At 73.0% G+C, this 56,434-nt stretch carries 50 protein-coding genes (1 of these 50 running past the window's edge); 32 read left to right on the top strand and 18 right to left on the bottom strand.

Features of this window, described 5'->3' with window-relative positions:
* A protein-coding gene (locus tag ACZ6ZR_RS25130; RefSeq protein ID WP_465645829.1) for an AfsR/SARP family transcriptional regulator crosses the window boundary here: on the bottom strand, positions 1-1,880 show its 5' portion. 1,021 nt of this gene lie to the left of the window's left edge; 1,880 of the gene's 2,901 nt are visible here — the first part of the coding sequence; its start codon is at positions 1,878-1,880; the stop codon falls past the left edge of the window.
* A gap of 159 nt (positions 1,881-2,039) precedes the next feature.
* On the opposite strand from ACZ6ZR_RS25130, the gene ACZ6ZR_RS25125 reads away from it, so the two are divergent.
* From ACZ6ZR_RS25125 to ACZ6ZR_RS25115, 3 genes are all read left to right on the top strand, one after another.
* Complete coding sequence (locus tag ACZ6ZR_RS25125) at positions 2,040-3,554, top strand: DUF8189 domain-containing protein (RefSeq protein WP_465645827.1); 1,515 nt, start codon at positions 2,040-2,042, stop codon at positions 3,552-3,554.
* Positions 3,555-3,639: 85 nt separating this feature from the next.
* On the top strand, positions 3,640-5,841 hold the full coding sequence (locus ACZ6ZR_RS25120; RefSeq protein WP_465645826.1) for a glycoside hydrolase domain-containing protein: 2,202 nt from the start codon (positions 3,640-3,642) through the stop codon (positions 5,839-5,841).
* Between the two features lie 163 nt (positions 5,842-6,004).
* Positions 6,005-7,822, top strand: a complete 1,818-nt coding sequence (locus ACZ6ZR_RS25115; RefSeq protein ID WP_465645824.1) for a CHAP domain-containing protein — start codon at positions 6,005-6,007, stop codon at positions 7,820-7,822.
* Here the strand turns inward: ACZ6ZR_RS25115 and ACZ6ZR_RS25110 are convergent.
* The gene (locus ACZ6ZR_RS25110; protein ID WP_465645822.1) at positions 7,816-8,433 is read right to left on the bottom strand and encodes a hypothetical protein; all 618 of its coding nucleotides are present in this window, start codon (positions 8,431-8,433) and stop codon (positions 7,816-7,818) included. The two genes, ACZ6ZR_RS25115 and ACZ6ZR_RS25110, sit on opposite strands and share 7 nt — an antisense overlap.
* 124 nt (positions 8,434-8,557) lie before the next feature.
* Here ACZ6ZR_RS25110 and ACZ6ZR_RS25105 point away from each other — a divergent pair, with 124 nt between their 5' ends.
* From ACZ6ZR_RS25105 to ACZ6ZR_RS25095, 3 genes are all read left to right on the top strand, one after another.
* Positions 8,558-9,178 (top strand): RNA polymerase sigma factor, encoded by a 621-nt coding sequence (locus ACZ6ZR_RS25105; RefSeq protein WP_465645820.1) that lies wholly within the window; start codon positions 8,558-8,560, stop codon positions 9,176-9,178.
* A complete protein-coding gene (locus tag ACZ6ZR_RS25100) occupies positions 9,175-9,993 on the top strand; it encodes a hypothetical protein (RefSeq protein ID WP_465645818.1) in 819 nt (272 codons plus the stop codon). Before ACZ6ZR_RS25105 ends, ACZ6ZR_RS25100 begins: the two co-directional genes overlap by 4 nt.
* A gap of 86 nt (positions 9,994-10,079) precedes the next feature.
* Positions 10,080-10,733, top strand: coding sequence for a DUF5701 family protein (locus tag ACZ6ZR_RS25095; protein WP_465645816.1), 654 nt, complete (start codon positions 10,080-10,082; stop codon positions 10,731-10,733).
* 1 nt (position 10,734) lies between these two features.
* Here the strand turns inward: ACZ6ZR_RS25095 and ACZ6ZR_RS25090 are convergent, their stop codons facing one another.
* A complete protein-coding gene (locus ACZ6ZR_RS25090) occupies positions 10,735-11,511 on the bottom strand; it encodes a class I SAM-dependent methyltransferase (protein ID WP_465645814.1) in 777 nt (258 codons plus the stop codon).
* A gap of 351 nt (positions 11,512-11,862) precedes the next feature.
* Between ACZ6ZR_RS25090 and ACZ6ZR_RS25085 the strand changes: the two genes are divergently transcribed.
* The 6 genes from ACZ6ZR_RS25085 to gcl all read left to right on the top strand — a co-directional run bounded on the left by ACZ6ZR_RS25085 (position 11,863) and on the right by gcl (position 21,542).
* Positions 11,863-13,176 carry a discoidin domain-containing protein gene (locus tag ACZ6ZR_RS25085; protein ID WP_465645813.1) on the top strand — a complete coding sequence of 438 codons (1,314 nt, stop codon included), beginning with the start codon at positions 11,863-11,865 and terminating at the stop codon, positions 13,174-13,176.
* A 2-nt stretch (positions 13,177-13,178) separates the two neighbouring features.
* The gene (locus ACZ6ZR_RS25080) at positions 13,179-14,453 is read left to right on the top strand and encodes an MFS transporter (protein WP_465645842.1); all 1,275 of its coding nucleotides are present in this window, start codon (positions 13,179-13,181) and stop codon (positions 14,451-14,453) included.
* Positions 14,450-15,421, top strand: coding sequence for a hypothetical protein (locus ACZ6ZR_RS25075; protein WP_465645811.1), 972 nt, complete (start codon positions 14,450-14,452; stop codon positions 15,419-15,421). The genes ACZ6ZR_RS25080 and ACZ6ZR_RS25075 overlap by 4 nt, the downstream gene beginning before the upstream one ends.
* A 454-nt stretch (positions 15,422-15,875) precedes the next feature.
* Positions 15,876-17,294, top strand: coding sequence for an APC family permease (locus ACZ6ZR_RS25070; RefSeq protein WP_465645809.1), 1,419 nt, complete (start codon positions 15,876-15,878; stop codon positions 17,292-17,294).
* 273 nt (positions 17,295-17,567) lie between these two features.
* Complete coding sequence (locus ACZ6ZR_RS25065; RefSeq protein ID WP_465645807.1) at positions 17,568-19,568, top strand: oxidoreductase; 2,001 nt, start codon at positions 17,568-17,570, stop codon at positions 19,566-19,568.
* Between the two features lie 195 nt (positions 19,569-19,763).
* The gene (gene gcl / locus ACZ6ZR_RS25060) at positions 19,764-21,542 is read left to right on the top strand and encodes a glyoxylate carboligase (protein WP_465645840.1); all 1,779 of its coding nucleotides are present in this window, start codon (positions 19,764-19,766) and stop codon (positions 21,540-21,542) included.
* A gap of 214 nt (positions 21,543-21,756) precedes the next feature.
* Here gcl and ACZ6ZR_RS25055 read toward each other — a convergent pair whose 3' ends face one another.
* Positions 21,757-23,151: an RICIN domain-containing protein gene (locus ACZ6ZR_RS25055; protein WP_465645805.1), complete on the bottom strand. Its 1,395-nt coding sequence runs from the start codon at positions 23,149-23,151 to the stop codon at positions 21,757-21,759.
* A 216-nt stretch (positions 23,152-23,367) separates the two neighbouring features.
* Here ACZ6ZR_RS25055 and ACZ6ZR_RS25050 point away from each other — a divergent pair, with 216 nt between their 5' ends.
* Positions 23,368-25,221, top strand: a complete 1,854-nt coding sequence (locus ACZ6ZR_RS25050) for a ricin-type beta-trefoil lectin domain protein (RefSeq protein ID WP_465645803.1) — start codon at positions 23,368-23,370, stop codon at positions 25,219-25,221.
* A gap of 101 nt (positions 25,222-25,322) precedes the next feature.
* Entirely contained in the window at positions 25,323-26,165 is an 843-nt protein-coding gene (locus ACZ6ZR_RS25045) for a S1 family peptidase (protein ID WP_465645801.1), read from the top strand.
* A 67-nt stretch (positions 26,166-26,232) separates the two neighbouring features.
* On the opposite strand, the gene ACZ6ZR_RS25040 is transcribed toward ACZ6ZR_RS25045, so the two are convergent.
* A complete protein-coding gene (locus ACZ6ZR_RS25040) occupies positions 26,233-26,598 on the bottom strand; it encodes a DoxX family protein (RefSeq protein ID WP_465645799.1) in 366 nt (121 codons plus the stop codon).
* A 262-nt stretch (positions 26,599-26,860) separates the two neighbouring features.
* Between ACZ6ZR_RS25040 and ACZ6ZR_RS25035 the strand changes: the two genes are divergently transcribed.
* The 5 genes from ACZ6ZR_RS25035 (at position 26,861) to ACZ6ZR_RS25015 (ending at position 30,919) form a co-directional block, all read left to right on the top strand.
* Entirely contained in the window at positions 26,861-27,262 is a 402-nt protein-coding gene (locus ACZ6ZR_RS25035) for a sortase-dependent protein (RefSeq protein ID WP_465645797.1), read from the top strand.
* Positions 27,263-27,265: 3 nt separating this feature from the next.
* The gene (locus ACZ6ZR_RS25030) at positions 27,266-28,051 is read left to right on the top strand and encodes a class F sortase (RefSeq protein ID WP_465645795.1); all 786 of its coding nucleotides are present in this window, start codon (positions 27,266-27,268) and stop codon (positions 28,049-28,051) included.
* A gap of 92 nt (positions 28,052-28,143) precedes the next feature.
* On the top strand, positions 28,144-28,926 hold the full coding sequence (locus ACZ6ZR_RS25025; RefSeq protein ID WP_465645793.1) for a hypothetical protein: 783 nt from the start codon (positions 28,144-28,146) through the stop codon (positions 28,924-28,926).
* A gap of 101 nt (positions 28,927-29,027) precedes the next feature.
* The gene (locus ACZ6ZR_RS25020; protein WP_465645838.1) at positions 29,028-29,681 is read left to right on the top strand and encodes a response regulator; all 654 of its coding nucleotides are present in this window, start codon (positions 29,028-29,030) and stop codon (positions 29,679-29,681) included.
* Positions 29,678-30,919 (top strand): sensor histidine kinase, encoded by a 1,242-nt coding sequence (locus ACZ6ZR_RS25015; protein ID WP_465645791.1) that lies wholly within the window; start codon positions 29,678-29,680, stop codon positions 30,917-30,919. Before ACZ6ZR_RS25020 ends, ACZ6ZR_RS25015 begins: the two co-directional genes overlap by 4 nt.
* 20 nt (positions 30,920-30,939) lie before the next feature.
* Here the strand turns inward: ACZ6ZR_RS25015 and ACZ6ZR_RS25010 are convergent, their stop codons facing one another.
* A complete protein-coding gene (locus tag ACZ6ZR_RS25010; protein ID WP_465645789.1) occupies positions 30,940-31,467 on the bottom strand; it encodes an AAA family ATPase in 528 nt (175 codons plus the stop codon).
* Positions 31,468-31,541: 74 nt separating this feature from the next.
* Between ACZ6ZR_RS25010 and ACZ6ZR_RS25005 the strand changes: the two genes are divergently transcribed.
* Genes ACZ6ZR_RS25005 through ACZ6ZR_RS24995 form a run of 3 tightly spaced genes read left to right on the top strand, consistent with a single transcriptional unit; the run spans position 31,542 to position 34,667 of the window.
* Positions 31,542-32,159, top strand: a complete 618-nt coding sequence (locus ACZ6ZR_RS25005; protein WP_465645787.1) for a TetR/AcrR family transcriptional regulator — start codon at positions 31,542-31,544, stop codon at positions 32,157-32,159.
* On the top strand, positions 32,152-33,786 hold the full coding sequence (locus tag ACZ6ZR_RS25000; protein WP_465645785.1) for an acyl-CoA dehydrogenase family protein: 1,635 nt from the start codon (positions 32,152-32,154) through the stop codon (positions 33,784-33,786). The genes ACZ6ZR_RS25005 and ACZ6ZR_RS25000 overlap by 8 nt, the downstream gene beginning before the upstream one ends.
* Positions 33,783-34,667: an amidohydrolase family protein gene (locus ACZ6ZR_RS24995; protein ID WP_465645783.1), complete on the top strand. Its 885-nt coding sequence runs from the start codon at positions 33,783-33,785 to the stop codon at positions 34,665-34,667. Before ACZ6ZR_RS25000 ends, ACZ6ZR_RS24995 begins: the two co-directional genes overlap by 4 nt.
* Here ACZ6ZR_RS24995 and ACZ6ZR_RS24990 read toward each other — a convergent pair.
* Both ACZ6ZR_RS24990 and ACZ6ZR_RS24985 read right to left on the bottom strand, forming a co-directional pair.
* On the bottom strand, positions 34,664-35,455 hold the full coding sequence (locus ACZ6ZR_RS24990; protein ID WP_465645782.1) for an inositol monophosphatase family protein: 792 nt from the start codon (positions 35,453-35,455) through the stop codon (positions 34,664-34,666). The two genes, ACZ6ZR_RS24995 and ACZ6ZR_RS24990, sit on opposite strands and share 4 nt — an antisense overlap.
* A gap of 94 nt (positions 35,456-35,549) precedes the next feature.
* Positions 35,550-36,032, bottom strand: a complete 483-nt coding sequence (locus ACZ6ZR_RS24985) for a DUF2269 family protein (RefSeq protein WP_465645780.1) — start codon at positions 36,030-36,032, stop codon at positions 35,550-35,552.
* Positions 36,033-36,267: 235 nt separating this feature from the next.
* Between ACZ6ZR_RS24985 and ACZ6ZR_RS24980 the strand changes: the two genes are divergently transcribed.
* Positions 36,268-37,761, top strand: coding sequence for a choice-of-anchor A family protein (locus tag ACZ6ZR_RS24980; protein ID WP_465645778.1), 1,494 nt, complete (start codon positions 36,268-36,270; stop codon positions 37,759-37,761).
* A gap of 67 nt (positions 37,762-37,828) precedes the next feature.
* Here the strand turns inward: ACZ6ZR_RS24980 and ACZ6ZR_RS24975 are convergent, their stop codons facing one another.
* Positions 37,829-38,323, bottom strand: a complete 495-nt coding sequence (locus ACZ6ZR_RS24975) for a F0F1 ATP synthase subunit B family protein (protein ID WP_465645777.1) — start codon at positions 38,321-38,323, stop codon at positions 37,829-37,831.
* Positions 38,324-38,495: 172 nt separating this feature from the next.
* Here ACZ6ZR_RS24975 and ACZ6ZR_RS24970 point away from each other — a divergent pair, with 172 nt between their 5' ends.
* From ACZ6ZR_RS24970 to ACZ6ZR_RS24955, 4 genes are all read left to right on the top strand, one after another.
* Positions 38,496-38,840: a CU044_2847 family protein gene (locus tag ACZ6ZR_RS24970; protein WP_465645775.1), complete on the top strand. Its 345-nt coding sequence runs from the start codon at positions 38,496-38,498 to the stop codon at positions 38,838-38,840.
* Between the two features lie 34 nt (positions 38,841-38,874).
* Complete coding sequence (locus ACZ6ZR_RS24965) at positions 38,875-40,722, top strand: VMAP-C domain-containing protein (RefSeq protein ID WP_465645773.1); 1,848 nt, start codon at positions 38,875-38,877, stop codon at positions 40,720-40,722.
* A 65-nt stretch (positions 40,723-40,787) separates the two neighbouring features.
* Positions 40,788-41,795, top strand: a complete 1,008-nt coding sequence (locus ACZ6ZR_RS24960; RefSeq protein ID WP_465645771.1) for an AAA family ATPase — start codon at positions 40,788-40,790, stop codon at positions 41,793-41,795.
* Between the two features lie 331 nt (positions 41,796-42,126).
* Positions 42,127-44,634: an SAV_2336 N-terminal domain-related protein gene (locus tag ACZ6ZR_RS24955; RefSeq protein ID WP_465645769.1), complete on the top strand. Its 2,508-nt coding sequence runs from the start codon at positions 42,127-42,129 to the stop codon at positions 44,632-44,634.
* An 88-nt stretch (positions 44,635-44,722) separates the two neighbouring features.
* Here ACZ6ZR_RS24955 and kynU read toward each other — a convergent pair whose 3' ends face one another.
* Positions 44,723-45,964 carry a kynureninase gene (gene kynU / locus ACZ6ZR_RS24950; protein WP_465645767.1) on the bottom strand — a complete coding sequence of 414 codons (1,242 nt, stop codon included), beginning with the start codon at positions 45,962-45,964 and terminating at the stop codon, positions 44,723-44,725.
* Positions 45,961-46,794: a tryptophan 2,3-dioxygenase gene (locus tag ACZ6ZR_RS24945; protein ID WP_465645765.1), complete on the bottom strand. Its 834-nt coding sequence runs from the start codon at positions 46,792-46,794 to the stop codon at positions 45,961-45,963. Before ACZ6ZR_RS24945 ends, kynU begins: the two co-directional genes overlap by 4 nt.
* Before the next feature lie 177 nt (positions 46,795-46,971).
* On the opposite strand from ACZ6ZR_RS24945, the gene ACZ6ZR_RS24940 reads away from it, so the two are divergent.
* Positions 46,972-47,397: an Lrp/AsnC family transcriptional regulator gene (locus ACZ6ZR_RS24940; RefSeq protein WP_465645836.1), complete on the top strand. Its 426-nt coding sequence runs from the start codon at positions 46,972-46,974 to the stop codon at positions 47,395-47,397.
* 31 nt (positions 47,398-47,428) lie between these two features.
* Here the strand turns inward: ACZ6ZR_RS24940 and ACZ6ZR_RS24935 are convergent, their stop codons facing one another.
* The 3 genes from ACZ6ZR_RS24935 to ACZ6ZR_RS24925 all read right to left on the bottom strand — a co-directional run bounded on the left by ACZ6ZR_RS24935 (position 47,429) and on the right by ACZ6ZR_RS24925 (position 49,138).
* Complete coding sequence (locus ACZ6ZR_RS24935) at positions 47,429-48,046, bottom strand: MarC family protein (RefSeq protein ID WP_465645763.1); 618 nt, start codon at positions 48,044-48,046, stop codon at positions 47,429-47,431.
* Positions 48,047-48,111: 65 nt separating this feature from the next.
* A complete protein-coding gene (locus tag ACZ6ZR_RS24930) occupies positions 48,112-48,747 on the bottom strand; it encodes a hypothetical protein (protein WP_465645761.1) in 636 nt (211 codons plus the stop codon).
* A gap of 91 nt (positions 48,748-48,838) precedes the next feature.
* On the bottom strand, positions 48,839-49,138 hold the full coding sequence (locus tag ACZ6ZR_RS24925) for a barstar family protein (RefSeq protein ID WP_465645759.1): 300 nt from the start codon (positions 49,136-49,138) through the stop codon (positions 48,839-48,841).
* A 107-nt stretch (positions 49,139-49,245) separates the two neighbouring features.
* On the opposite strand from ACZ6ZR_RS24925, the gene ACZ6ZR_RS24920 reads away from it, so the two are divergent.
* Positions 49,246-49,800, top strand: coding sequence for a DoxX family protein (locus ACZ6ZR_RS24920; RefSeq protein ID WP_465645757.1), 555 nt, complete (start codon positions 49,246-49,248; stop codon positions 49,798-49,800).
* 63 nt (positions 49,801-49,863) lie between these two features.
* Here the strand turns inward: ACZ6ZR_RS24920 and ACZ6ZR_RS24915 are convergent, their stop codons facing one another.
* On the bottom strand, positions 49,864-50,838 hold the full coding sequence (locus ACZ6ZR_RS24915) for a helix-turn-helix transcriptional regulator (protein WP_465645755.1): 975 nt from the start codon (positions 50,836-50,838) through the stop codon (positions 49,864-49,866).
* A 133-nt stretch (positions 50,839-50,971) separates the two neighbouring features.
* Here ACZ6ZR_RS24915 and ACZ6ZR_RS24910 point away from each other — a divergent pair, with 133 nt between their 5' ends.
* Positions 50,972-51,388: a RidA family protein gene (locus ACZ6ZR_RS24910; RefSeq protein WP_465645753.1), complete on the top strand. Its 417-nt coding sequence runs from the start codon at positions 50,972-50,974 to the stop codon at positions 51,386-51,388.
* A 20-nt stretch (positions 51,389-51,408) separates the two neighbouring features.
* Here ACZ6ZR_RS24910 and ACZ6ZR_RS24905 read toward each other — a convergent pair whose 3' ends face one another.
* The 3 genes from ACZ6ZR_RS24905 to ACZ6ZR_RS24895 form a co-directional block, all read right to left on the bottom strand.
* Positions 51,409-52,098: an alpha/beta hydrolase gene (locus ACZ6ZR_RS24905; RefSeq protein ID WP_465645751.1), complete on the bottom strand. Its 690-nt coding sequence runs from the start codon at positions 52,096-52,098 to the stop codon at positions 51,409-51,411.
* A 101-nt stretch (positions 52,099-52,199) separates the two neighbouring features.
* Positions 52,200-53,078, bottom strand: coding sequence for a M56 family metallopeptidase (locus ACZ6ZR_RS24900; RefSeq protein ID WP_465645749.1), 879 nt, complete (start codon positions 53,076-53,078; stop codon positions 52,200-52,202).
* Positions 53,075-53,443 (bottom strand): BlaI/MecI/CopY family transcriptional regulator, encoded by a 369-nt coding sequence (locus ACZ6ZR_RS24895; RefSeq protein WP_465645835.1) that lies wholly within the window; start codon positions 53,441-53,443, stop codon positions 53,075-53,077. The genes ACZ6ZR_RS24900 and ACZ6ZR_RS24895 overlap by 4 nt, the downstream gene beginning before the upstream one ends.
* Before the next feature lie 105 nt (positions 53,444-53,548).
* Between ACZ6ZR_RS24895 and ACZ6ZR_RS24890 the strand changes: the two genes are divergently transcribed.
* Both ACZ6ZR_RS24890 and ACZ6ZR_RS24885 read left to right on the top strand, forming a co-directional pair.
* Positions 53,549-54,046 carry a hypothetical protein gene (locus tag ACZ6ZR_RS24890; protein WP_465645747.1) on the top strand — a complete coding sequence of 166 codons (498 nt, stop codon included), beginning with the start codon at positions 53,549-53,551 and terminating at the stop codon, positions 54,044-54,046.
* Between the two features lie 417 nt (positions 54,047-54,463).
* Positions 54,464-56,296, top strand: a complete 1,833-nt coding sequence (locus tag ACZ6ZR_RS24885) for a glycosyl hydrolase family 18 protein (protein ID WP_465645745.1) — start codon at positions 54,464-54,466, stop codon at positions 56,294-56,296.
* Positions 56,297-56,434: the final 138 nt, after the last annotated feature.

The raw sequence follows: 56,434 nt of genomic DNA, 5'->3' as shown, positions 1-56,434 counted from the left end.
TCCGGGGCGAGGGCGAGGGCCGACCGTCCGGCTTCGGTGGCGTACCAGCGGAGCGCGGCGGAGGCCAGTTCGGAGCGCCGGTCGCTCTCCTGGGCGAGCTCCCGGGCGAAGTCGCGGACCAGGTCGTGCGGCGCGAAGCGGTCGAGCCGGATCTCGTCCAGCAGGGCGACGTCCGTGAGCCGGTCGAGGGCGGCGGCCGCCCGGGCCTGGCTGGTGCCCAAGGTCCCGGCCAGTTGGGCGGCCGAGTACTCGGGCAGGTTCAGCGCGCCGACCGCCAGCAGGGCGTCGGCCGCGTGCCGGTCGACCCGCCGGTCGGAGTCGCGCAGCGAGCGGTGGGCCAGCGCGAGGGACTGACGGATGCTCAGGTCGTCCAGTTCCAGCTGGTCGAGCCGGTCCTCGTGGGCGGTCAGCTGGGCGACCAGGCTGCGGACGGGCAGTGCGTCGCGGGCGGCGAGCCGGGCGGCCACGATGCGCAGGGCGAGCGGGAGACGGCCGCAGAGGTCCACCAGGCGGGCCAGGTCGCCCTGTTCGAGGGTCACCACCTCGCGGTTGGCGGAGGTGCGCCCGGAGGCGACGGCGACGAGTGCGACGCTCTCGGCCTCGCTCAGGGTGGCCAGGCGGAGGTGGGCGGCGCCTTCGAGGGCGAGCATCGGCGAGCGGCTGGTGAGGAGGACCGCGCAGCCAGGACCGGCCGGCAGCAGCGGGCGGACCTGGGCGAGCCCGGCGGCGTCGTCCAGCACCAGCAGGGTCCGGGTCGGGGCGAGGGTGTCGCGGAGGAGGGCGGCGGCGGCCTCCGGGTCGTCGGGGACGGTCGCGGGATCGACGCCGAGGCCGCGCAGGAGGGTGGTGGCGGCCTGATGGGTGGTCAGCGGGGTCAGGCCGGAGGTCGCGCCGCGCAGGTTGAGGAAGAGCCGGCCGTCCGGGAAGTGCTCGGCCAGGGTGTGCGCGCTGCGCACGGCGAGTGCCGACTTGCCGACCCCGGCCATGCCGCTGACCACCGCGTACCGGGGCCGGCCGGTGTCGCGGAGCAGGGTGTCGCGGAGGGCGGTGAGGGACTCCGCCCGGCCGACGAAATGCAGCGGGTCGGTGGGGAGTTGGTCGGGCGCCGGGCGGGTGGGGCGGTCCGGCTCGGCGGCCGGCTGCTGCTCGCTCAGGACCAGCCGGTGCACCTCGCGCACGGCCGGGCCCGGTTCGATGCCCAGCTCGTCGATCAGGGTACGGCGCAGCCGCCGGTAGACCGCCAGGGCCTGGGCCCGCTGGTCGCTGCGGTGCAGGGCGAGCATCAGCTGTCCGTGGAAGGCCTCCCGTAGCGGGTGTTCGCCGACCAGGCCGGTCAGTTCGGCCACCACCGCGTGCGGGCGGTCGAGTTGGAGCTCCGCCCCGAAGCGCCACTCCAACAGCTGGAGCCGGTCCTCCTGCCACTGTTCGCACTGTGGCAGGAAGTCGGCGGCCAGGTCGGGGAGGTCGAGCAGCGGCGCGCCGCGCCACAGGTCGAGGGCGGCGGCGGTCTCGGTCAGCACCCGTGCCGGGTCGGCTGCCGCGTGTGCGGCCCCGGCCCGCCGGACGGCCTCCTCGAACAGCCGGGTGTCCAACTCGCTGTCCGCCACCCGCAGCAGGTACCCGGCGCGGACGGCCCGCAGCCGGTCGCCGTCCTCGTCGCCCAGGGCCTTGCGCAGCCTGGCGACCAGGTTGCGCAGCGACTGCTCGGCGGTGCTGGGCGCGTTCTCGGCCCACAGGGCGAGGACCAGCCGGTCGAGCGAGACCGGCTGACCGGCGTTCAGGAGCAGGACTGCCAGCAGGGTACGGGCCTTGGGCCCCCGGACCGGGCACTCCCGGTCCGCGTCCTGGGCGAGCAGACTGCCGAGCAGCCCGAAGCGCATTCGAAGGTCCCCCGAAACCTTGATCTGTCCTGGTCAGCGACCAGATAACGCCTTACGGATGGGGATGTTATCGCCGGGTTATCGGGCTCTCGCATTCTTTATCCCGTCGGAGGTCGCCTGAGCCGGGAGCGACCCCAGCCGTACAGCACTGGGAGAAGCATGCTCAGCACGCGCACCACCCGTCGAAGCGCCCTCCGACTGGCCGCCGGTCTGGCCGTGGCCCTGATCACCGCTCCGCCCGCCCGTGCCCGGACGCCGATCGGCCTCTTCGGAGACCAGGGCGGCATCGGAATCTGGGGCAGCCTGACGCTGCCCCGGGCCATCCTCGACCGCGCCGACATCCTCGCCGACGCGCAGGCCTGGGTGGGCCAGGGTCTGCTCTACTCGTCGACCGGCTCCTACGGCCGCTACCGGACCGACTCCTCCGGCTACGCCTCGATGGTCTGGGACCTGCAGACCTCCCTCGACACGACCACCTTCGTCCAGTACGGCATCGTCACCGCCATCACCAAGGACCAGCTCCAGGCCGGCGACGCGCTGCTGAACGACGCCCCGGGCACGGCGGGGCACGTGGTGCTCTTCGACAGCTGGACCGACTCCTCGCGAACCTCCTACCTCGGCTACGAGTTCACCCCGGCGGGCGTCCAGCACCACACCATCCCCTACCCGTACCTGCCCGGCAGTGGAACCTTCCGGCCGGTGCGGGCCAACTGGGCGGTCGGGTCGCTCAACAGTAGCCTCAGTGCGAACGAGTTCGTCCACAACATCCGTCTGTCGAACGGAAGTTGGACCCCGTATCTGCAACTGCTCGGCATCGGTAGCGCGCCGACCTTCAACGGTCCGGAGGCCGCGATCGCCAGCCTGCCGGACGGCAGCGCCCAGGTACTGGGCATCGGCAACGACGGCAACGTCTACCACCAGATCCGCAGCGCCAAGGGCCAGTGGAGCGGCTTCGCCACGCTCAACGGCGTCGGCACACCGACCATGCAGGCGAGCAAGGTCGCCATCGCGGCCATGCCGGACGGTACTTCGCAGGTCCTGGCGATCGGCAACGACGGCAATGTCTACCACCAGATCCGCCTGACCAGCGGTTCGTGGACCGGGTTCGCCCCGCTCAACGGGATCGGCACCCCGAAGATGCAGGCCCGTGAGGTTGCCATCACCGGTATGCCGGACGGTACTTCGCAGGTCCTGGCGATCGGCAACGACGGTAACGTCTACCACGAGCGCCGGCTCACCAGTGGTTCCTGGACCGGCTTCGCGCCGCTCAACGGGATCGGCACCCCGAAGATGCAGGCCGGCAAGGTCGCCATCGCCGGTATGCCGGACGGTACTTCGCAGGTCATCGTGACCGGCAGCGACAGCAACATCTACCACGAGACCCGTCTGACCAGTGGTAGTTGGACCGGCTTCGCGCCGCTCAACGGCTACGGCGGCGCACCCATGATGCGGGCCAGCTCCATCGGCATCGCCGGTCTGCCGGACGGCACCGCCCAGGTGATCGCCGTCGGCAACGACGGCAACGCCTACCACGAGGTCCGCTTCACCAACGGCAGTTGGGCCGGCTTCGAGCCGGTCCAGGGCTACGCCCTCGCCCCCACCCTCCCCGCCGTCCGGGTCGCCATCACCGGAATGCCCGACGGTTCCAGTCAGATGGTCGTCACGGCCCGCTGACCCCTCGCGGCTCGCCGACCCGCCATCACCGCCGACCCGCCCGCCGCCGGGCGGGCGGCCTCCCCTCCGCACAGGAGCACACCACGTGAACCTCGCCCGACGGAGCCTCGGTGCGGCAACCGCCGCACTGACCCTCTCCGCCACCGTCCTCATCCCTGCCGCCACCACCGCCACCGCGAGTACCGCCGGCCCGGGTGCGCACCGGACCACCGAACGGAGCGTCAGCTATCTGGGCCACACTTTCCGCGTCCCCGCCGACTGGTCGGTGATCGACCTCGCCGCCGACCCGCACGCCTGCGTGCACTTCGGACGGTCCGCGATCTACCTGGGCGACCCCAGCGACTCGCAGGACTGCCCGACGCACGCCGTCGACCGTACCGAGGCACTGCTCGTCCAGCCCGACCGCGACGTCACCTCCGGTGCGGCCCTCACCACGGTCAACACCACCGGCCAGGAGATCCACGCGGTCGGTGGCGGAGTCCGGGTGACCGCCGCCTACGGCTCCGACCACGCCCTGATCAGCCGCATCCTGACCGGAGCCGGCCTGCCCGCCGAGACCGAGGCCCCCACCCTCCGGGGAGCCGCTGCCAAGGCCGCCGGCGCGCCCGCTGCCGAGGCTCCTGCGGCCCGCGCGGCGGTCGCACCGCAGATGGCAGCCGCTGCCGCCACCGTCGCGGCCGCCACCACCAACTACACCGGCAAGGGCTTCGACGCCTGCGCCGCCCCCAGCAGCAGCGCGATGAGTGGCTGGATGGCCGACTCCCCGTACGGCGCGGTCGGCATCTACATCGGCGGCTCGCGCCGTGGCTGCGCACAGCCGAACCTGACACCCTCCTGGGTACAGCAACAGGCCTCCGCAGGCTGGCGATTCATGCCGCTGTACGTCGGCCCGCAGGCGGCCGGCCTCAGCTCGCCCGCCGCCCAGGGCGTGGCCGCCGCCGACGACGCCGCCGACCAGGCGGCCGGTCTCGGCTTCGCGCCGGGCAGCCTGCTCTACTACGACATGGAGAGCTACTCCTCGGGCTACTCGGCCAAGGTGCTCTCGTTCCTGTCGGCCTGGACCGGGCAGTTGCACGCCCGCGGCTACAACTCCGCGGTCTACAGCAGCTCTTCCACCGGCATCGCCGACCTGGTCCGCAACGTCAACGGCTACACCATGCCCGACGCGGTGTTCACCGCCAACTGGAACAACGCCGCCGACACCAACGACTCGGTGCTGCCCGCCGGTTACTGGAGCAACCACCAGCGGGTCCACCAGTACGCCGGCAACGTGACCGAGACCTGGCACGGCATCAGCATCAACATCGACCGCGACTACCTCGACGTCCAGGTGGCTCCCACCGGGCCCGCGACGCCGGCCAACGGTGCGTTCTACCACGACATCCGGCTGGCCGGGGGTGGCTGGGCGCCGTTCGGTGCGTTGAACGGGGTCGGTGGTGCGCCGACCTTCAACGGTTCCGAGGCCGCGATCGCGGGCATGCCGGACGGGACGGCTCAGGTCGTGGGTATCGGTAACGACGGGAACGTCTACCACGAGACCCGCTTGGCGAACGGGAGTTGGACCGGTTTCGCTCCGCTCAACGGGGTGGGTACCGCGACGATGCAGGCTCGTAAGGTGGCCATCGCCGGTATGCCGGACGGGACGGCTCAGGTTCTGGCGATCGGCAATGACGGCAACGTCTACCACCAGGCCCGGCTCACCAATGGCTCCTGGACCGGTTTCGCGCCGCTCAATGGGGTCGGTACCGCGACGATGCAGGCCCGCGAGGTCGCGATCGCCGGTATGGCGGACGGCACGTCGCAGGTCGCCGTCATCGGCAACGACGGGAACGTCTACCACGAGAGCCGTCTGGCCAGTGGTAGTTGGACCGGTTTCGCGCCGCTCAACGGCGTCGGCACGCCGACCATGCAGGCGGGCAAGGTCGCCATCACCGGTCTGCCGGACGGTACGTCGCAGGTCCTGGCGATCGGCAACGACGGGAACGTCTACCACCAGACCCGGCTCACCAGCGGTAGTTGGACCGGTTTCGCCCCGCTCAACGGCGTCGGTACACCCACCATGCAGGCCAGCACGGTCAGCATCGCCGGTATGCCGGACGGTACCGCCCAGGTTCTGGCGATCGGCAACGACGGCAACGTCTACCACCAGACCCGTCTGACCACCTCCAGCTGGACCGGCTTCCAGGCCATCGCCGGCTTCGGCGGCGCATCCACCTTCAACGGCACCCGCGCCGCGATCACCGCGATGCCCGACGGCACCGCCCAGATCCTCGCCGTCGGCCACTGACCCATCTGGTCAACTCGCCGACACCACAAGCTTTCTGACGCTGCGTCGGCAAGACGTTATCCGCGCATTATCGCCACCTCGCATCATCGTCTCAGCGGGTCGAGAGAACGCCGACCGCGAGATCTTCAGCACCACCAACTCACCGAAATGGAGCAGTACTTCGATGTCTGCTGTCCGAAACACCCCCAAGGCCCGAAAGGCCGGTCTGACCGGCCTCGCTGCCCTCGCCGCCGTCGCCTCCTCTTTCACCGGCCTGATGGCGGCCCCGGCCCACGCGGACACCTCCACGATCGCCGCCAACGCCATCGCCGAACTGCACAACGGCCCGTGCGCCCACGGCGGTTACGTCGCCGGCGACCACCGGTCCGACTCCTGCGACGGCTCGGGCGGGCAGGCCGAGAGCTGGTGCGCCGACTTCGCGGGCTGGGTGTGGGAACACAGCGGTGTCGCCTACACCAGGGAGTTGTCCAGTGGGGCGGCCAGCTTCTACGACTACGGCCGCCGGCACGGCACCGTGCACGACTACCCGCAGGTCGGTGACGCCGTCGTGTACGACTTCAGCAGCAGCAGCGACTGGGCCAGCCACGTGAACCTGGTGACGGCCGTCGGTTCCGGCTCCATCAGCGTCGTGGGCGGCAACCAGGGCGGCGGCCAGGGCAGCGTGACCACGTACGACATCAAGGGAACGGTCAGGGCCGGCATGGTGGTCGGCTCCAAGAGGATCAGCGGCTTCATCTCGCCGGTCCTCTCCGCCACCACCAACCCCTCCGCACTGCCCCCCGGCACCCTGGTGAAGTCCGCGGCGGGGCCCGCCGTCAAGGTGATCGTCGGCGGAGCCGGTCTGCCGGTCGCCGCTTCGGACGTCGCCCCGGACCGCTATGACCTGAGCAAGATCGTCGTGGTCGGCGACGCGGCCTTCAACGCCCTCCCGGCTGTCCCGCCGAGCGGCACCGTCGTGATGGACCAGTCCGGCAGCGACCCGTCCCGGTACGTGATCGTGGACGGCACCGCGCTGCACATCGGTGCCTCCGACTGGACCGAGGGCGGCTACAACACCCGTGCGCTGATGGGTGTTCCGACCTCCTGGCTGAACGCCGCCCAGCAGGGCACGCTCGCCAGCGGGCTGGTCGTGATGGACCAGTCCGGCAAGGACCCGGGCCGCTACGTCATGGTGAGCGGCGCGGCGCTGCACATCTCTGCGAGCGAGTGGACCGCCGACGGCTACGACATCCGCACGCTGCTGGGCGTGCCCGGCGAGTGGCTGAGGGCGGCGGTCGCCAAGAACCCGCCGACCGGCACGGTGCTGATGGACCAGTCCGGCAACAGCGCGAACCGGTACGTGATGGTCAACGGCGCGGCCGCGCACATCGAGGCGGGCGAGTGGACCGCGAACGGCTACAACAACTGGCCGCTGATGGGCGCGCCCGGCGAGTGGCTGAACGCCGCGGCAGCCCGCCCGGCGGCTGACGGCACGCTGGTCAAGGGCCAGGGCGGTGCCAGTCCCTCGGTGTACGTGACGGCCAACGGCTCGGCCCTGCCGGTGACCGCCGCCGAGTACTCCAGCGTCTGGAACAACGGCCCGGTGGCGGGCGCGCCCGAGCAGTGGCTCGCCGCGAGCGTCGCCAAGCCGCTGGCCAACGGCACCGTGATCAAGAATGCCTCCGGCGCCGACTCCTCCATCTACGTGATGGCCGGCGGCATGGCCGTCCTGCTCGGCGGTGGCGACTACACGGGTCTCGGCTACGACAAGCAGCCGCTGCGTGGCGTCCCCGGCACCTGGGAGGCCGCCGCCGTGGCCAAGCGCGCCCCCGCTGACGGCACGATGCTCCTCTCGCCCGACAGCGTCACCGTGTGGATGGTCGTCAACGGCGGCAGCAAGCGCGCGATGAGCGCCGCCGAGTTCGGCCCGGGCGGCCACAGCTTCTCCGAGGTGGTCACCGTCCCGACCGCGCTCACCGCGAAGCTGCCGACCGTTCAGTAGTCCACGCGTCCGACCGGCCCCGCCCCGACGGCCTTGGCTGCCGGGGCGGGGCTTTCGACGAACTCCAGCAGGGTGCGCTCGTAGTGGCCGGCGAAGCCGACGCGGGTGATGTCGCCGAGCCGGAACTTCGACGGCCGTTCGTGCCAACGGGCTTCCGGGTCGACCTCGTGCAGCCGGAGGGTCCTGCGGCCGATGCGGGCCACGGCTCCGATCCAGAGCGTGTCCGTTGCCTCGTGCTCCAGGTGGACGGCGACCAGGGTGTGGTGCCGGCCGATGTCGGTGAGCAGGGTGGGCAGGTCGTTGAGGCCCACCGGCGGGGCGGTGACCGGCCACCGGCCGCGGTGGCGCAGGGCACGGACCGTCAGGGAGTCCTCGCCGCCGCGCTCGCGGACCCGGGCGATGTCCGCGGTCCGGACGGCGGTGAAACCGTCGAGCCGGATGTCCCGGCACTCGGCCAGCAGGGTCCACTCGGGGGTGACGCCGAGGACGAAGCCCTCGACGTGCTCGGCTGCCTCGATGGCGCGGTGGAGCCGGACCGGGTGGCCGGTCAGGGCCGCGCGGTGCAGCTTCCGTAGGATCGCGGCCGGGTCGGTCCGCCGGGTCTTCGACACCCCGTCATCCTCGCCGTCGTCGTGGGTGCGTGACGATCCGTTTTCCGGGGTGTGTGACGGGGGTCACGGGAACGTGGAGCGGCGGCGCGCCAGAGGGATGGGTGTGGACTATTCGGATCCAGAGATGCGGGCGCGGGTGCGGGCCGGTGACCGGGAGGCCTTCGGGTTGCTCTTCGACGGGTACGCGCGGGCGGTGTACAACCACGCGTACCGGCTGACCGGGGACTGGTCGGTGGCGGAGGACCTGATGTCGCTGACCTTCCTGGAGGCCTGGCGGCAGCACGGCAAGGTGAGCGAGGAGGGTGGCTCGCTGCGGCCGTGGCTGCTGGGGATCGCCACCAATCTGGTGAGCAATCAGCGGCGGGCGGCCCGGCGGCACCGGGAGGTGCTGGCCCAACTGCCGCCGCCGGCCGAGGGGGTGCCGGACTTCGCGGAGGAGACGGCCGGGCGGATGGACGACGCGGTGCGGATCGCGGCGGTGCAGGAGGCGTTGGCGCGGCTGCGGCGGCCGGAGCGGGAGGTGCTGGCGCTGTGCGTGTGGGCGGGGCTGGACTACCGGGAGGCGGCCGAGGCACTCGGTGTGCCGGTGGGGACGGTGCGGTCGCGGCTTTCGCGGGCGCGGGCGAAGTTGCACCGGCTGACCGAGGCGGCCGCTCGAAAAAAGACGGAACTCGCGCGCGGCACACACCAGATGAAGAGTGAGCCCGCGACCGCGGGCCTGTCCCCGAAGGAGGTTCGCCAGTGAACGCCGACCAGCGGCCGGAGCCGGTGGAGCGCGCCGGGTTGCTCGGGCAGCTGCCCGCACCGGCCGAGCGTGACCTGCCGACGGGACGTCACGCCGTGCACCGGGAGCTCCTGATGAGCAAGATCGACCACGACACCCCCACCGTGAAGCCCGCCCGGCCCCGGCCGCAGTCGCTGCGCCGCCGCCTGGCTTTCACCCTCGCCGGGGCCGTCGCCCTGGGGGCGGTGGTCGGCGGAGTCACGCTCGCCGACCGGGTGTTCAGCCAGGGAGTGGGGGGTGGCGGTGGCCCGCTGGGCTCCGCCGAGATCGTCAGCTGGACCTCCAGGCCGACCCAGGTGGACACCACCAAGGGGCAGGGCGCCAAGACCCTGAAGTGGTGCCTGGACGCGATGGAGGACAAGAAGGCGCCGGTGAAGGTCACCAACGCGGACATCCGCGGCAAGGTCACCTCGATGATCGTCACCCGCGGCGACACCGTCGCGCTGTGCTACGTCGCCCCCGAGGGGGAGGGGGGCTTCTGGGAGGCGATCGGCGCCGCGCCGGCCGTCGCGCCGAACGGGATCGTCTACGAGACCGGCGGCTCGCACGGCGACGGCGACGGGACCTTCAACTACGCCGCCGGAGTGGTCGGTTCGGACGTCAAGTCGGTCACCCTGAACTCCCGCGGCCGCACCTTCGAGGTCCTCGTCGAGAACGGCCGTTGGACCGCCTGGTGGCCGGGTGCCCACCTCGGTGGCAGCGTCGACTCCGCCACCCTCACCCTCGCCGACGGCACCAGCCGCACCGTCCCGCGCTCGGAGATGGAGGCGGGCTGAGAATCTCGCCGCGATCGGGAACAGGGCGGTCAGGTGCTCCGTTGGGTACCCAGTCAGCTGATCCGGATCGCGTACCGAGGAGTGTCTTGACCGACCTGTCGACCCGTTCTGCCGTGACCGTCCTTCCCTCGCTGCCCGATCAGGCGGAGCGCCTGATCGGGCTCGGGGTGCACGAGCTCGCGGGGTTGTCCGCGGAGGAGGTGAGGAAGTTCGCCAACGGTGCGTCAGGGGTGGACGCGTTGCTCGCCGTGCATCCGGCGCGCGTCCCGGCCTCGGTGCTCGCGCCCTTGCTGCGGCACGGGGGGAAGCCGGGCTTCGTCGTGGTCGACATGGCGGACGTGGACGAGTTCGCGCCGACGGGGGTGGAGCTGCCGGAAGGGCCGCTCTACCTGGTGACCGGCCCGGACCGGGGGGACCGGATGGCCAACTGGAGCCCCGAGGAGGCGTTGCCGGCCATCGAGGCGGAGGGGCGCAGCCCGCTGCTGCTCAGTGAGGGGATCCACTGGCTGCTCCAGCGGCCGGAGGTGCTGGAGCGCAACCGGTGCTTCATGACGATCGGCTCGCGCCTGCGCAAGCCGAAGGGCACCTTCGACGCCCGCACCCCGGCGATCTGGATCAGCAACGGCACCGGCCGGGACGGCCGCGAGCGGCGCGACGCCCCGAAGGTGGGCTGGTGCTGGTGGGGCAACCGGCACACCTGGCTGGGCTTCGCCACCACGGCGGGCCGGCGCAGCGGCTGAGTCAGGCCGGGCGGCGGGCCTCCAACAGGAAGCGCTGGGAGTGGGCCACGAAGGGGCCGTGGCGGGTGATGTGGGAGTGGAGTTCGGCCAGGCGGTCGCGGTGGGCGTCCACGGTGAAGCCGGGGACGATCCAGATGACCTTGCGCAGGAAGTGGACCATCGCCGCGATGTCGTGGAACTCCATCCGCAGGGCCTCCTGGCGGAGGTCCAGCACCTCCAGGCCCGCCGCCTCCGCCGTGGCCACCGCCGTGACCGGGTCGGTCCCGGCGTAGGTGGTCAACGGGGGTGCGGTAGAAGCGGGTTGGGGGCCGATCAGGTACTCGGTCAGCTCGCGGACCGATCCGGCGCCGACGTGCTGGGCCAGGTAGCCGCCACCGGGGCGCAGCACGCGGTGCACCTCGTCCCAGCGGGTCACCACCGGGTGGCGGCTGCTCACCAGGTCGACGTGGGCGTCGGGGAAGGGCAGGTCGGCGGAGTTGTCGGCCTCGATCACCGTGCCGCCGAGCGGGGCGAGGTTGCGCCGGGCGATGGCGAGGTTCGGCGGCCAGGACTCGGTGGCGGCCAACTGCCTTGGCGCGGTGGGGATCGAGGCCAGGACCTCGCCGCCACCGGTCTGCAGATCGAGGGCGGAGCCGGCCGTGGCCATCCGCAGGCCGAGCAGTCGGGCGTAGCCCCAGGACGGCCGCTGCTCGGTCGCCCGGCCGGCGAACCAGGAGAAGTCCCAGCCCTCGGTGGGGGCGGCCTCGCCTTCTGCCAGAAGGTCGTCGAAGGTGCGCATGGGATGAGGGTGGCAGGGGATGGGGGAAGGGTGCACCTGAGTATTCGAGGGCAGTGACGGACTGTCAGAAAGTGCACCCGCAACGTGCTACCCGGGTACTGGTAGGAAAGTTTCCTTTCTACTACTCTGCCGAACGGCGGCTTGGCGCGGCGCCCGTGACCGACGGGGCGTGACGTGCTCAGTGGGAGAGCTCTGACCCGGCCGCTGCGGTGGTGTGTGCGGTTGCCGCTTCTCCGGCCCACGACACGGGGTGCCGGTGGACCAGCTCTCCTACGTTTCCTACGGTCAGGGAGTCCAGCGATGAGTCTGGGTGGCTCGGTTAGGCCTGTTCACGTCGGGGTGTTCGCCGCGGTGTCGGCGTTGCTCGGCGGTCTGCTGTTCGTAATGCCGGGGAGCGCCGGGGCGGTGGCCGACCCGGTGATCTCCAAGGGGAAGGCGGCGACGGCGTCCTCCACGGAGGGGTCCTCGTACGCGGCCGGGAAGGCGTTCGACGGATCCACGTCGAGCCGGTGGGCGAGCGAGGAGGGCAAGGACCCGCAGTGGCTGCGGGTGGACCTCGGGGCGGCCTCCAACGTCTCGCGGGTGAAGCTGAGTTGGGAGGCCGCGTACGCGAAGGCGTACCGGCTGGAAGTGTCGGCGGACGGGTCCACCTGGACCACCGTCGCGACCGAGGCGGCCGGCAACGGCGGCACCGACGACTGGACGGGTCTGTCCGGCAAGGGCCGCTACGTCCGGATGTACGGGACGGCGCGCGGCACGAGCTACGGCTACTCGCTGTTCGAGATGGAGGTGTACGGGACCGCGGACGGCGGCAGCACGCCGACCCCGACCCCGTCGCCGAGCCCGTCCACCAGCCAGCCGGCCGGGGCGTTCACGGTGGTGGCGGCGGGCGACATCGCCGCGCAGTGCACCGCCTCGGACAGCAACTGCGCGCACCCCAAGACCGCCAAGCTGGCGCAGCAGCTCAACCCGAAGTTCTACCTGACGATGGGTGACAACCAGTACGACGACGCCCGGTTGCAGGACTACAAGAACTACTACGACAAGAGCTGGGGCGCCTTCAAGGCCAAGACCCACCCCGTCCCCGGCAACCACGAGACCTACGACCCGGCCGGTTCGCTCGCCGGCTACAAGTCGTACTTCGGCTCCATCGCCTACCCGCAGGGCAAGAGCTACTACAGCTTCGACGAGGGCAACTGGCACTTCCTGGCGCTGGACTCCAACGCCTTCGACCAGAGCGCCCAGATCGACTGGCTGAAGGCCGACCTGGCGGCCAACAGCAAGAAGTGCATCGCCGCCTACTTCCACCACCCGCTGTACTCCTCGGGCGGTCACGGCAACGACCCGGTCTCCAAGCCGGTGTGGAAGATCCTCTACGGTGCGAAGGCCGACCTGATCCTGAACGGCCACGACCACCACTACGAGCGCTTCGCCCCGCAGGACCCGGAGGGCAAGGCGGTCGCGGACGGCATCGTGGAGATCGTCGGCGGGATGGGCGGCGCCGAGCCGTACCCGATCGAGCAGATCCAGCCGAACAGCCAGAAGCGGATCAGCGGCGACTACGGCGTGCTGAAGCTGGACTTCACCGACTCCGGCTACAGCTGGACCTACGTCGGGACGGACGGCAAGGCCAAGGACACCAGCCCGAACTACAGCTGCCACTGATGATGTACCTGGCCACCACCGGCCGGGACACGGACGCGCGGCCCCGCCCCACCGGGGTGGGGCCGCGCGTTCCCGGCACGGTCGTCGCGCTCGGGGCGGTCAGCCTGGTCACGGACGTCTCCTCGGAGATGGTCACCGCCGTGCTGCCGCTCTACCTGGTGCTGGGGCTCGGCCTCTCGCCCCTCCAATTCGGCTTCCTGGACGGCCTGTTCAACGGGGCCACGGCGCTGGTGCGGCTGCTCGGCGGCCGCCTCGCGGACCGCGGCGGCGGGCGGCACAAGGCCGTCGCCGGGGCCGGCTACCTGCTCTCGGCGCTCTCCCGGCTCGGGCTGCTGCTGGCCGGCGGGGCGGCCGGCGGGATCGCCGCGGCGATGGCGACGGACCGGCTGGGCAAGGGAGTCCGCACCGCCCCCCGGGACGCGCTGATCAGCCTGAGCGCACCGCCCGAGGCGCTCGGCCGGGCCTTCGGGGTGCACCGGGCGATGGACACCACGGGGGCGCTGCTCGGGCCACTGGTCGCGTTCGCGGTGCTCTGGGTGACGGCGGACGCCTACGACGCGGTGTTCGTGGTGAGCTTCGCCACCGGGCTGCTCGGGGTGCTGCTGCTGGTGCTCTTCGTACCGGCCGGGGTGCCGGCCCTTGCGCCGCCACCGAAGGCCCGAACCAGGAGTAGCACCAAGCTACTCGGGGACCCGGCGTTCCGGCGGGTGGTGTACGCCGCCGCGCTGCTCGGGGCCGCGACCATCGGCGACTCCTTCCTCTACCTGCTGCTCCAGCGCGGCCTGGACCTCACGCCCGCGCTCTTCCCGCTGCTGCCGCTCGGCGCGGCGGCGGGCTACCTGCTGTTGGCCGTCCCGGCCGGCCGCCTCGCGGACCGGATCGGACGCCGGGCGCCGCTGCTCTACGGCCACGGCGCCCTGCTGGCGGCCTACTTGGTCCTGCTGCTGCCGATGGGGTGGCCGACCGTCGTGCTGACCCTGGCACTGCTCGGCGTCTTCTACGCCGCCACCGACGGCGTGCTGATGGCGCTGGCCGGGCCGGTGCTGCCGAGGGAGGGCCGGGCCGGCGGGCTCGCGGTGCTCCAGACCGGCCAGGCGCTGGCCCGGCTCTGCGGCGCGGCCGGGTTCGGCGCGGCCTGGACGTGGTGGGGACCGCGGCCGGCGCTGGCCGTGGCGGCAACGCTGCTGGGCCTCGCGGTGGCGGCGGCCTGGCACCTCCTTCCCGATCAGCAGAGCCTGTCCCAACCGGGCCCGGCGGAAGAGGAGATGGGCACATGAAGGCACGTCTGATCGTGCTGACCGTTGCGGTCCTGGCGCTGCTGGGTGGCTCCTTGGGCTACGTGCTGCACGCCCGGCAGCGCGACGGCGGCCACCAAGTCCTGGCCGCGGCAAGCACGTTCACCCTGGACCAGGCCGGGCTGTACTACCGCGACACCGCCACCGGCCGGGTCGGCCGCCAGGGCGGGCCGCCGGACGGGCCGTCCTGCGAGCGGTTCTACGCCTCGGGGGACAGGGCGCTCTGCCTGCGGGCGATGCCCGGTGTCCCGGCCCGGACCCAGGCGGTGGTGTACGACCGCCGGTTCTCCGAGCTGCAGTCCGTGGTGGTGCCCGGCATCCCGAACCGGGCCCGGGTCTCGCCCTCCGGGCAGGTGCTCTCCTGGACGGCCTTCGCGGTCGGCGACTCGTACGCCGCCAGCGGCTTCTCCACCCGGACCTCGGTGCTGGACCTGCGCACCGGCTACCTGATCAAGTCGGTCGAGTCGATCCCGCTGACCGTGGACGGCGCCCGCTACCACGCGGCCGACGTCAACTACTGGGGCGTCAACTTCGCGGCCGACGACAACCGCTTCTACGCCACCGTCTCCTCCGCCGGGAAGACCCACCTGGTCGAGGGCGACCTGCACGCCTGGTCGGCCCGGACGCTCCGGGAGAACGTCGAGTGCCCCTCGCTCTCGCCGGACGGCACCCGGATCGCCTTCAAGAAGAAGGTGTCCGCCGATCCGGCCGCGCCCTGGCGGCTGTACGTGCTGGAGCTGGACGGGCTGAAGGAGCACGCGCTGGCGGAGTCACGCAGCGTGGACGACCAGGCGGCCTGGCTGGACGGGGCGACGGTCGGGTACGCGCTGCCGGGCAAGGACGGGAAGGGCAGCGACGTCTGGGCGGTGCCGGCGGACGGCACCGGGGAGCCGCAGCTGCTGGTGCCGGGGGCCTCCTCGCCGGTGGCGGTGGCGGCTCCGCCGCGCTGACCTGGGAGGACGGCCGATTCGGCCGAGTACTGAGACCGCGGCCGGGGTGGCCGAACTGTTATGGATCAATTCCCCCACCCCGGCTGCGGTTATCGTCGCGGTGCGGTGGGCCCGGAGCTTGGGGCACTCTTTGCCCCGAGGGGTGCCAGGGGCATTGATTCCATGGTCAACGCCTGGAAACTGTGACGCAGGGTCATGTGGGGCCGGTCACATCCCTTCGATCGCCAGGAGTGCCATGCCGGGCCCTTCGAGCTGGGACCTCGGCGAGGGGCGTTGTGACAACGGATTCCGAAGCTGTCGCGTCGTTGACTGCGCCCGATTCGCCCGCTTCCATGGCGGCCGGGAGCGACCGAAACCACGAAGCACCGGCAAACCTGCCTGGAGGAGATATCCGCTCCCGCACCAGCACCACCCACGACGCGCGTCCCCCAGCGCCGAGCCGATCGGAAGCCACATGACCGACATCCTCGACCCGCCCGCCGCCTCCACGGCGGTGGCCGCCGATCAGACCTCCGCCGCTCCGAAGAAGCTGGCCAGGTCGCTCGGTGTCGTCGGTGGCACGCTGCTCACGCTCTCCTGCGTGACCCCGGCCTCCTCGCTCTTCGTGATCGTGCCGGACCTGTTCGCCTCGCTCGGCACCTACACCGCGCTGGCGATCGGGATCGGCACCCTGCTCTGCGTCGCGGTGGCGTTCTGCTACTCCGAGCTCGGCACCCTGATCCCGAGCGCGGGCGGCGAGTACGCGATGGTCGGCACCCTGGCGGGCCGCTTCGCGGGCTGGCTGGTCTTCATCCAGTCGCTGATCGTGGTGATGATCGTGCCCTCGCTGATCGCGATGGGCACCGCCGACTACCTCGAACCGATCATCCACATCAACCCCGCCGTCGCGGGCGCCGCCGTGATGATCGCGGCCACCGTGGCGGGCCTGCTCGACCTGCGCGCCAACGCCTGGCTGACCGGAATCTTCCTGGTGCTGGAGGTGATCGCCTGCGCGGTGGTCTCCTTCCTCGGCTTCTCGCACAGCGAGCGCGGCGTCTCCAGCCTGACCCACGGTCAGGTGATCACCGACGGTGCCACCAGCCCGGTCGGCCTCTCGCTGATCCTGGCCGCGATGGGCACCGCGCTCTTCGTCACCCAGGGCTTCTCCACCGCCATCTACCTCTCCGAGGAGCTGGAGAACCCGCGCCGCAACGTCGCCCGCACCGTGCTGTGGACCCTCGGCCTGTCGGCCGTGATCATCCTGGTGCCGGTCATCGCCATCACCGTCGGTGCCCCGGACCTGGCGGCGCTCAGCGAGGGCAACGTCTCCGCGCTGGTGGAGGGCTGGGCCGGATCCTCGGTCGGCACCTTCGTCAGCCTCTGCATCGCGCTGGCCATCGTCAACGCCGGCATCGTGATGGTCATCCAGAACTCCCGGGTGCTGTTCGCCTCCGGCCGTGACCGCGCCTGGCCGCAGCCGGTGAACAAGGCCTTCGGCACCCTCAACCGGTTCAGCGCCCCGTGGATCTCCACCCTCGCGGTCGGCCTGCCCGGCGCGGCGCTCTGCTTCGTCCCGCAGGACCTGCTGACCAACATCACCGGTGTCGCCGTCGCCGCCCTCTACCTGCTGGTCGCGGTGGCCGCGCTGTTCGCCCGCAAGGGCAAGCACAAGGACGTCCCGGCCTGGCGCCAGCCGCTCTGGCCCGCGCTGCCGGTGATCCTGATCCTGGTGCTCGGCTACGTGCTGACCCAGCTCGACGTGACCGCGCTGCTCTGGACCGGCGGGATCACCGTCGGCGCCGCCCTCTACTGGGTGGGCTACCTGCGCCCCCGGCAGGACACCCGCTGGGTGATCACCGTCCCCGAGGACGACCAGGAGCCCGCGCGGGTCTGACGCACCGTAGGGCAGCACCGTAGGACAGACGACAGCGGGAGGACCGTCCACCGGACGGTCCTCCCGCTGTTTCGTGCGCCCTACCACCCTTCAACCCATCCCCCTGAGTGTCACCAGAACGGGTACCTGCGGAAACGGGCCATCAGGGTGACGTTGGATCAGCTGCTTGTCGGCTGGTAGGCCGAAGGCCGAGCGGGGCGGGGCGAGGTGATGTGCGCCATGGTGCATGTGCAACTAGTTGCATAGCCGGTGCCCCGCCCCTACCGTGCTGGCATGACCTCGTACCCGCACCTGCTGCGCCCGCTGGACCTGGGCTTCACCACCCTCCCGAACCGGGTGATCATGGGCTCGATGCACGTCGGCCTGGAGGAGGCCGAGCACGGCTTCGAGCGGATGGCCGAGTTCTACGCCACCCGGGCCCGGGCCGGCGTCGGCCTGATCGTCACCGGTGGCATCGCGCCGAACGAGGCCGGCCGCCCCTGGGACGGCGGGGCCAAGCTGACCACCGAGCAGGAGGCCGCCGAGCACCGCGTGATCACCGACGCGGTCCACGGGGCGGGCGGCCGGATCGCCCTCCAGCTGCTGCACTTCGGCCGCTACGCCTACCACCCCGCCCTGGTCGCGCCGAGCGCCGTACAGGCCCCGATCAGCCCCTTCCCGCCCCGCGCGCTCACCGACGACGAGGTCGAGCAGACCATCGAGGACTTCGCGGCGGCGGCGGCCCTGGCGCAGTCGGCCGGGTACGACGGCGTGGAGATCATGGGGTCCGAGGGCTACCTGATCAACGAGTTCATCGCCTCCCACACCAACCACCGCGAGGACCGCTGGGGCGGCTCGTACGAGAACCGGATGCGCTTCCCGGTGGAGATCGTCCGCCGGGTGCGCGAGCGGGTCGGGCCGGAGTTCATCCTGATCTACCGGCTCTCCATGCTGGACCTGGTGCCCGGCGGCTCCACGCTGCCCGAGGTGGTCGAGCTGGCCAAGGCCGTCGAGGCAGCCGGGGCCACCATCATCAACACCGGCATCGGCTGGCACGAGGCCCGGATCCCGACCATCGCCACCTCGGTGCCGCGCGGCGCCTGGGCCTGGGTGACCAAGCAGCTGATGGGCGAGGTCTCCGTCCCGCTGGTCACCAGCAACCGGATCAACACCCCCGAGCTGGCCGAGCAGCTGCTCGCCGACGGGAACGCCGACCTGGTCTCGCTGGCCCGTCCGCTGCTGGCCGACCCGGAGTTCGTGGCCAAGGCCGCCGCCGGGGAGCCGGAGGCGATCAACACCTGCATCGGCTGCAACCAGGCCTGCCTGGACCACACCTTCAGCGGCAGGATCACCTCCTGCCTGGTCAACCCGCGGGCCTGCCACGAGACCGAGCTGGTGCTCGGGCCGACCCAGCGGCGCAAGCGGATCGGCGTGGTCGGGGCCGGCCCGGCCGGGCTCGGCTTCGCGGTGGCGGCCGCCGAGCGCGGCCACGCCGTCACCCTGTACGACGCCGACGACAAGATCGGCGGGCAGCTCAACGTGGCCCGCCAGGTGCCCGGCAAGCAGGAGTTCGACGAGACCCTGCGGTACTACCGGCACCAGCTGACGGTTCGTCAGGTCGAGCTGCGGCTGGGCGAGTTGGTGAGCGCCGAGCAGCTGCTCGCCGAGGGGTACGACGAGGTGGTGCTGGCCACCGGCGTCACCCCGCGCACCCCCGACATCCCCGGGGTGGACCACCCGAGCGTGCTCGGCTACCTGGACGTGCTGCGCGGCGGCGCCGCCGTCGGCGAGCGGGTCGCGGTCATCGGTGCGGGCGGCATCGGCTTCGACGTGGCCGAGTACCTCACCGACTCCGGCGCCGACTTCTACGCCAGCTGGGGCATCGACACCGAGCACCGGGAGCGCGGCGGGCTGCGTGCCCCCGAGAAGGAGCTGCCGCCCCGTCAGGTGCACCTGATCCAGCGCAAGGCCGGCAAGGTCGGCGCGGGCCTCGGCAAGACCACCGGCTGGATCCACCGGCAGGAGATCGCCAAGCGCGGCGTGGTCACCGTCTCCGGCGCCGAGTACCGGAAGATCGACGACGAGGGCCTGCACCTGGTGGTGGACGGCGAGGAGAGGCTGCTCGCGGTGGACACCGTGGTGCTCTGCGCCGGGCAGGAGCCGCGCCGCGAGCTGCACGACGCGCTGGTGGCGGGCGGCGCCTCGGTGCACCTGATCGGCGGCGCGGACGTGGCCGCGGAGCTGGACGCCAAGCGCGCGATCGACCAGGGCACCAGGCTGGCCGCCGCGCTGTAGCTCTCCGTCGCTGATCCGAAGGCCCCCGGGATGCCCCGGGGGCCTTTCGCACGCACGCGTGTGGTTCGCCCTTCGGACCCACTCTTGACGTTTTGTTGAAGCCGTCCTAGCTTGTCTTTCGTATCCCAGAACAATGCTTCCGCATAGTGGAAGTTGCTGGAGCCCGACGGACGCAGGAGTGACCCGATGCCTCGTATGACAGCCGCCGCAGCCGCAGTTGAGATCCTCAAGCTCGAGGGCGTCGACGTCGCGTTCGGCGTGCCGGGCGCCGCGATCAACCCCTTCTACCGGGCGCTGAAGCAGGTCGGTGGCATCGGCCACACGCTGGCCCGCCACGTCGAGGGCGCCTCGCACATGGCCGAGGGCTACACCCGGGCCAAGGCCGGGAACATCGGGGTCTGCATCGGCACCTCCGGCCCGGCCGGCACCGACATGATCACCGGGCTGTACTCGGCCATCGCCGACTCCATCCCGATCCTGTGCATCACCGGCCAGGCCCCGGTCTCCAAGCTGCACAAGGAGGACTTCCAGGCGGTCGACATCGCCTCGATCGCCAAGCCGGTCACCAAGGCGGCCACCACCGTCCTGGAGGCGGCCCAGGTCCCCGGCGTCTTCCAGCAGGCCTTCCACCTGATGCGCTCCGGCCGTCCCGGCCCGGTCCTCATCGACCTGCCGATCGACGTCCAGCTGACCGAGATCGAGTTCGACCCGGAGACCTACCAGCCGCTGCCGGTCTACCGGCCGGCCGCCTCGCGGGCCCAGATCGAGAAGGCGCTCTCCTTCCTGCTGGCCTCCGAGCGCCCGCTGATCGTGGCCGGCGGCGGCGTCATCAACGCCGACGCCACCGAACTGCTGGTCGAGTTCGCCGAGCTGACGGGCGTTCCGGTCATCTCCACCCTGATGGGCTGGGGCACCATCCCGGACGACCACGAGCTGGCGGCCGGCATGGTCGGAGTCCAGACCTCGCACCGCTACGGCAACGCGACCTTCCTGGAGTCGGACTTCGTCCTCGGCGTCGGCAACCGCTGGGCCAACCGCCACACCGGCTACAACCTGGACGCCTACCGGGGTGACCGCAAGTTCGTCCACGTCGACATCGAGCCGACCCAGATCGGCAAGATCTTCCCGCCGGACTACGGTGTCGTCTCCGACGCCAAGGCCGCGCTGGAGCTCTTCGTCGAGGTCGCCAAGGAGCTCAAGGCCGCCGGGCAGCTGCCGGACTTCACCGCCTGGGCCGCCTCCGCGCAGGAGCGCAAGGCCACCCTGCAGCGGCGCACCCACTTCGACAACGTGCCGATCAAGCCGCAGCGCGTCTACGAGGAGATGAACAAGGCCTTCGGCCCGGAGACCCGCTACGTCACCACCATCGGCCTCTCGCAGATCGCCGCCGCCCAGTTCCTGCACGTCTACAACAAGCGGAACTGGATCAACTGCGGCCAGGCCGGCCCGCTCGGCTGGACCATCCCGGCCGCGATCGGCGCCGCCACCGCCGACCCGGAGACCCCGATCGTCGCGATCTCCGGCGACTACGACTTCCAGTTCATGATCGAGGAGCTGGCGGTCGCCGCCCAGCACAAGGTCCCCTACGTCCACGTCCTGGTGAACAACGCCTACCTCGGCCTGATCCGCCAGGCCCAGGCCGGCCTGGACATCAACTTCCAGGTCAACCTGGAGTTCGAGAACATCAACACCCCCGAGATCGGCGTCTACGGCGTCGACCACGTCAAGGTCGCCGAGGGCCTGGGCGTCAAGGCGATCAGGGTCACCGACCCGAACGAGCTGGGCGCCGCCTTCGAGGAGGCCAAGAAGCTGGCCGCCGAGTACCGCGTCCCGGTCGTGGTCGAGGCCATCCTGGAGCGCGTCACCAACATCTCGATGAGCAAGACCGTCGACATGTCCGACGTCACCGAGTTCGAGGAGCTCGCCACCGAGCCCGGCCACGCCCCCACCGCGATCAAGGCCCTCCAGGCCTGACCCGACGTCAGCACACCGATGCCCGGCGCCGCCCACTACGGCGCCGGGCATCGGTGCGTTCCGGGATCAGGCCGGGTCGGCGGCGTGGGTGAGGGTCTCCCAGGCGGTGAAGAGGGCGACGGCCTTGTCGTAGGCGGCGCGGTCGTTCAGGAAGACCGCGATGCCGATCGAGGCCTCGACCATGCTCAGGTCCTCTCGGGCGTCGGAGGGTGTGTCAGGCGGGCAGCAGCCACTGCTGGTTGGCTGCGCCGAAGCAGTCCCAGATCTGCAGCCGGGTGCCGTTGGCGGAGCTGGGGCCGGTGGCGTCCAGGCAGCGGCCGGAGGCCGGGTTGACCAGGGTGGAGCCGGAGCCGGGCTGCCACTTCTGGGCGCCGGAGCCGTTGCAGTCCCAGAGCTGGACCTTGGTGCCGTTGGCGGTGGCCGCGCCGGTGACGTCGAGGCACTTGCCGAGGGCCTGGAGCGAGCCGTCGGCGGCCACCGTCCAGTCCTGGGCGGCGGTGCCGTTGCAGTCGTAGAGCTGGATCGCGGTGCCGTTGGCGCTGGCCGCCGCCGCGACGTCCACGCACTTGCCGCCGTAGCCGGTGACCCGCCCGGTCGGTCGCGGTGAACTCCCGCCGCCCGTCACGCCGTTGAAGGTGCGGGCGAACTGGTACGGGCTCTGCGGGGTGCCGCTGCAGGAGTCCGAGAGGGTGCCGTTGGCGGCGCAGGCCTTGTCCCGGCCGAGGGCCCAGAAGGCGAGCAGCTGGATGCCGCGGGCCCGGGCGAAGTCGGTGAGGGTGGTGGCGTTCGCGGTGGTGAAGACCTCGGCCTGGGTGTCGTTGACCCCGATCATCGGGGTGTTGCCCTCCATCGCCCAGAGCTGCTGCGAGGTCTTGCCGGTCCAGATCGAGCCGAGCTGGCCGTGCAGGGCGGTGGCGGCGTCGGTGGCGGCCCGGCCCATGTCCATCGCCGGGCCGTAGTCCATCGTCATGATGTTGACCACGCCGACGTTCAGGCCGCGGCTCTTGGCGTTGTTCAGCAGGCTGAGCGAATTCCCTTCCAGGCCGGTCGGGTTGACCGGCAGGGTGTAGTGCACGGCCAGGCTGCGCCCGGCCGCCGCGTACTCCTGCTGGAGCTGGGCGAGGGCCTGGTTCCGCCGGTCGTTGGCGGTGGTGTCGTTCAGCGCGCCGCCCTCGATGTCGAGGTCGATCCTGGTGAGGTTGAGGGTGTCCACCACCCGCTTGTACTGGGCCTTGAGCGCGCTGACGGAGGTGCACGCCTGGCCCAGCTCGGTGCCGGCCGCGCCGCCGAATGAGGCGATCACGTCGCCGCCGGCGGCCCGCAGCGAGTTCACCGCGGAGGTCCAACCGGCGTCCCCGATCGGGGTGTTGCCGTTGAAGGTGGCGTTGCAGCTGCCGTCGCTGATCACGAAGGCCAGGGTGAAGTACTTGAGCCCGGTGGCGTTGCGGGCGTCGGTGAGGGCGTTCGGTGACTTCCAGGTCTCCACGTACGGGGCGGCGTACTGGGCGGGGAAGCCGGGGCCGGGGTTGGCGGCGGCGTGGGCGGTGCCGGGCAGGGCGCCGAGGGCGGCGGCGAGCACCGCTCCCGCGACGAGGGCGCGACGAAGCATGGGGGACTCCAGGGACGTGTGGGGGAGCGCTCTCCGGGGCGAGCAGGAGGGAGTCAACTGGAGTAGACCACGTGCCGTCAAGAGGTCTGGAAGGAAAGACAACAGTTCCTTGGTCATTCAGGAGTTGACGGCTCGTCAGGCAGAGACCCGGGTCTTGACGCCTTGCTGTGTACAGGAGTTGAATCTGCCGCCATCCCCCACCCCGAGGAGTTCGCCATGCTCCGAACCAGCCGCACCGCCGCGGCCCTGCTCGCCGGTGCCCTCGCGGCCGGCGGTCTGCTGGCCGCCGCCCCCACTGCCTCGGCCGCCGGCGAGAGCGTCTCGGTCTGGCTCACCACCACCGACGACGCGGGCGGCCGCCACGTCACCCGCGGTCTCCAGCCGCAGCCCGCCACGGCCTTCGCGGCCGGGTCCGGCGGCGGGCAGCAGATCACCGTGGACGAGTTGGTCCGCTACCAGCAGTTCACCGGCGGCGGCGCCTCGTTCACCGACACCGCGGCCTGGCTGCTGAACAGCAGCGGCGTCCCCGCCGCCACCCGGGACGCCACCATGCGCAAGCTGTTCTCGCCCACCGAGGGCATCGGCCTGTCGATGATCCGCAACCCGATGGGCGCCTCCGACCTGGCCCGCTACGGCTACACCTACGACGACCGCGCGGCCGGGCAGAGCGACCCGGGCCTGGCGAACTTCTCCGTCGCCCACGACCTGGTGGACGTGCTGCCGCTGACCAGGCAGGCCAAGCAGCTCAACCCCGCGCTGACCACGATGGCCAGCCCCTGGACCGCGCCGGCCTGGATGAAGGACAGCGGCTCGCTGGACGGCGGCTGGCTGAAGTCCGAGTACTACGGCTCCTACGCCCAGTACTTCGTGAAGTACGTGCAGGCCTTCCAGGCCCAGGGCGTGCCGGTGGACTACCTCACCGTGCAGAACGAGCCGACCTGCTGCGGCGGTTACCCCTCGATGAGCTGGAACGGCTCCGGCCTCGCCTACTTCACCAAGAACAACCTGCTGCCCGCCCTCGCCGGGGCCGGTCTGAGCAGCAAGGTGCTGGCGCTGGACTGGAACTGGGACCAGTACGCCGGCTACGGCGCGCCGGTGGTGGACGATCCGGCGATCCGCAGCCACCCCAACTTCGGCGGCATCGCCTGGCACGGCTACGGCGGCGACGTGGCCACCCAGAGCACGGTCCACGACCGGTACCCGGGCGTGGACGCCTTCGGCACCGAGCACTCCGGCGGTACCTGGATCGCCGACCAGCAGCGCGAGGACATGCGCAACATCATCGACTACACCCGCAACTGGGGTAAGTCGGTGGTCAAGTGGAGCCTCGCGGTGGACCAGAACGGCGGCCCGCACTTCGGCGGCTGCGGCACCTGCACCGGGCTGGTCACGGTGCAGAACGGCGGTGGCCGGGCCGGGCAGGTGGACTACACGGTCGAGTACTACACCATGGGGCACCTCACCAAGTTCGTGAAGCCGGGCGCGTACCGGATCGCCTCCACCGCCAACTCTGCCGTGCCGAACGTGGCTTGGCAGAACCCCGACGGTTCCAAGGCGCTGATCGCGTACAACGACAGCGGCACCGCGCAGACCGTCCGGGTCAACTGGGGCGGCCAGAGCTTCGGTTACCAGCTTCCGGCGAAGACCTCGGCCACCTTCACCTGGGCCGGCACGCCGGGCGGCGGTGGCGGGCGGACCGGTCAGGTGACCGGCCTGGGCGGCAAGTGCCTGGACGTGGCGGCGGCCAACTCCGCCAACGGGACGGCCGTGCAGCTCTACGACTGCAACGGCACCACCGCCCAGAGCTGGACGGTCTCCACCGGCGGCACGGTCAAGGCGCTGGGCAAGTGCCTGGACGTCAACGGGGGTTCGAGTGCCGACGGCGCCAAGGTGCAGCTCTGGGACTGCAACGGCAGCGCCGCGCAGAGCTGGACGCCGTCCGCCGACGGCACCCTGCGGGCCCTCGGCAAGTGCCTGGACGTGACCGGCAACAACTCCGCCAACGGCACGCCCACCCAGCTCTGGACCTGCTTCGCGGGGGCCAACCAGCGCTGGACGCTGCCGGCCTGAGGTGGCGGGGGTGGGGCCAACTGGCAAGTGAGGTAGTGCTCTTGACAATTACGTCATGTGCACGCCAGGTTTGTCCCACCCCCACACCGAGAGGCACTCCCATGAAGAAGCCGCTCATCGGCGCGTCCTGCGCACTCCTGCTCGCCTCCGCCACCGCGCTGGCCGGCGCCGTCCCCGCCGCCGCGGCCCAGGCGCCCACGCCCAAGCTCGCGGCGGTGGACTTCGCGGGCACCGTGGCGCTCAGCAACTGTTCCGGCTCGCTGGTGCGCCTGCCCAACTCCCAGGCGGGCGACCCGGCCCTGATCCTCTCCAACGGCCACTGCCTGGACACCGGCATGCCGAGCGCGGGCCAGGTGCTGGTCAACCGCTCCTCCAGCCGCACCTTCTCGCTGCTCAACTCGGCCGGCAGCAAGGTCGCCACGCTGCGCGCCAACAAGATGGTCTACGGCACCATGACCGACACCGACGTGTCGATCTACCAGCTGAACACCACCTACGCCGCCATCAAGAGCTCGTACAACATCAGCCCGCTCACCGTCTCGGCCAGCCACCCGACCGCCGGTACCGCGATCAAGGTGGTCTCCGGCTACTGGAAGCGGATCTACTCCTGCAACGCCGACGGCTTCGTCTACCGTCTGAAGGAGGGGAGTTGGACCTTCAAGGACTCGCTCCGCTACACCTCCAGCTGCAACACCATCGGCGGCACCTCGGGCTCCCCGGTGGTGGACGCCTCCACCGGCCAGGTCGTCGCGGTCAACAACACCGGCAACGAGGACGGTCAGCGCTGCACGGTGAACAACCCGTGCGAGGTCGACCAGGCCGGCAACGTCACTGTCCGCCAGGGCATCAACTACGCCCAGCAGACCTACCTGATCCCCGGCTGCTTCGGCCCGGGCAACGCGCTCAACCTCTCGCTCGCGGGCTGCGCGCTCCCCAAGCCCTGACCGGTCCACCGCCCACGGTCGACGGCCCATGGTCGACGGCGTGGCCCCGCTGCCCGGGGCCACGCCGTCAGGCGTTCCGCCGTACCCGCAACGCCCAGAGCACCAGCGGCAGTTGCGCGGGCACCCGGGCCAGGGCCGCGCCCCGCAGGGCGGCCGGGCGGTCGCGCCAGTCGTAGGCCATCTTGACGTTGGCCGGGAGCACGGCGACGAACAGCCCGGCCGCGGCCAGCGCCCCCGCCCGCCTGGTCCGGGGCAGCGCCACCGCCGCGCCGACCGCCAGTTCGGCCACCCCGCTGACCTGGGTCCAGAGCCGCGGGCCGCCCGGCAGCGAGCGCGGCACGATGGCGTCGAACTGACGCGGGATCACGAAGTGGGCGACGCCGGCACCGAGCAGCAGGCCGCTCAGCAGCTTGGCGGAACGCGAGGACGACACGTGGCCTCCAGGGCCGGGCGGGCGGCACCGGACGGGCGCCGCGACTGTTACCGGAGAGTAGCCGCCGGACCCGCCGGGCGGAAGACGACACCGCGCGAGACCCGTGCGAGACCCGCCCTCGGGCTGTTCCCGAGGACTGTTACAGAGCCTCGCGGTGGCTGTTACACGACTGGCCGACCACCGTGAGGTGCGCTTCCTAACGTCTGCCGTACCAACTCCCCGCCACCGGGCCGGGAGTGGCGAGCAATCGGGAGGAACCCCCATGGCAGGCACCACGAACATCCGCCGCGCACTGCGCTTCGCCCTGGTCTCCGCAGGCGTCGCCGGCGCGGTGGCCCTCTCCGGCGCGGCCGCCCACGCCGACGGCAGCACGCCGACGCCGCAGCCCTCGGCCACCGTCGCCACCCCGTCGGTGAAGCCCACCGCCGTCCCCAGCTCCCCGGCCCCGGCCGTGGAGAAGCCCAGCGCCACCCCGAGCGTGCCGGCCGGCAAGGACGGCGGCAGCCCGCAGGTCAAGGTGGTCCCCAAGGGCGGCGCCCAGACCGGTGAGGGCGAGAGCAAGGACTCCACCACCACCCTGGTCCTCGGCTCCGGCCTGGCCGCGGCCGGTGCGGCCGGCATCGGCTTCGCGGTGCTGCGTCGCCGCGCCGGTGCCCGGGGCTAAGGCGTGAGCGCCGGATCACGCCGGGCGGCGCGCGGCCCGGCGCGCAGCCCGGGGACGCCCGCCCGCGCGGCGGAGCCCCACGAGGACCGGGCCGACGTGATCCGGCAGCCGCGCCACCGCCGCCGTCGCCCCCGCTGGGCACCGGCCGCGGTGGCGGGAGTCCTGGCGCTCGGAGCCGGAGCCGTCCTGATCGGTGGCTGTTCGGCCGGGCAGCCACCGGTGCGGATCGCGGCCGCCGGGCAGTCGGCGCAGTCCGGGCAGTCGGGGCAGTCCGCGCCGGTGGGTGGCGGAGGGGCACAGTCCCCCCAGGCGAAGCGTCAGGAAGCCCCGGCCCAGCGCCCGGTGGCCCCGCCCAGCCGGCTGGTCATCCCCCGGATCGGGGTGGACGCGCCCGTCGGGGCGACCGGCCTCAACCCGGACGGCACGGTCGAGGTGCCGCCGATGGACCGCCCCGAGCAGGTCGGCTGGTACCGCAACGGCCCGGCCCCCGGCCAGACCGGCCCGGCCGTGCTGCTCGGCCACCTGGACACCCGCAAGGGCCCGGCGGTCTTCCACCGCCTGCCGCAACTCGCCCCGGGCGACCGGATCGAGCTGCGCCGGGAGGACGGCAGCGCCGCCGCGTTCCGGGTCCGCGAGCTGAAGCAGTACCCGAAGAACGAGTTCCCGACCGAGCTGGTCTACGGCAACACCGACACCGCGCAGCTCAGGCTGATCACCTGCGGCGGCGCGCTCGGCGGCGACGGGCACTACAAGGACAACATCATCGTGCTCGCCGACCTCCAGCCCTGACGGAGCGTCCGCCCCCGGCCGAGGGCGGGGGCGGACGCTCCGTCAGGCAGACTGGACCACCGAACGAGCCCCACCGGAAGGCAATCCGCACCGTGAGCCCAAGGCCCCGCCGTACCGCCCCGGTCCGGGGTCTCGTCCTGCTCGTGCTGGCCGCCGCGCTCGTGGGCTGCGGCGGGGCCGGGCGGCTGCACGACGCCGGACCGGCCCGGGCGGTGGCGCTGCACCCCGTCGCCGAGCCGCTCTGGCCCGAGGACCGGACCTCCGCGGAGCCCTCGCCGGAGGCCTCCGGCTCGCGGCCGCCGCTCTCCCCGGTGTCCGGCATCACGGTGGCGAACGAGGACCTCCGCACCGTCGAGGCCTCGGCCGTGCTGGCCAAGGACGCCTCGCTGCGGCCGGACGAGCAGAAGGCGCTGACGGGCTGTCAGGGCTGCTCGGTCCGCCAGGCCCAGTACCGTGACCTCAGCGGGGACGGCCGGCCGGAGCTGGTCACCGCCCTGCTGTTCGGCACCGGGCCCGGCTACCTGCACGTCTACGCGCTGCGCGACGGGCGGCTCTACCCCGTGCTGGCCCAGCAGGTGGAGCGCGGCTTCACCGCCGAGACCACCGGCTCCAGGCTCAAGGTGACCGAGCCGAACGGCGGCCCGGACAGCACCGAGACCACCTACACCTGGGACCAGGACCGGCTGGTGGTCGAGAACCGGAAGATGACCGGCCCCGGCGCGGACGGTCGGCTCTGCGAGCCGACCGCGGCGCCCACCGCCAAGCCCGAGTTCCGCACCGAGCCCAAGGTCTCGGTGGCGCCCACCCTCGCTCCGCAGAAGCCGGCGCCCAAGCCGGTGTTCCCCACCCCCGTCCCGTCCAGGCCGGCCTCGTGAACGGCCCCCGTCCCCGGAGCACCGCCGTGCCAGAGAACGCCCCCGCCGCCCCGCGCATCCTGCTGGTGGAGGACGACGAGGTGATCCGCGAGGCCACCAGGATGGCACTGGAGCGCTACGGCTTCCCGGTGGACACCGCCGTCGACGGGCTGGACGGCCTGGAGCGGTTCCGCGCGCAGCGGCCCGACCTGCTGCTGCTCGACGTGATGCTGCCGCTGCTCGACGGGGTCGGCCTGTGCCGCCGCATCCGTGAGGAGAGCCAGCTGCCGATCCTGATGATGTCGGCCCGCACCGAGCCGATCGACGTCATCTCCGGCCTGGAGGCGGGTGCCGACGACTACATCACCAAGCCCTTCGAGAGCGCCGTACTGGTGGCCCGGATCCGCACCGTGCTGCGCAGGACCAGGGCCGTCGCCGAACCGACCGCGGTGGAGCCGTCCGCCGTGGAGCCCGAGCCGGCCAGGGCGGTCCGGGTGATCGACGGCCTGGAGCTGGACACCGAGGCGATGGAGGTCCGGGTGGCGGGGCGTCAGGTGCCGCTCACCCCGACCGAGTTGCGGCTGCTGCTGGAGTTCACCGCCGCGCCGGGCGTGGTGCTGGAGCGCCAGACCCTGCTGGAGCGGGTCTGGGACTACTCCTGGGACGCCGACAGCCGGGTGGTCGACGTCCACGTGCAGCGGCTGCGCGCCAAGATCGGCGCGGGCCGGATCGAGACCATCCGGGGCTTCGGCTACAAGCTGCGGCGGTCCGGGTGAACCTCCGCGGCCAGATCGCCGCCACCGTCGCCCTGGTCTCCGTACTGGTCGCCATCACGGTCGGCCTGCTGGTGCACCGGGCCTCCGTCGCGCAGCACACCGGGCAGGCCAGGAAGGCCGCCGAGAACGCGCTGGAATCGGTGCTCGACGGCTACGCGGGCGGCGGAGAACTCGGCCAGGCCTGGGGCGCCAGCCCTGCCGACCCGGCCCTCCCCGAGGAACTGCGCAGCCTCGCCGAACGAGGCCACCGCGGCTCGATGCTGGGCCCGGGGCCGGGTCCGAACGGCACCGTGATGTGGGCGGCCGCCCCGCTCGGCACCGGCCCGGGGCCGGTGCAGGTGGTCTCGGTGCGGATCGACTACACCGACGACGAGCGGGCCATCGCCCAGCTCGACCGCTCCATCCAGGTCTCGGCCGCGCTCTCGGTGGCCGTCACCGTACTGGCCGGGGTGTTCGCCGCCGACCGGATCAGCCGCCGCCTGCGCACCGCCGCCGGCACCGCCCGGACCATCGCCCAGGGCGACCTGACGGCCCGGATCGGACCGATCGGCGGCCCCCGGGACGAAGTCACCGAACTGGCCTCGGCGGTCGACTCGATGGCGGGCGTGCTGAGCAGCAAGCTGGCCAACGAGCAGCGCTTCACCGCCGACGTCGCGCACGAGCTGCGGACGCCGCTGACCGGGCTGCTCACGGCGGCGGAGCTGCTGCCGCCGGGGCGGCCGACGGAGCTGGTGCAGGACCGGGTGCGGGTGCTGCGCAGCCTGACCGAGGACCTCCTGGAGGTCTCCCGGCTGGACGCGGGCGCCGACCTCCCGGACCTGACGGCCGTTCAGCTCGGCCCGGTGGCGGCCCGGGTGGTCGCCGCCGCGCCCGGCCCCACCGAGCTGCGGATCGACTCCGACGCGTTGGTCACCACCGACGTCCGGCGGCTGGACCGGGTGCTCTCCAACCTGGTCGCCAACGCCCACCGCCACGGCCGCGCCCCGGTCCTGGTCCGGATCGACGGCCCCGTCCTCACCGTCCGCGACCACGGCCCCGGCTACCCGCAGGACATCCTCACCGAGGGCCCCCAGCGCTTCCGCACCGGCGCCCGCGAACGCGGCCACGGCCACGGCCTCGGCCTCACCATCGCCCAGGGCCACGCGGAGGCCCTCGGCATCACGCTGACCCTGGCCAACCACCCGGAGGGCGGCGCGTACGCGGAGCTGCGGCTGCCGTTGGCGGGTGGCGAGGACTGAGAGGGTCGCCTGCGGCGGGCTCAGGCCTTGAGTGAGTCCGCGATGTGCTGGGCGGCCTGAGCGGGCGTCAGGTGGGTGGTGTCCACCACCTCGGCCTCGGCGAGCAGCCAGGTGCGGGCCGCTTCGGCGTACGGCTCCAGGTACCGGAGGCGGAAGGGGGAGGGGACGGGGCCGAGCTCGCGGTCGTTCTCGATCCGGCCGCGCAGGGCGTCCTGGTCGGCGTGGAGCACGAAGTGCCGTACGGGAACGGAGTGTTCGGCCAGGCCTGCGCTGATCTCCCGCCAGTACTCCTCCACCAGCACGGTCATCGGCACCACCAGCGTCCCCCCGGTGTACTCCAGCACCCGCCGCGCCGTCTCCACCACCAGCGGCCGCCACGGCGGCCAGTGCTGGAAGTTGTCGGTGGCCGGCAGCCCGGGCGAGATGTCCATCAGGGTCTCGCCGACCTTCTCGGCGTCGAATACCCGCGAGTCCGGCAGCAGCTCCTGCACCAGCGGCGCGGTGGTGCTCTTGCCCGCCCCGTGCGTCCCGTTCAGCCATACGATCATGGGCCTCACGCTAGCCCGGGACCGCAGGGCCGGGGGCCTTTTCGAAGTAGTGAATCGGTGCTTCAATCCTTGGCATGGCCTACCGTCGCACCCCCGCCGTCCAAGCCCGCCTCGACGCCCAGCGGGAGACGGTGCTGGCGGCGGCGGTGGCGCTGCTGGCCGAGCGGGGCTACGCGGGCTGCTCGATGGCGGCGGTGGCCGAGCGGGCCGGGATCGCCACCGGGTCGATGTACCGGCACTTCGCCGGGAAGGCCGAGCTGTCGGTGGAGCTGTTCCGCACCGTGGTGACCGGTGAGGTCGCCGCCGTCGAGACGGCGGTGGCCAAGGCGGCCGCCGGCGGGGCCGGGCCGCACGAGCTGGTGGCCGCCGTGGTGGAGACCTTCGCCGCCCGCGCGCTGGCCGCGCCCCGGCTGGCGTACGCCCTGCTCGCCGAGCCGGCCGACCAGGTGGTGGACGCCGAACGGCTGGTGTTCCGCCGGGCCTTCCGCGATCTGATGGCCGCTCAGATAGCCCCGGCCGTCACCGACGGCCGGCTGCCCGGGCAGGACGCCGACCTGACCGCCGCCGCACTGGTGGGCGCGATCGGCGAGGCCCTGGTCGGCCCGCTCGCCGCCGGACTCGGCCGGGACGACGTGATCCCGGCACTCATCTCCTTCACCCGACGCGCCCTTGGGGGGCAGCACGATGCCTGACACGCACGAGGTCACCAACCAGGCCCCTGACCTGTACGGCCACGACGTGGCCGCCGACCCGACCCTGCTGGCCGCCCTGCACCGGGCCGGAGCCGGCTGGGCGGAGGAGGAGCTGCACGAGCTCGGCCGCCTGGCCGGGACCGAACGGGCCGCCGAGTGGGGCAGGTTGGCCAACGAGAACGAGCCGGTGCTGCGCACCCACGACCGCTACGGCCACCGGATCGACGAGGTGGAGTTCCACCCCGCCTGGCACGAGCTGATGACCGTCGCGGTGGAGCACGGCCTGCACGCGGCGCCCTGGCGGGACGACCGCCCCGGCGCGCACACCGCCCGGGCCGCCAAGTTCTACGTCTGGGGCCAGGTCGAGTCCGGGCACAGCTGCCCGGTCTCGATGACCTACGCCGCCGTCCCCGCGCTGCGCGCCACCCCGGCGCTGGCCGAGCGGTACGAGCCCCTGCTGGCCGCCCGCTCCTACGACTTCGGGCTGCGCGAGCCGCAGAGCAAATCCGGCCTGATCGCCGGCATGTCGATGACCGAGAAGCAGGGCGGCTCGGACGTCCGGGCCAACACCACCACCGCCGTGCCGCAGGCCGACGGCACCTACCGGCTCACCGGCCACAAGTGGTTCACCTCCGCCCCGATGTCGGACGTCTTCCTGACCCTCGCTCAGGCCCCGGGCGGGCTGAGCTGCTTCGTGCTGCCCCGGGTGCTGCCGGACGGCGGCCGCAACCGGCTGCGGATCCAGCGGTTGAAGGACAAGCTGGGCAACCGGTCCAACGCCTCCGCCGAGCTGGAGTACGACGGCGCGGTCGGCTGGCTGGTCGGCGAGGAGGGCCGGGGCGTGCCCACCATCATCGAGATGGTGAACATGACCCGGCTGGACTGCACCCTGGGTGCCGCCTCCGGGATGCGGCTCGGCACCGTCCGGGCGCTCCACCACACCACCCACCGGCGGGCGTTCGGCGCCGCGCTGGTGGACCAGCCGCTGATGCGCAACGTGCTGGCCGACCTGGTGGTGGAGTCCGAGGCCGCCACCGCCGTCGCGCTGCGGCTGGCCGAGTCCACCGACCGGGCGCTGGCGGGGGACCAGCAGGAGGCGCTGGTCCGGCGGTTGGGCCTGGCGGCGGCCAAGTACTGGGTCTGCAAGCGCGGTCCGATGCACGCGGCCGAGGCACTGGAGTGCTTCGGCGGCAACGGCTACGTCGAGGAGTCCGGCATGCCCCGGCTCTACCGGGAGGCCCCGCTGGTCTCCATCTGGGAGGGCTCGGGGAACGTGGCCGCGCTGGACGCGCTGCGCGCGATGGCCCGCCGCCCGGAGACGGTGGAGGCGCTGCTCGGCGAGCTGGACGCGGCCGCCGGGGCGGACCGCCGGCTGGACGCGGCCGTCGCCGCCCTGCGCAAGCAGCTCGGCGAGACCGCCGAACTCGAGTACCGCACCCGGCGGTTGGTGGAGTCGATCGCGCTGGCCTTCCAGGGCTCGCTGCTGGTCCGCTACGGCGACCCGGCGGTGGCCGACGCGTTCTGCGCCTCCCGGCTGGGCGGCGAGCACGGCGGTGCCTTCGGCACCCTGCCGACCGGGGTGGACACCGCCGCCGTGCTGGCCCGGGCCGAGGCCCTGCCCGCATGAGCGAGGCGGCGGAAGTCCGGGCGTTCTGGCAGGGGTTGGGCCTGCCCGGGCTGGTGGACGTGCACACCCACTTCATGCCCGAGCGGGTGCTCGCCAAGGTGTGGGCCTACTTCGACCAGGTCGGTCCGCTGACCGGGCGGGCCTGGCCCATCACCTACCGCGACGAGGAGGGCCAACGGGTGGCCCGGCTGCGGGAGTTCGGGGTGCGCGCGTTCACCTCGATGCTCTACCCGCACAAGCCGGGGATGGCCGCCTGGCTGAACTCCTGGTCGGCGGAGTTCGCCGCCCGCACCCCGGACTGTCTGCACACCGCCACCTGTTACCCGGAGCCGGAGGCGGCGGAGTACGTGGCGCAGGCCCTGGCCGGGGGCGCCCGGGTCTTCAAGTGCCATGTCCAGGTGGGCGACTACGACCCGGCCGACCCGCTGCTCGACCCGGTCTGGGGCCAACTGGCCGAGGCCGGCGTGCCGGTGGTGACGCACTGCGGCTCCGGCCCCTCGCCCGGCAAGCACACCGGGCCCGGCCCGATCGCCGAGGTGCTGGCCAGGCACCCCGGCCTGCGGCTGGTGGTCGCCCATCTGGGCCTGCCGGAGTACCGGGAGTTCCTGGAGCTGGCCGAACGTCACCCCGGGGTGCACCTGGACACCACCATGGCGTTCACCGAGTTCAGCGAGGAACTCGCGCCCTTCCCCCGCGAGTTGCTGCCCCGGCTGGCCGACCTGGGTGACCGGGTGCTGCTCGGCAGCGACTTCCCGAACATCCCCTACCCGTACGTCGCCCAGCTCCGCGCCCTCGCGGGCCTCGGGCTGGGCGACGACTGGCTCCGGGCGGTCTGCCACGACAACGGCGCCCGCCTGTTCGCCCTGCCGGCGGTTCCCTAGGGGCGGCCGGCCAGGGCGAGCACGTCCAGCAGCCCAGGGTGCAGCCGGGGGTGGGCGGCCAGCAGGCCGTCCGCCGCCGGTGTCCACCGCTTGCCCTCGATGTCCGTCACCAGGGCGCCCGCCTCACGGGCGATCAGGGCGCCGGGCAGCAGGCTGACCGGGTCCGGGCCGTACTCCCAGAAGCCGTTCAGCTGGCCCGAGCCGACCTGGGCCAGCTGGAGCGCCACCGGGCCGAGGTTGCGCACCGCCAGCACCCGGGCGGCGACGGCGGTCAGGGACTCACCGGCCCGGCGCAGCTCGTCCCGCCCGGCGGCCGCGGGCTGCCCGGTGCCGATCACGCAGGTGTCCGGGTCCCGTTCGGGCGGGGCGACGGCCCGGCCGTTCAGCCGTGCGCCGCCGCCGAGTTCGGCGGTGTAGGTGGCGCGCAGGGACGGGGCGTGCACCACCGCGAGCACCGGCTCGCCGTCGCGGACCAGGGTGGCGGTGACCGCCCAGTGCGGCAGTGCGTTCAGGTACTGCACGGCTCCGTCGGTGGCGTCGCAGGACCACCACTCGCCGTCCTCGGGGACCTCGGCGGAGACCTCCTCGTCCAGCCAGCCGGCTCCGGGGCGGAGTTCCCCGAGGCGCTCCCGCAGCTGCGCGGTGGCGGGCTCCTCCACCCACGCCAGGGCGGCCATGGCCTCGGCCATCGTCCGGCCCGGCCAGGGCCGGGCCGACTGGCGCTCCGTCAGGAACTCACCGACCGCCCGCACCACGGCGGCCACTTCAGGTATCGAACACTCCTTCATGCCTTGCGCTCCCTCAGGTCACGGTTACTGCACAGACAGGTACCGTGATCGAGCGGAATGCGAACGCGCAGATGTGAAGCCGAGTGCGAACGGATCAGGCGCCGGTGGTGGAGCCGGGGCGGATCACCATCAGGACGGTGACCACGGCCCACAGGAGGTTGAAGAGGCCGGCGGTCATCGGGAGCAGGCGCAGGCCCTTGGCGGCGCGGTCCTGCTCGGCCTGGTCCTGCGGGGCGTCGAGGGCGTCGACGGTGGCCTGCTGGCCGGGCACCACGAAGAGCAGCATCACGGCCGCCGCCAGCGCGGTGAGCACCGTGGAGGTGATCACCCAGGCGTCACCCATCACGCCCATCACCTGGGCCGTGCCGATCCCGAGCAACGGTACGGCCAGCCCGAGCAGCGCGTAGACCTGGGTGATCCGGTGCAGCAGCCGTACCGAGGCCTCGGTCTGCGGCCGGTCCTCCCCGCCCGCCAGCGCGGCCTTCGCCCGGCGCGGGAACATGCTCACCGTCACCGCCACCGGTCCGATGAAGAGCACTGCGGCCAGGACGTGCAGGCTCAGCAGCAGCTTGGCCATGGGGCGGGTCCTCCGGTTCGGCGTACGGGGGTGAGGCCCCAGCACGCTAACACCCGGGTGGCGCAGTCCCGGGTGGTGGGGTGGCCCGGTGAGCGGATGCCCGTTTTGACCACTTTGTGACTGAATTTCAGGATTTCCGGCGTGGCACCCGGGGCCGCCCGGAACGCCCGGCGTTGAATGGGCCGGTCATGCCGCCGGAGGGTGGCCCGAGCGACCCGAGGGGAACCGCGTGCGATTGACCGAACGTCAGGAGCGGAGCGGCCGGAGGCCGTCGGCCCGCAGGCTCGGCCTGGCCGCGGCGGCGGCGGTCGTGCCGGTCGCGCTGGCCGGCGTCCTGGTCTCGGCGGCGCCGCTCTCCCCGCCGCTCGGCCCGTGCAGCGGGCCGGGCTGTCCGTCGGTCTGGCCGCCGCCGAACAACGGCAACGTGGTCGGCCGGGACGACACCATCAACGTCTTCGTCGGCGGCGACTACTCGGTCGAGGGCCGGGCCGCCGAGGCCGAGGGCAAGGTGGTCACCCTCGGGGACTTCTCGGTGAACAAGGACGGCGGCGGTCTCTTCAACATGGCGGTGGCCGGCGTCGGCTCCCGGGTGGTGCCCTCCGACGGCACCGACTTCGTGACCGTCGGCGGCAACGTCACCGTGGCCCGCTCCAACACGGTCGAGGTCGGCGGCACCGCCAACACCTTCGGCACCCTCGCCTACGGTGACCTCCGCTACGGCGGCACCCTGAGCGGCATCGTCAACGTCACCCCGACCGGACAGGCCGTCAAGGACGCGGATGCGGGCAAGCAGTACTCGGGCATCCCGGACCAGCTCGCGGAGCTCTCCTCCTGCGCCGCCACCCAGACCGCCACCGGCACGGTGACGGTGGACGGCAACCAGATCACCTTCACCGGTGACGGTACGAGCGCCCGTCAGATCTTCAACGTGCCGGGTGACCTGGGCTCGCAGACCGGTGCGGCCGACTTCGTCATCACCGGCATCCCGGCCGGGGCCACGGTCATCATCAACATGCTGGGCGCCAATCCGGTGATCAACACCAACACCGGGACCGGGCTGGACGGTGACCCGTTCACCGACCTGCGCCCGAACCTGCTGTGGAACTTCCCGAACGCCACCACCACGACCATCATGGGCGGCGCCCAGTTCCAGGGTTCGCTGATGAGCGCCAACAAGGCGGGCACCACCACGCTCCGGACCCCGGGGTACAACGGACGGGTGTACGTGGCGGGCAACCTGGTCCAGACGGGCAGCAGCGGTAGCGAGATCCACAACTACCCGTTCGACGGCGACATGCCGGAGTGCACGACGCCGACGCCCACACCTACGCCGACGCCGACGCCTACTCCCACGCCGACGCCGACGCCGACGCCCACACCTACGCCGACGCCTACGCCGACGCCGACGCCCACACCTACGCCGACGCCTACGCCGACGCCTACGCCGACCCCCACGCCGACGCCGACCCCCACGCCGACTCCGAGCCCCTCCCAGAGCTCGTCGACGCCCACCCCGACCCCGAGCCCGTCCGGTTCGACCCCGGCGCCGACCACTCCGGGCCCGACCGACTCGGGGGTCGTGCCGACAGTCCCGGTGGACGAGGGTGGTCAACTCCCGATCACCGGGTCAGGGTTGGCCTTCCCGGCGGCGCTGGGTGCCGGGGCCCTGCTGGGTACCGGCGGTCTGACCTACTGGCTGTCGCGCCGTCGCCGTGGCCGCCACGGCTGATCCCGCGACGCAGAGGTGCCCCGGACCCATGGGGTCCGGGGCACCGTCGTTCGGGGGTGAAGCAGCGTCAGCGCGGTTCGGCGAAGAACCGTTCCACCACGCCCGCCCGGTCGGAGAAGCCGTCCAGCGGCTCGCCGACCACCCGGCCGGCCAGGTCGATCGCCAGCACGCCGACGTGCACCCGCAGTTCGAGCGCGGCCAGGTCGCTGTCCATGGCGATGGACGCCCGGGCCGCCCCGACCAGCCGTTCTCGTTCGCGCTGTCCCTCGGCCCGTGCTGCCGCGACCGCCGCGGCGCCCTCCTCGGCGGCCTGCTGTCGCAGCCGGGCTGCTTCGTGGTGGGCCTCGGTGATCACGTGCCGGTACTCCGCGTAGACCTGCTCGGCCTCGGCCCTGAGGGCCTCGGCCTGCTCCAGCTTCCCTTCCGTGGCCTCGTACCGCTCGGCCAGCACCCGCTCCGCGCGAGGCAGCAGGAGACGGCCGAGCGTGACGAATATCAGGAAGAACGCGACGAGTCCGACCAGGAGTTGAGCCTTGCTCGGCTCCAAGGGTCCGATGTCCATGAACCAGACCCTACGGTCTGATGACACGTCATGTACGGAGAATGACGGAACTCGTTCGCCTACCGGTTCGATCCCGACCGGACGGAACCCGGTGCGCGACGGGCCGTGCTGTGCGACGATCGCGGGGCGTTCGGTTCGGGGGCAACCGGAATTGTGCCCGGGAGGGGAAGTCTTGGCGCAGTACGCGGAGTTCGTGACGGCTGACGGTGCGGTGGTCCGGGTCGAGCAGGCCCCCGCCGCCGCCTCGGCCGATCCCTACGGCATGCAGCCGGTCGGCCGCGGTGCGGCCCAGGCCGCCGAGCGGGCCGGGGAGACCTTCGAGCAGGCGCTGGCCGGGGTGCGGTCCGCCGCAGAGTCCGCGCTGGCGGTGTTCCGGGGCGGCAGCCTGGCGCCCGACGAGGTGGAGCTGGAGTTCGGCGTGAAGCTCACGGCCGAGGCCGGGGCGCTGATCGCGAAGACCGCCGCCGAGGCCCATCTGACCGTCAGGCTCAGCTGGGCGCCCGGCCGTTCGGCCTGAGCGGGCCGGCGGACGACGGGCCCGAGCAGTCGCGATGGCGTACCCGTACTGGCTGGCCCGGATCGACACCGGCGGCCCCGAGCCCACGGTGGGTGCCGGGGTGCTGGTCACCGACCGGCACGTGCTGACCTGCGCCCACGTGGTGCACGGGCACGCCGCCGTCACCGTCCGCCTCGCCCACCGGCCGGACCACCCCGCGCTGCCGGCCACCGTGCTGCGCCGGGGGCCCTGGCCCAGCGGGCGGCACGGCCCGGACGGCACCGGGGACGTGGCCGTGCTGACGCTGGAGCAGCCGGTGCCCGACCGGGTGGCCAGGCCCGCGCCGTTCGCCCCGCTGCACCACTGGGACCGCCCGCCCTACCCGGGACTGACCGCGCACGGCTTCCCGTTCGGCCACGACGCCGGACGCAGCAGCGAGATCCGGCCGACCCGGGCCGGGCTGCTGATCGGCGGCGAACTGGTGCAGTTGGAGCACGACGGCCAGGGCATGCCGCTCTCGCCCGGCTTCAGCGGCGGCCCGGTGGTGGACTCCGACACCGGCGAGCTGGTCGGCATCGTGACGGCCGCCCAGGACACCCTCGGCCGCCGGCTGCCGCCCGGCCCGGACGGCCGGACCCCGCCCGCGCTGCGGATCGGCCAGATGCTGCCCGCCGGGGCGCTGGCCCGCTACGTCCCCGAACTGGCCGACCTGATCCCCGGGGCGGCCCTCCCGCCGGACCAGGTGCGGGAGTTGCGTGAACTGGTGGCCGGGGTCGCCGCCACCGCCGTCACCGGGCCCGGGGCGGCCGATCCGCTGGAGCTCTACCGGACCGCCACCGCCGCCCAGGGCCTGCTGGACCCGCCGACCAGGCCCGGCAGCCTCTGGGAGACCTGCTGGTACCTGCTCTCCGAGGTGACCGGCCCGCTGACCAGCCGTCACCCCGTGCGCGAGTTCGCCGCGCTGCTCGCCGAGTCGGCCGGCGAGGCCACCCCGGAGCAGCGGGACCGCCGGGCCAGGCTGCTGCGGCTCGCCGACGGCGGCATCCGGCTCGGGCACCCGGGCCGGAGCGGCGCCCGGCGCTGGCGGCCGATCCTGGTCGAGATCGGCCACAGCGGGGCCGGGCGCGGCCGGTACACCGTCGCGGTCCGGACGGTGCGCGACGGCGAGCCCGGGCCGGCCGTGCCGCGCACCCTCTCCGGCGGCGAGCTCCAGGCCGAGGTGCTCCGGGAGATCGAGCGGCAGCTCGGCCGACTGGAGTCCGACGGCGCCGAGTTGGTGGTCTTCGTGCTGCCCCGCAAGCTGCTCACCGTGCCGGTGCACGCCTGGACCGGCAAGCACTCCTTCGGCCCGCTCGGCGCCGACCACCCCGTGGTGGTGGTCGACCGCCAGCGCCGCGACTCCGCCGCCGACCGCCGCACCCTGGAGCTCAACTGGGCGCTGCGGCGCGACGAACGCCGCACCCTGGCCCACGTGGTGGACTGCGCCGAACCCGGCGAGGCCCGCACCCTCTACCACCTGCTCCGCCCGGTCGAGCGCCCCCAAGTCCCGGTGCTGCCCGGCTCGCCCAAGGCCCGCCGGTACGCGCCGCTGCTGGACGCCGCGCTCGGCGCCGGGGTGCACGCGGTGATCTGGCCGGAGTGGACCTGTTCGGAGCGGCACCAGCCCGGCCGCGCGTGCCGGGGGAGGTCCTTCACTGCCAGACTGGCGGTCGAGCTGGCCGGCACCCCGCCGTCCGAACTACCGGAGCGGATCAAGCAGTTGCGGCACCAGGCGGAGGAGGGCGGCGACCCGGCCGGGCACTGGGCGGCCGGGCTGGTGCTGCTCTGGGAGGACCCGTTACTCCTCCCCAGCCCGCACCGGCCGTACCCGCTGCCGCCGACCGACCCGCCGCCACTGCCCTGACCGTCTCCGCCCTGACCGTCCGTCATCTCCCGCCCGCGTGGCGGGGCCAGCCGCAGGAGAGTGCCATGCCGTTGCAGCGGATCTACCGGGGTGCCGAGCAGCCCCACGACGGTCTCGCCGCCCTGCCCGCCCCACCGCCGTGGCGCGCCTTCGACGGCGGCCCGCCGCTCGACACCCCCGCCCCCGAGGCCGACCCCTCCGCCGCCTCCGCCGGCCACCGGGCGGCCACCTTCCGGCCCACCCCCGAGACCGTCGAACTGGTCAACGCCGCGCTCCACCTGCGGCGCCCGCTGCTGGTCACCGGCCCGCCCGGCAGCGGCAAGTCCAGCCTCCCGTACGCGGTGGCACGGGAGTTGGGCCTCGGCCCGGTGCTGCGCTGGAACATCACCAGCCGGGCCACCCTGCGCGACGGCCTCTACCAGTACGACCCGCTCTCCCGCCTCTACGCCGCCAACCAGGCCGGCCCCGAGGCCACCGGCGCCGGCCTGGACGAACACCTGCGGCTCGGCCCGCTGGGCACCGCCCTGCTCCCGTACGCGCGGCCGCGCGCTCTGCTGATCGACGAGATCGACAAGGGCGACCTCGACCTGCCCAACGACCTGCTGCACGTCCTGGAGGACGGGCAGTACGAGATCGACGAACTGGTCCGGGCGGCGCCGCAGCAGCCCGTCGCGCAGGTGCTCACCGCCGACGGGCACGGGCGGGCGCCGGTGACCGGCGGGCGGGTGCGGTGCCGGGCCTTCCCGTTCACGGTGCTCACCAGCAACGCCGAGCGGGAGTTCCCGGCGGCCTTCCTGCGGCGCTGCGTGGTCCTGGAGCTCAAGCGCCCCGAGGGCAGCGAACTGGCCGAGATCGTCCGCTCCCACCTGCCGGAGGCCGACCGCGCGGTGGTCGCCGAGATCCTCCAGGTCTTCCTGGACCGCCGGGGCGAGGGCGAGTTGGCCACCGACCAGCTCCTCAACGCCATCTACCTCACCACCCGCCCCGAACTCACCGACCAGGCCGACCGCACCGCCCTCGCCACCCGCGTCATGGCCTACCTCAGCAGAGGCCGGGACGACGATGACCTCTGAACCCCCGGCCCCGGACCCCGCCCCCACGCCCGAGCCGGGGCTCCCTGCGGGGCCTGCCGCGTCGGCCGGAGCAAGTGCCGGGCGGCCCGGTGGGTCTGACGGTCGGTCGGGTGGCGCGCCGCCGGCTGCGCCGGGCCACCCTGCGGAGCCCGGCGGCCCGGCCGGACGGCCCGGCAGTGCGGCACCTGGCAGACCGCCCGCCCAGCCGGAGGCCGAGCCATGCTCAGGGGATCCGGCTTCGCCGCCCCCCTTGCCGCCCGCAGGGCATGTCGATGTGCCCTTCCCTCAGCCGCTCGCAGGGCACGACGCTCCGTCGCTCGGAGGTGTGCAGGTGGACCGCTTGGCGGAGGTGCTCGGGGGGCTCGGGCGGGTCGGGGCGGATGCGGTGGAGCTGGCCGAGCTGCTCTGGCTGGCCGCCCGTTCGGCCCCGGTGTCCGGTCGGACCGTCCTGCCGGGCAAGGCCGCCGAGCCGGTGGACGAGGTGGTGACCGAGCGGCCGGAGGCGGTGCGGCCGGAGCCGGGCCCCGGGGGATCGCTGCTCGCGCTGCACCTGCCGGCCGCCGAGACGCCCGGTGGTCTGCCCGGCGGCAGCACCGTCGCGGCGCCGAGCGCCCCGATGCTGGCCCGCCCGCTCGACCTCCAGCGGGCGCTGCGGCCGTTGAAGCGGCACGTCCCGGACCCGTACCGGACGGTGCTGGACGAGACCGCCACCGCCAACCGCCTCGCCGAGGCGCTCCGGGGCCCCGGCCCCGTGCACTGGTTCCCGGTGCTGCGCCCGGGCAGCGAGCGCTGGCTGACGCTCCGTCTGGTGCTGGACACCGGCCCGACCATGGCCCTCTGGCGCCCGCTGGCCCGCGAACTGCGGGACCTGCTGCGGCAGACCGGCGCCTTCCGCCAGGTCACCCGGGCCTGGCTGTCCCCGGACGGCGCCCTCACCGGTGGTCAGCCCGGCCCCCGGACCGCCACCCTCGTCCTCAGCGACGCGATGGGCCCGCAGTGGCGCCCGGGCCGCCCGGGGGAGCGGTGGTACCGGACCCTCTCCGGCCTGGCCCGCCTCGGCCCGGTCGCCCTGCTCCAGCCGCTCCCCGAGCGCCTGTGGCCGCTCACCGCGCTCCCGGCCGCCGCGGGCCTGCTCACCACCCCCGAGGCGGGCGCCGCCAACCCGGCGTACGGCTTCACCCCGCTCGACCCTCCGGACCTCCCCGACTGCCCGCCCGGGCCCCAGTCCCAGACCCGGCAGCAGACCCTGCCGCCGGCCCACCCCGAACGGCGAGGCGCCCCCGGGCTGGTCCTGCCGGTGCTGGAGGCGGACGCGCCCTGGCTGGCCAACTGGGCCCAGCTGGTGGGCAGTCCGGGGGGCTGTGAGGTGGTCGGGGCCGCCGTCCGCCTGGGCACCGCCCCGGCCGCCGCCCGTCCGGGCGACCCGGCGCCGGGGGAGCTGGCACCCGCCGAGGCGGTGCGCCGCTTCCGGGCCACGGCCTCCCGCGAGGCGTACACCCTCGCGGGGCTGGCGGCGCTGACCACTCCCGCGCTGCCGGTGCTGCGGCTGCTGCAGCACGCCGCGATCCCCCGCCCCCGGCCGCAACAGCTGGCCGAACTGGTGGTGAGCGGCCTGCTGGTGGAGCGGCCCGGCCACCCCGAGCGCTTCGACTTCCGGCCGGGGGTACGGGAGTTGCTGGTGCACACGCTGCCGCGCTCGGTCACCCACCAGGCGGTCGGCCTGCTGGTCCGGGTGGGGGAGGAGGTGGCGGCCCGGGCGGGGCGGGTGCCGGACGAGATCGCGGCCATCGCGGCCACCGACACCGAGGGCGCCCCGCTGACCGCCGAGCGGCGGCCGTTCGCGCTGGTCAGCCCGGCGGCCCTGGGCATCGTCGGGGTGGAGGTGCCGCGGCAGGCGGCCCGGATCGACCCGTCCCGGTCCTGGGCGGTGCTGTACTCCGAAGAGGCCGAGGAGGTCGACCAGTTGGCGGCCCACCTCACCGACCGCGAGCTGGTGGGCCTGCCGCCCGGCCAGGTCTGGGCGGGCAGTGACCCGGAGGGCTTCCGGGCGGCGCTGCGGGCGGCGTCCCGCAGTGCCGAGGACACCCTGCTGGTGCTGCTGGCCGCTGCGCCCGGCTTCGACCCCGGCGCCGAACTGGCCGCCCGGGCACTGGTGAAGGGCCCGGCCCGGACCCTGGTGCTGGCCGAACGGGACGCCGGGGTCTCGGCCCAGGTCTGGTTCGACCGGCCCCCGGGCGCCCGTTCGCTGGCCTCGCTCTGCAACGAGGTGTTCCGCTTCGGCTGGCCCGGCGGCCCGCCCGAACTGACCCTCGGCGAGCTGCTCGCCGAGGCGGCGGCCCGCGCCGACGAAGGCACCGAACTGCTCGGAAGCCAGCAGGAGTTGGTCTTCATGCGGAACCCGGCGGCCGGGCGCAGGCACTTCTACCTGGCCCGGGACACCGACCGCGACCCACGTGCCGACCGCTTCTTCGAGGACCTCTGCGAGGAGGTCTGGCAGCTCTCCGACCTGGCCGGGGTGGCCGGACAGCCGGACGCCGTCCGGCACTGCGAGGTGTTCGTCCCGCTCTACGGGCACGGCTGCTTCCGCAACCACCGCGCCATCCGCGAGTGGGCCGCCTTCGGCTCCCACCGCCGAGCCGCCGTCCCGGTCTTCTGGGATCCGCTGGACCACCGCGAACTCCCCACCCTGGCCCGGCAGTTCGACTACCGCGACCGCGGCTTCGGGGCCCGCTACGCCGACCAGGGCCTGCGCGCCCTGGACCGCTCCTCCTACGAGCTGGCCGTCCACCGCATCGCCGAGAAGATCGTCTCCCTGGCCGACCGCACCGCCCGCGCCTGACTCCTGGCGTCTGTCGACTGTGTAGCGGTGTCCGCCATGCTGCCGTCCGGCAGCTCGATCCTGGGGGGCACCCCCCGCGCGCCTCGGGTCAGGTGACGGCGCCGCGGCGGGAGAAGCGCTCGTCCCGCCACTCGCCGCTCTCCAGGACCTCGGTCAAGTGCCGTGCCGCGTCCCACACGTCGGTGTACGACAGGTACAGCGGCGTGAAGCCGAACCGCATCAGGTCCGGCGCCCGGAAGTCACCGATCACCCCGCGCTCGATCAGCGCCTGCACCACCGGGTACCCGTCCGGGTGCCGCAGCGCGACCTGGCTGCCGCGGCGGGCGTGCTCGCGCGGGGTCACCACCTCGACGCCGTGCCCGGCCAGCGGCTCCACCAGCTCGATGAACAGGTCGGTCAGGGCGAGGCTCTTGGCCCGCACCACCGCCAGGTCGGCCTTCTCCCAGACGTCCAGCGAGGCGCCCAGCGCGGCCTGCCCCAGCAGCGAGGGCGAGCTGGTCAGGAAGCGCCCGATGCCCGCCACCGGCTCGTACCCGGGGGTGAAGTCGAAGGGCTTCGCGTGGCCGAACCAGCCGCTCAACGGTTGCTCGGCGACGGCCAGATGACGCTCCGCCACGTACAGGAAGGCGGGCGAGCCGGGGCCGCCGTTCAGGTACTTGTAGGTGCAGCCGACCGCGAAGTCCACGCCGCAGGCGTCGAGTTCGACCGGCAGTGCGCCGACCGCGTGGCAGACGTCCCAGACCATCAGGGCGCCGGCCTCCTGCACCCGGCGGGTGATCGAGGCGATGTCCAGCAGTTCGCCGGTGCGGTAGTCGACCAGGGAGAGCACCACCACGGCGGTGTCCGGCCCGAGTGCCTCGCCCAGCTGCTCCGCCGAGTCCAGCAGCACCGTGTGCGCGCCGCCGCCGGCCAGCGAGGTGACGCCCTCGGCGATGTAGAGGTCGGTCGGGAAGGCGGCCCGCTCGGCCAGCACGGTGGAGCGGCCCGGGCGCAGCCGCAGCGCGGCGGCCAGCACCTTGAAGAGGTTGACCGAGGTGGTGTCGCAGACCACCACCTGGCCCGGCGCGGCCCCGACCATCGGCGCCACCCTGGCCCCCAGGCGGTGCGGCTGCTCGAACCAGCCGGCCTCGTTCCAGCTGCGGATCAGCCGCTCGCCCCACTCCACCTCGACCAGCTCGCGGACCCGGCCCGAGGTGCGGGCGGGCAGCACGCCGAGCGAGTTCCCGTCCAGGTAGACCACGCCCTCGGGGAGGACGAACTCGGAGCGGAAGGCGGCCAGCGGGTCGGCGGCGTCCAGCGCGGCGCACTGCTCGCGGGTGGTGGTGCTCACAGCTCGTTCCTCACGTTCCACAGCTCGGGGAAGACGTCCTGGTCGGCGGCCTGCTTCAGCCAGCTGAGTCCGCTGGAGCCGCCGCTGCCGGGCTTGGCGCCCATGGCGCGCTTGACCGCCGAGTAGTGCCGCTGCCGCCAGCGGGTGACCCGCTCGGCGGTGTCCAGCAGCGCCTCGCCCAGCAGGGCCAGGTCCGCCAGCGCCGGGTCGGTGTAGACCTGGTGCCAGGCGGCGGTGACCTGCTCGCTCTCCTGGTGGCGCACCGGGCCGGGCTCCACGTCGACCTCCAGCCCGCGCCGGGCCAGCAGGGCCAGCGCCTCGTCGTACAGGCCGGGCGCGTGCAGCGCGGCGGTCAGCTCGGCGTGCACCGAGGGCGTGCCCTGGTACATCGTCAGCAGCCGGGAGCTCTTGTTGCCGATCATGAACTCGAGGCGGAGGAAGGCCGAGGACTGGAAGCCGCTGGCCTCGCCGAACACCGGGCGGAAGGCGCCGAACTCCAGCGGGGTCATGGTGGCCAGCAGGTCCCAGGAGTCCGCCAGCACGTCCTGCACGTGGTGCCCGCGCTTGAGCGCGGCATGAGCCGCCGTCAGGTCGTCCTCGCGCAGCGCCTGCCGGGCGATGGTCCACTCGTGCCGCAGCAGGTCGAAGAGCAGCTCCATCACCTGGGTGGTGATGATGAACGACAGCTCGGCGTCCACCTTGCTGCGCGGCTGCTGGAGGCTGTGCAGCACGTCGAGCTTGGCGTACTGCGCGTACGGGGTGCTGGCCTCCGGCTCCTCGGCCGAGCCGAACGCGAGTTTCGGGGTACTGACCTGGGGATCTGCCGCCATGGCTCCTCCTGCTGCTCCGGGCTGCCGTGCCCGTCCGCTCCGGGCGGCCCCCATTGTGCGGTCGGCACGGCACCGGATTGAATGGGCGACGGATGCCGGATCGGCTCCGCCGCCTTCCGAACGGAAGGTCTTGGACGCCTCCGGCCTGCCGAACGTGAAGGAGCACCCTTGGACGCCGTGGACCGCCTGCTGCTGGCCGAACTCCAGGCAGATGCCAGGCTCTCGTACAACGAGCTCTCCCGCAGGGTGAACCTCTCGCCACCGGCCGTCGCCGAACGGGTCCGGCGGCTGGAGGCCGACGGGGTGATCAGCGGCTACCACGCCCACGTCGACCTGGACCGGGCCGGCCTCAAGGTCACCGCGCTCGTCCAGATCCAGTGCTACGGCCCGCGCTGCGTGCTGCGCGACCCGGCGGTCGCCGAATGGCCCGAGGTGCTCCAGCTGCACCGGGTCACCGGCGGCGCCTGCTGCGCGCTGCTGGTCGCGGTGGCCGGGATGGCCGAGTTCGAGCAGTTGATCGACCGGCTCGCCGGCTACGGGCAGCCGTCCAGCTCGATGGTGCTCTCCAGCCCGGTGCCCTGGCGGCCCGTCCAGGTGCCCTGACACGGGGCCCGACGCGGGGCCTGACACGGGGTCAGTACAGCCTCCGCAGGTTCTCCAGCCCGGTGACGAACAGCTCCACCCCGACCGCCGCCAGCAGCAGCCCGAGCAGCCGGGAGAGCACCTCCAGCGAGGTCCGGTGCGAGCGCCGCAGCGGCTTGGAGAGCGCCAGCACGCAGACGCAGTTGATCGCCACCACCGCCAGGTAGGCCCCCGCGATGGTGGAGTGCCAGCTCCAGCTGTCCTCCTCCAGCGAGCTCACCAGCACCGCCGTCATGCCCAGCGGGCTGGCGACGTACGGCAGCAGCAACTCCCGGATGCCCTCCGCGAGCTGGTTGTCCAGCTGCTCCCCGTCGTCCCCGCCGCCCAGGTGCACCCCGAGCACCAGGGCCACCGCGTAGATCGAGAAGATCAACCCGCCGGCCAGCTGGATCGACCAGTCGTCCACGTGGAAGAAGTCGGTCAGGAAGTCCGCCGAGTAGGCCATCGCCACCCCGGCCGCCGCCGCCATCCCGGTGGCCACCAGCGTCAGCCGCACCAACTCCCGGTGCGTCCGGGTGCGCGCCAGCTGCGCGAAGGTGAGCAGCACCTTGGGCGGCCCGACCACGGCGAAGAGCGCGACGAACGCACTGCTCAGATTGAACGCGATCACCACCCCAGCATCGGGCAGCCCCGCCGTCCCCGCCCGCCTGACGCCCCCTCAACCACCCGTCCCGCTCAGCGCCGTCGCCACCACCGCCGCCGCTCCCGGGCCGGGGCACCGCCGAACGGCGGCTGTGCCCGGAACCCCTCCGACAGCACCACGCCCGCCGCCACCCGGGCCAGCGTCGCCCGCACCACCGTCAGCGGGTGCCCGGGGAAGTCCGCGTCCCACTCCTCCCCGTCCGCCCGGTGGTACGGCAGCGGACCGTCCAGCTCAGGGTCGTAGGGGTGCGGCCGGAAGAACTCGGCCGGACCGACGCGGTCCATCACCACCGCCTCCCGGAGACCCGTCGCCCCCCGCTCGGCGGCCTGTACCTTCAGCACCACGCTGCTGTGCGCCCTGGGTACCGTCCACGACCCGACGAACACCTGCCCGTGCCCGCCGGCCAGCGGCACCTTCACCAGCTGCCGCACCGCCGCCACCCCGCCCAGCTCGCCCACCGAGGCCTCGATCAGCCCGGCCCCGGCCTCGGCGGTGAACCGCGCCAGCGCGCGCCGCAGCGCCCCCTCGTCGTCGAGCGGCGCCGCCAGATCGGGCACCAGCCCGAAGTCGTGGACGGAGAGCACCACCCCGCGCGCGTCGTCCCACACCCCGTCCTCGCCCGCCCGGGGGACGAAACCGGTCAGGTCCAGCTGCTCGATCGCACTCATGGCGGGCATCCTCCCGCACGGACCCACCCACCCGCGGGCATTTTCCGGCCCGGGCCTCCGGAGGCCCACGGGGTGTCAGCGGGGAAGGCGGCTACGCCAGCGTGACGGTGACGCCGCCGTCGCTCAGGACGTCCAGGACGGCGTCGAAGTAGGGCTCGCCGGTGTGCGGGAGGGGGCGGGTGAGGGCCTTGCGGGCGCGGGCGGCGTCGTGCCAGACGAGGGTGAACGGGGCCTCGGGGCCGTAGCCGCCGCGGAGGCAGTCGGCGAGGGCGTCGAGGTTGCGGCCGTAGTAGCCGTCGGGGGCGTCCAGGGCCTCGGCGAGGGCGGTCCAGAAGGACGGCTCGTCGGTGATCGTGGCGCTGCTGAGGTGGAAGGTCGGGTTCGTCGGCATGACGGTCCTTCGCTCGGATGGCGTCCCCGGGGTGAGGGCGCGCCGGGCCCGGTGTGGGATGGCCTTGCTGTCCCGCTTTGCTGTTGAGCGAGAACTGAGGCCCCATCATGGCGTGTCTGAAGCGTAAGGACCTAGGACTGCTGGCGCTGCGCGCGGCGGTCGGCGGCGTGCTCATCGCGCACGGTACCCAGAAGCTGTTCGGCTGGTTCGGCGGCGGCGGTCTGGAGGGCACCGCCAAGGCGATGGAGCACATGGGCTTCGAACCCGGTCACCAGAGCGCCCTGGCCTCCGGCCTCGGCGAGGCGGGCGGCGGCGCCCTGCTGGTGGCCGGCCTGGCCACCCCGGCGGCCGGCGCCATCGTGGCCGGCACCATGGCCGGGGCCATCTCCGTGCACGCCCCCAGCGGCTTCTTCGCGATGGGCGGCGGTTACGAGTACCCGGCCCTGCTCGGCGCCTGCGGCCTGGCGCTGGGCCTGTCCGGCGCCGGCTGCTACTCCCTCGACCACCTCAGCCGCCACCGCTTCGACGGCGCGGGCCTCGGCCTGCTGGCCTTCGCCGCCTCCGCCGTGGGGGCGGCCGCGGTGGTGGCCCGCCGCCAGGACGTGGTCCGCCGCCGCGAGGCCCGCGCCGCCGACGAGGAGGCGGGCGTCGGCCTCGCCTGACGCGGCCGCACCACCGGCCCGGACCGTCCGCCCGCTGCCCGGGCCCCGTCTGCCGATCCTCCGTCAGGTCGCCCCGTCGTAGCGGGCCCTGAGGGCGGTGGCGCGGTCCCGCAGGGACTCCCGGAGCCACTGCGGGGCCAAGGCCTCCGCATCGGGGCCGGCCTGCCAGAGGGCCCACTCGGCGTGGCGGGCGTCCTGGAAGCTCAGCTCCAGCCGCAGCCACCCGTCGGGCTCGGCGGTCTCCGCCAGCACGGCCAGCGCGGTGCCCGCCAGCTCGGCCCGCCGCGCCGGGGCGGCCCGCAGCACCGCCGTGACCACCTCGCCGCCCGCCCGGAACCGGCTGCCCCGCTCCCGCCAGGCCCGCTCCAGGTCGACCTGTCCGTCGCGCTCGGCGGCCTCCGCGAGACCCTCGGCGGCCAGTACGCGGGCGAGCCGGTAGGTGCGGTCCTCGCCGGAACGGGTGGCCAGCAGGTAGCCCTGGCCGCGCACCGAGACCAGGCCTACCGGGTCCACCGTCCGCCACCGCGCCGCCCGGTCCGGGGCCGCGTAGCGGATCCGCAGCTTGCGGCCGGCGAACACCGCGCGCAGCACCTCGGCCACGACCTCGTCCGGTGCCTCCTCGGTGACCAGTCGGCGTTCCAGCAGGTCGGTCTCCGGGTCGACCAGCAGGCGCTGCGCGACCCCGGCCGCGGTGTCCCGCTGGCTCGCGGGCAGGGCGTCGACCACCTTGAGCATCGCCGAGGCGAGCGCCGCGCCCAGCCCGAAGGCCTGTGCGCCGCGCCGTGCTCCGGCCACCAGCAGGGCGAGGGCCTCGTCGTGGTTCAGCCCGGTGAGCTCGGTCCGGAAGCCGGGCAGCAGGGCGAAGCCGCCGTGCCGCCCGCGCTCGGCGTAGACCGGGACTCCGGAGGCGGAGAGCGCCTCGACGTCGCGCAGCACCGTACGGGTGGAGACCTCCAACTCCCGTGCCAGGGCGGCCGCGGAGAGCCGTCCGTGCTGCCGCAGCAGCAGTACCAGGGAGACCAGCCGATCGGCGCGCATCCGCCGAACCTACCGGGAGGGCCGGCCGGTGGAGTGGCCCGGGATACCCGACAGAGGGTGTCGTGATTACTTGCGAGGCTCTTCTCCGGCACCACACGGAGCCACCGACCCACCCCAGGAGGGGCGAACTCGCATGGCACAGCACACCTTCGTCAACCCGGACGGCCTGCACGACCCGGTCCCGTTCGGCTACAGCCACACCGCCGCCGTCCCGGCCGGGGCCGAACTGGTCCTGGTGGCAGGCCAGTTCGGATCCGGCCCGGACGGCTCGGTGCTGTCCGCCGACTTCGAGGGGCAGGTGCGGCAGGCCTTCCGCAACACCGCCACCGCCCTGGCCGCCCACGGGCTCGGCCTCGCGGACGTGGTCCAGCTCCGGACGTACGTGGTGGACCACGACTTCGCCAAGCTGGGTGTCATCGCCGGTGCGGTGAAGGAGGGTTGGGGGGAGCAGCCGCCGGTGCAGACCCTGCTCGGCGTCGCGGCCCTGGCCGCGCCCGAGGTCCTCTTCGAGGTCGAGGCGGTCGCGGTCCGCAGGCCGGCCGGTCGGTAGCGGCGGCCCCCGGCGCCCGGTCAGAACGAGGACGCGGCCTCGTCGACCAGGGCCGCGACCGAGACCGGGGCGGAGGCTAACGAGGCGTGGCTGGTGGGGAGTTCGATGGTCTTGCGGGGGTTGATCCGGGCCGCCATCCGGCGCTGGTTGTCTGGGTGGATCATGTGGTCCTGGGCGGACACCTGGTACCAGCTCGGCTTGGAGCGCCAGGCCGGGGCGGTGATCGCGTCCCCGAAGGTGGAGGCCAGCGGAGCCTTCTGGGTCACCGCCATCACCAGCCCCTCGGCCGGGGTCAGGTCCTGGGCGAAGGACTCGTGGAACTTGTCGGCCTTGACCCAGAGGTAGCCGTCGCCGTCCGGCTCCAGGTTGGCCGCCGCGGCCGGCGGGTACTCCTGGGTGAGGCCGCCCGGGCTCTCGCCGGCGTCCGGTGCGAAGGCCGCGATGTAGACCAGGCCGAGGACGTTCGGCAGGTCGCCGGCCTCGGTGATCACCGCGCCGCCGTACGAGTGGCCCACCAGCAGCACGGGGCCGCCCACCTGACGGACCATCTTCCTGGTGCGCTCGGCGTCGTCGGCCAGCGAGGTCAGCGGGTTCTCCACGGCCCGGATGCCGGTGTGGCCGAGGCGGTCCAGTTCGACGATGGTCTTCGCCCAGTGGGCGGCCCCGCCCCAGAAGCCGTGGACCAGCACGATGGTGGGTCGAACGCTCATGAACTGCCCTTCCGTGTACGGACCTCGGACCTCGGGCCGACGCTAGCGGCCGGACGGGCCCCGGGCCGGGAGGCGGGCGCGGAGCGTCACCCGACCGGACGTCAGGTGAGGTGGGGCAGGCAGACCAGCAGGAGCGGGAGCAGCAGCAGCGCGGCCGGGACGGCCGCGGTCAGGGCCAGTGCCGGGCGGGACGCGCGGCGGCCGGTGGCCAGGCGCTCGATCCGGGCCAGCGCCTGGTGACCGGCGGTCAGCGCGCCCGTCGGGGCCAGCGCGCCGGCCACCACGCCCATCGCGGTGGCCAGCGCGCGCGGCGAGTGGCGGCGCAGCGCCCGGTCGTCGGCGGCCATCTCCAGCAGGGTGCGCACCTCGGCGCGGACCAGCCGGCCCAGCGGCAGCCGTCCGAAGGTGCCGGCCAGCGCCTGCGCCGCGCAGTCGGCGAGGTGGTGACGGCCGCTCAGATGGGCGCGCTCGTGGGCCAGCGCGGCGGCCAGCTGCTCGGCGCTGAGCGCCGTCAGCGCGCCCCGGCTGACCACGATCCGCGCGTGGCGGCCGGGCAGGCAGTAGACGGCGGGCGTCGGGTGGTCCAGCAGCAGCGCCCCGTCCGGCAGCTGGCCCCGGTGGGCGGCCAGGTCCAGCAGTTCGCGATGGCGGCGGCGGTCCCGGCGGGCGGTGTGCAGCGCGGCCAGCAGCAGCGCCACGGGGCGGGCGGCGGTCAGCGCGGCCACTGTCAGGGCCGTGCCGGAGACCGCCTCGGGGGAGACGCCGCACAGGTGCAGCAGGCCGCCGTGGTGGTGCGGCGAGGGGTCCACCAGCTGACGGATCGCCATCGCCACCGAGAGCACCGCCGACAGCCCGAGGGTCTGCCAGGTCACCACCCCCAGCACCGGGCTGCGCCGGGTCCAGCGGGCGCCGGCCAGCAGCGGCGGCAGCGCGGCGGTGACCAGGACGGCCCAGAGCGCCAGCAGCGCGGCGGCCGTCACCGCTGCTCCGTCCCGCCGAGGGCGTCCAGCGCGGCGCGCAGCGCGGCCACCTCGTCCGGGCTGATCCGCTCCACGAAGTGCGCCAGCGCGGCCGGGGTGTCCGGGGTCGAGCCGAGCGCCTCCTGCATGAGCGAGGCGGTGTACGCGTCCCGGCTGCGGGCCGGTTCGTAGACCCAGGCGCGGCCGTGCTTGTGACGGTGCAGCAGCCCCTTGGTGTGCAGGATTCCGGCCACCGTCATCACGGTGGTGTACGCCACCGGCCGCGTCTCGTTGAGGTCGTCCACCACCTCGCGCACGGTCGCCGGCCGGCCCCACCGCCAGAGCCGGTCCATGATCTCGGCTTCCAGGTCCCCGAGGCTGCGCACCACCATGGCGCCATCGTAGTCACTCGTACGGACCGTCCTGCTGGCCGCGGTCGCGGCGGCCGCGAAGGGTGAGGGCAGGTTCCGTTTCCCTGGCTGGAGGCCGTCGTGGGTCGTCGTGTCGTACTGGGTGTGGTGCTCGCGGGTGGGCTGCTGCTGACGGGGTGTTCGTCGGACGGGAGCAAGTCGCCCTCGGCGGCGGTGCAGTCGGGGGCCTCGGCGCTGGCCTCGGCCGCGAACAGTGCCGCCAGCGGCTTCGCCTCCTCGGCCTCCTCCGCCGTGGCCTCCGCCCAGGCGGCGGCCTCCTCGGCGCTGGCCAGCGTCAAGGGCGGCCTGGACGCCAAGGACGACGTCAAGCTCGGCGACGTCACCACCGACCCCGACGGCAAGTCCAGCGTCCCGGTCACCGTCACCAACTCCGGCTCCCAGCCCTACAAGTACACCCTCACCGTCAACTTCCAGGACTCGTCCGGAAACCTCCTCGACGCGGCCGTCCTCTCCGTCCCCGACACCGCCGCCGGCGCCACCACCCAGGCCACCGCCAAGAGCAACCGCGCCCTCTCCGGCACCGTCACCGCCAAGCTCGGCAGCGCCCTCCGCTACTGACCGCCGAACGGGCGAACCTGCACGGACGGCACCCGGACCGGGCGGCCGAGGCACCAGGATCGTGCCGTTTCCGGTGGAAGTGGATCTGACGGAGATCGATCGGATGTGAGGTGGCTCGAAGCCGGTTCCGGGTGGTTGGGACCGGCTTTTGGCTGTTCGCGGGCAGGTTGAACCTTAAGGGGAGGTCAAGGGGGAACTGCGGGTCTTGACGGGGGAGTTGGTCTAGTCCATTTTTGGTGCCCAGGTGCAGGGAGCCCCTGATCCGGCGCCGGTGGTCCAGACCTCCGGTGCCGGTTCGGCGCCCCTGTCCCCCGTTCCACCTCCACTGGCGTGCCCGCCAGCCCCTGCGGCCCCACCCCGCACGGGAACCCACGGGCGGCGCGGCAGTTCCCCCACGACCCGGAGGTTCACGAGCTCATGAACCGAGTTACCCAGGAGCCGACGACCCGTCGGCGCCCGAAGGGCCTGGCCGCGCTGGCGGTCGGCACGGCGGCCTCGCTGCTGCTGGGCGCGGGCCTCGCGCTGACCGCGGGCACCACCGCCCAGGCCGCGGCCGGCAACAGCACCGGTGCTCCGGCGACCAGCGGCGGCATCAAGGTCGCCTACTTCGACCAGTGGTCGGTCTACGCGAACGCGTACTACCCGAAGACCATCCAGGACACCGGCGTCGCCAAGAACCTGGACTACATGATCTACTCGTTCGCCAACATCCACCCCACCAACCTCACCTGTTTCGAGGCCAACAAGGCCGCGTCCCAGGACGAGAACAACGGCAGCGCCGGTGACGGTGCGGGTGACTCGTTCGCGGACTACCAGAAGAGCTACGGCGCGGACATCTCGGTGGACGGCGTCGCGGACGCCTGGGGCCAGCCGATCGCGGGCAACTTCAACCAGCTGAAGAAGCTGAAGGCGAAGAACCCCAACCTCAAGATCCTGATCTCGATCGGTGGTTGGACCTACTCCAAGTACTTCTCGGACGCGGCCGCCACGGACGCCTCTCGGAAGAAGCTGGTCTCCTCCTGCCTCGACATGTTCATCAAGGGCAACCTGCCCGTGGACGCCGGTTACGGTGGCGCGGGCTCGGCGGCCGGGATCTTCGACGGCGTGGACATCGACTGGGAGTACCCGGGCGGCGGCGGCCACACCGGCAACCACGAGTCGGCGGCCGACAAGCAGAACTTCACCCTGCTGCTCAAGGAGTTCCGCGACCAGCTGGACGCCCAGGGCGCGACCGACAAGAAGACCTACGCCCTCGCGGCGGCGGTCGGTGCCGGCCAGGACAAGATCAAGAACATCGAGACGGACAAGGTCGGCCAGTACCTGACCTTCCTCGACGTCATGACCTACGACATGCACGGTGGTTGGGACGCCAAGGGCCCGACGAACCACCAGGCGCCGCTGTACTCGGGCCCGAACGACCCGATGACCCCGGTCAAGCCGGGCACCGGCAAGTACTCGATCGACGCGGCCATCAAGGCGTGGACGGTGGGTGACGCCGAGTACGGCATCCCCGGCGGCTTCCCGGCCAAGAAGATCAACATGGGCATCCCGTTCTACTACCGCGGTTGGACCGGCGTTCCCAACAACGGCAAGAACGGCCTCTTCCAGACCGCGACCGGCCCGGCCGCCGGTGCGGCGATGAGCGGCAACGTGCCCGGCATCCAGATGTACAAGGAGCTCACGGGCTTCGCCGACAACCCGGCGAAGACCTTCTGGGACGACCAGGCGAAGACCACGTACTTCTACGACGGTTCCACCTTCTGGTCCGGTGAGGACGCCCGCTCGATCCAGGCCAAGGTCGACTACGCGCACTGCAACGGCCTGGGCGGCTCCTTCGCCTTCTCCCTCTACGACCTGGGCACCAAGACCGCCCTGTTCGACAAGATGGTGTCGGCCACCAACGGCTCCGCCGCCGACTGCCCGGCCGCGCCGACCGCCTCGCCGACCCCGTCGCCGAGCAACTCGGCCTCCCCGAGCCCGTCGGCCTCGCCGAGCAGCTCGCCGACCAACCCGAGCCCGTCCGCGAGCCCGAGCACCTCGGTGAGCCCGTCGTCCACGCCGACCGTCCCGGCCAACGCCTGTGCCCCGTCCTGGAGCGCCGGCGCGGTGTACGCCACCCCGACCAAGGTCTCCTGGAAGGGCCACAACTACACCAGCAAGTGGTGGACCACCAACGAGGACCCCTCGCTGAGCGGTCAGTGGGGCGTCTGGACCGACAACGGTGCCTGCACCGTGCAGCCCACCCCGTGAGCTGACGGCTGATCAGGAAGGCCCCGGACTCCAGTGGAGTCCGGGGCCTTCCCGCGTTCGCGGGGACGGGTCAGAGGCCTTCGGTGCGGCCGAGGGCGTCCGGCTGGCTCTCCTCGATCCGGCGGAGCATCCGGCCGA

The organism is Kitasatospora sp. NPDC088742, assembly GCF_055584905.1.
The sequence above is the reverse complement of the archived record's forward strand: the minus strand, read 5'-3'. Positions and strand labels throughout refer to the sequence as shown.

Excerpts from the sequence above, each read along its gene's own strand:
- ACZ6ZR_RS24910 (WP_465645753.1), top strand. The coding sequence starts at position 50,972 with ATGGCACAGCACACCTTCGTCAACCCGGACGGCCTGCACGACCCGGTC.
- ACZ6ZR_RS24915 (WP_465645755.1), bottom strand. The coding sequence starts at position 50,838 with ATGCGCGCCGATCGGCTGGTCTCCCTGGTACTGCTGCTGCGGCAGCAC.
- ACZ6ZR_RS24960 (WP_465645771.1), top strand. The coding sequence starts at position 40,788 with ATGCCGTTGCAGCGGATCTACCGGGGTGCCGAGCAGCCCCACGACGGT.
- ACZ6ZR_RS25050 (WP_465645803.1), top strand. The coding sequence starts at position 23,368 with ATGCTCCGAACCAGCCGCACCGCCGCGGCCCTGCTCGCCGGTGCCCTC.
- ACZ6ZR_RS24965 (WP_465645773.1), top strand. The coding sequence starts at position 38,875 with ATGGCGTACCCGTACTGGCTGGCCCGGATCGACACCGGCGGCCCCGAG.
- ACZ6ZR_RS24985 (WP_465645780.1), bottom strand. The coding sequence starts at position 36,032 with ATGGCCAAGCTGCTGCTGAGCCTGCACGTCCTGGCCGCAGTGCTCTTC.
- ACZ6ZR_RS24885 (WP_465645745.1), top strand. The coding sequence starts at position 54,464 with ATGAACCGAGTTACCCAGGAGCCGACGACCCGTCGGCGCCCGAAGGGC.
- gcl (WP_465645840.1), top strand. The coding sequence starts at position 19,764 with ATGACAGCCGCCGCAGCCGCAGTTGAGATCCTCAAGCTCGAGGGCGTC.
- ACZ6ZR_RS24975 (WP_465645777.1), bottom strand. The coding sequence starts at position 38,323 with ATGGACATCGGACCCTTGGAGCCGAGCAAGGCTCAACTCCTGGTCGGA.
- ACZ6ZR_RS24990 (WP_465645782.1), bottom strand. The coding sequence starts at position 35,455 with ATGAAGGAGTGTTCGATACCTGAAGTGGCCGCCGTGGTGCGGGCGGTC.
- ACZ6ZR_RS24930 (WP_465645761.1), bottom strand. The coding sequence starts at position 48,747 with ATGAGTGCGATCGAGCAGCTGGACCTGACCGGTTTCGTCCCCCGGGCG.
- ACZ6ZR_RS24925 (WP_465645759.1), bottom strand. The coding sequence starts at position 49,138 with ATGCCGACGAACCCGACCTTCCACCTCAGCAGCGCCACGATCACCGAC.
- ACZ6ZR_RS24905 (WP_465645751.1), bottom strand. The coding sequence starts at position 52,098 with ATGAGCGTTCGACCCACCATCGTGCTGGTCCACGGCTTCTGGGGCGGG.
- ACZ6ZR_RS25005 (WP_465645787.1), top strand. The coding sequence starts at position 31,542 with ATGGCCTACCGTCGCACCCCCGCCGTCCAAGCCCGCCTCGACGCCCAG.
- ACZ6ZR_RS25045 (WP_465645801.1), top strand. The coding sequence starts at position 25,323 with ATGAAGAAGCCGCTCATCGGCGCGTCCTGCGCACTCCTGCTCGCCTCC.
- ACZ6ZR_RS24945 (WP_465645765.1), bottom strand. The coding sequence starts at position 46,794 with ATGGCGGCAGATCCCCAGGTCAGTACCCCGAAACTCGCGTTCGGCTCG.
- ACZ6ZR_RS25115 (WP_465645824.1), top strand. The coding sequence starts at position 6,005 with ATGTCTGCTGTCCGAAACACCCCCAAGGCCCGAAAGGCCGGTCTGACC.
- ACZ6ZR_RS25055 (WP_465645805.1), bottom strand. The coding sequence starts at position 23,151 with ATGCTTCGTCGCGCCCTCGTCGCGGGAGCGGTGCTCGCCGCCGCCCTC.
- ACZ6ZR_RS25105 (WP_465645820.1), top strand. The coding sequence starts at position 8,558 with ATGCGGGCGCGGGTGCGGGCCGGTGACCGGGAGGCCTTCGGGTTGCTC.
- ACZ6ZR_RS24920 (WP_465645757.1), top strand. The coding sequence starts at position 49,246 with ATGGCGTGTCTGAAGCGTAAGGACCTAGGACTGCTGGCGCTGCGCGCG.
- ACZ6ZR_RS25090 (WP_465645814.1), bottom strand. The coding sequence starts at position 11,511 with ATGCGCACCTTCGACGACCTTCTGGCAGAAGGCGAGGCCGCCCCCACC.
- ACZ6ZR_RS25020 (WP_465645838.1), top strand. The coding sequence starts at position 29,028 with ATGGCACTGGAGCGCTACGGCTTCCCGGTGGACACCGCCGTCGACGGG.
- ACZ6ZR_RS25065 (WP_465645807.1), top strand. The coding sequence starts at position 17,568 with ATGACCTCGTACCCGCACCTGCTGCGCCCGCTGGACCTGGGCTTCACC.
- ACZ6ZR_RS25070 (WP_465645809.1), top strand. The coding sequence starts at position 15,876 with ATGACCGACATCCTCGACCCGCCCGCCGCCTCCACGGCGGTGGCCGCC.
- ACZ6ZR_RS24995 (WP_465645783.1), top strand. The coding sequence starts at position 33,783 with ATGAGCGAGGCGGCGGAAGTCCGGGCGTTCTGGCAGGGGTTGGGCCTG.
- ACZ6ZR_RS25075 (WP_465645811.1), top strand. The coding sequence starts at position 14,450 with ATGAAGGCACGTCTGATCGTGCTGACCGTTGCGGTCCTGGCGCTGCTG.
- ACZ6ZR_RS25000 (WP_465645785.1), top strand. The coding sequence starts at position 32,152 with ATGCCTGACACGCACGAGGTCACCAACCAGGCCCCTGACCTGTACGGC.
- ACZ6ZR_RS25035 (WP_465645797.1), top strand. The coding sequence starts at position 26,861 with ATGGCAGGCACCACGAACATCCGCCGCGCACTGCGCTTCGCCCTGGTC.
- ACZ6ZR_RS25080 (WP_465645842.1), top strand. The coding sequence starts at position 13,179 with ATGTACCTGGCCACCACCGGCCGGGACACGGACGCGCGGCCCCGCCCC.
- ACZ6ZR_RS25010 (WP_465645789.1), bottom strand. The coding sequence starts at position 31,467 with ATGATCGTATGGCTGAACGGGACGCACGGGGCGGGCAAGAGCACCACC.
- ACZ6ZR_RS25125 (WP_465645827.1), top strand. The coding sequence starts at position 2,040 with ATGCTCAGCACGCGCACCACCCGTCGAAGCGCCCTCCGACTGGCCGCC.